We start from the raw sequence: 57671 nt of genomic DNA, 5'->3' as shown, positions 1-57671 counted from the left end.
AGCGGGCCAGATTATCAACATCTCCGGGTTTGATTAACCACTCTTCTTTTATTAGTTCTGGAATTCCGCCAGCAGTAGACGCAATAATCGGACAAGCCGTACTCATTGCCTCGATGGTTGCGCGCGGAATCCCTTCCTGAAACGATGGTTGTAAATAGAGATCGACTTTCCTTAACCACTTCATGACGCCTTCACCGCTTTTAATCATGCCGTCAAAACGAATTCGTTCACTAATTCCTAGCGCGTGTGCCAAGGCCATATGAGGTTCTGGGTCACCCGGGCCAAGATGATGAAATATAAAACATCCCGGTTTTTCTTCTTCAACTTTGGCTAGCGCGCGCAAAGTCAGATCAACACCCTTAATCCGGTTATCGAGGTTGCCGATAAGACCAATGGTGTAAGGAGCTGTCATTTCGTCTTGTTTGACTTTTATGGCCTTCAGTCGTTGATCTACATATTGTTCGTCAGGTTTGTCGATCCTCACATTTGATATATGGGCGACCTCACCATTCGTCGGATAACGCCGTTGTAAAAACACATAACTCACATACATGACGAAATCGGCATGTCGAGCAATGATGCGGTCATGCAAATAACGGATAGGCGCATATATTTTGCCAAGCTTATTGCCGTGATTCCACGTGCTATCCCATGCGCAGGCTGCCATTTCAAGGGCAATCGGCTTATTCATACGCAGTGCGTGTTTAAACGCCAGCCAGCCCATATCGCTGACGGCTCGAATGATAACGGCATCCGCATCTGCAACAATCCGTTCAAGGCGTTTATTTACGCGTCTTGCATATTTTAACCGTCCTACTGGAGTATTGATATTGGGAAATAGCGCGAATGAGACACGTGGCCCGCTACTGATATTTAATTGATCAATTTTATCATGCAGTCCTGCGCCACGACCGATTACCACCAGATGATCAAAATTATCTAAAAAAATTTTCCAGTATTCGTAAGGAAACTGACCAGGCGAATAAACGGTGCCACTTTCACACTGTTGATAGATGTTGTCGTGGCAATATAGTACTCTCATTGTACGGTATAATTTTTTATGCTGCACGTTGGAATTAAGACTGATATGGTTTGATCAAACCACAGACTATATTACTCTCTTATGATAAAACAGCCTAAGATTATTTTTCATCACGTCCCCAAATGTGGCGGAACAGCAATCATAACGGGGCTAGCGATTACATATTACCCCTTAAGGTTGCTGCGGTATGGGCGTGAAGGTTTTTCTGGCGCACTTAATGCGAGAGCTGCTTCCTATTCGGCTGAAATGCATAACGAATGTCAGTACGCTTTCCGACGAAAATTGTTGAGTTATTATGCGGAAAAAGGAGATTCTCCGCTTATATGCGGCCATTATCCTTTTAATCATGATTTTCATGCCGCCCATAAGGATGAGTGGACCTTTGTCACCTTGCTGCGAGATCCGTTGCAGCGCTGGTATTCGGAGTATTTTTGGAATCGTCACAAAGATCACGAATATCGTAAAACCGATTTGTCTATCGAAGAGTATCTAGAAAGCCGTAACGGTATGATGAACGCACGCTCTTTTGTAAACTTTTTTTCTCGTTCTGAAGATATGTATGAAACGCCCAGATCACAGGATGTTAAGCAGGCGATTGAAACGCTTGAGCAAATAGATGTGGTTGGGTGTTTGGAAAATATAGACAATTTTAAAGCCCGCATGCAGGCCAAACTGGGAAGAACACCAATCTTTTTTAAGCGTAATAAAAGCCCTGCATCCCAAGAGCAGAAAAAGGTTCCTGATAAAAATAGCGACTTTCATAAAGCGTTGTTAGAGCGTTTGCAGGGTGATATTGAAATCTATGAAAAAACAAAAGAACGGCTTGGTTTATAACGCTGTTTTTATTCTTAAAAACACAACGCTTTGGTCCATATCCAACCCCGGAACAGAACTATCTTTTGTCAAATATTGATAGCCTGCTCCCAGTTGTAAATGCGGCCCAATGATTTTTAAAAGCTCAAAATGACTATCCAGTGTTTTATCCTGACGGTTTGTATCCATGAATTCATCATATCCGTAGTGCGCAGCCAAGCGAGCAAAAAGATTTTGTCGTAACTCGTGATCTATCCCTAATCCAAAAGCCGTTTCTGTCAGTTGTTGAATTAATAAATTATCTTCTGTTGTCTCACGGCGTGCATCAAATCGAAGGCGGGTTTTAGGAATCGGGTCCCAGTATATCTCAGCATCCAGCAATACATCACCGGTATTGCCAACGGTTGCATCATCATAAGAACGTCGGTCTATACCCGCACCGATAAACCCGGCGATCAACCCCTTAAAATTGAAATCCGCGCCCGCGAGAATTCGCAGCGAGTCATTGTTTCGGCTCACCGCACCGGGCGTTTCATTAATATAATTTTCCTTTGTATAGGATGTCTGCACGAAAGGAGAAAGGCCGGTTTTCAAATCGTAGGAGACCTTACCGGTTGCCTGTGTGATATTCACATCGCGGTTATCACGGATTAAAAACCCGCCGTTGATTAACTCTTCATTGCCTAGGCGAACCTGACTATAATCGCCTAAAAGGCTAAGCATTAAGCGATTAGGTTTGTATATAAAACCGCTTTCGGCCCTCCATCGCTTAACATTCAGGGGAGTTTTTACAATCTGGTCGGCGTTGGAGCGGCGCTGATAGGCGCGCCGCAAATGTCCATCCCGGTAAAGCAGTTTAATCGGGATGTTCAGGCCTTGTCGCGCTTCCAGATCAGCATTGAACGCGACATTGTAATTCTCGACATTATCTTGTGAACGATCCCAGTGCTGAAGAATTTCACTGTTCATCAACAATGAAAAATCATGGCGCCCTAGACTTTTCCAGATTTCAAGTTCCGGTTTCAATACCGTGATGAAATCACTTTGCGTGTTGTTCTCCGTTGCCAAAAGATTGTCGGTATAGCGTTGTTCTAACGTCAAATTTGGCCACAGACGAAAACCGTTAAAAACAATAGGTTCGCCTTGATAGGTAAACGGATCTGCCAGTGCGCTGCTGAGATCCGGTGAAGGTTCTGCGTGAAAAGCAAATGGTTCTGATTCCAGAGATTCTTGCGCAAAAACTGTCAATGGTGTTATGCCCAATACACATACGGTCGATATCCATGTGAATATCAACATAAAACAAGATTGCTTTGAGATGCCAAACATCATGATCTATACGCATTATTCAGAAACAAGCCAGCTAGAACAGCCAGTATAAGAACTCTCAATAGTATAGAGAATTCTATACTTACAATGAAGCGTAATCGGTTTTATAGTGAAGATTGAGCAAAAAAGTCGAATGCCCGTTCGTCTTCTTAACCCGCCTCTTGTGAGTAAGCGTCCTGAATGTGTGGAATTGCCGGATATTTTCAAATCCAGAAAACAGAAAACCTTGAGCATGTCGTTCAGGCAATGGCCGACGCGCTCACACACCGCGGTCCTGATGACCACGGCATGTGGATAGAGCCTCAGGAAAAGCGGCTGGCTTTTGCTCACCGGCGCTTAAGTGTAATTGATCTTTCCAAAGCCGGCGCACAGCCAATGCGCTCTTCATCTGGGCGTTATGTCATTTCGTATAATGGTGAAATCTATAACTTCCAAGCTTTAAGAAACGAATTGGAAAAATTTGGCTGCGGCTTTCAAGGTCATTCAGACACCGAAGTTCTGCTGGCCGGATTTGAGCATTGGGGCATCAAAGACACACTTAAGCGAGTTGCCGGCATGTTTGCTCTGGCCCTGTTTGATTGTAAAGAGCGCACATTGACCTTGGCGCGAGATCGCTGCGGCAAAAAGCCGCTCTACTTCGGTTGGGATAAAGGGGTGAACGTTTTTGCATTTGCTTCTGAACTTAAAGCGTTTACGGCGGTACAGGCTTTTCGAAAACCGGACATCAATAACAAAGCCATTCAGCTTTATCTGCAGTGGCGCTATATTCCTGATCCTCACTCAATCTATGAAAATATCTGGAAATTACCACCCGCACAGTTTATTACACGCCCCCTTGAAGATTTTATTCATCCGTTCACACCGCAGGAACATGCTGAAACGTATTGGCACTTTGAATCTGTTACCGGTCAAGAGCGTCAAAGTGCAGCCGAACACTCTCAGCTTAACGGTTTGGAGGATATTCTCACCCAAGCCATTAAAGAACGGATGATTGCCGATGTTTCTTTGGGAGTTTTTTTGTCTGGCGGCGTGGATTCTGCGCTTATTACCGCGTTGATGCAAAAGCATGCCGATCAGCCGGTCAAAAGTTTTACAATCGCGTTTGATGATTCGCGCTACAATGAAGCGCCGCATGCCGCGCAAATTTCTGCTCATCTCGGAACAGAGCATACCGAAATGCTGCTTACATCCGCTGAGGCCATGAAGACCGCCCGGCATATCAATTCGTTGTTTGATGAGCCTTTTGGCGATCCATCAGCGATTCCCACATATCATGTGTGTCGTCTGGCCAAAAAAGAACTGACGGTCGCCCTGACCGGTGATGGAGGCGATGAAACATTCGGTGGTTATAGCTGGTATTTTCGTGCACAAAAACTATTGCCCGTTCTTAAGCTCCCTAATGGATTGCGCCGCACTGTTGGACAAGCCCTTACCGCACTTCCTTTGGCTGGCGGCCTGTTTTCTGCTGCCCAGCGTCGTAAAATTTCTGCGTTAATCGCGGCTGATGATCCTGATGAGCTTTACCCGCTTTTGCATAGCTATTGGTCAGGGGTGACCGGACAGCGCGCTCAAAACATTGATGACACAGCCTATGGATCAATGATTGAGACTTTGCCTGTAAGCAATCCAATTGAACGGATGATGGCGTTTGATACGCGTATGTTTATGGCCGGAGATGTGTTGACTAAAACAGATCGTTGCTCAATGGCTCATGGTCTGGAATTACGATCGCCTTTACTGGATCACCGCGTCATCGAATATGGCTGGAGCATGTCGCATGACATGAAAATCAGGGGGCATCATGGCAAATATGCTCTCAAGCAGCTTTTGCGGCGATATATTCCAGATGCTCTGATTGACCGCCCAAAACAAGGCTTTAGTATTCCGCATGGGCGCTGGCTGCGCGAAGATTTAAGAGACTGGGCAGAAGATATGCTCTGCGTTAGTACATTGAAAAAACACAGCCTGATCGATCCGGATTTTGTAAGCCTTTATTGGGATGCGCATGCTTCCGGCCAGGCCGATTACGGTCATTATCTCTGGACCATTGTGTGTTTACAAAACTGGGCGGAAACATGTCGATAGAACAACCACCACAAGGTTTTGTAAAACTGCTCGTCCGCCTGTTTTCAGTGCAGGCCATTGGCTTGGTCTGCGGGTTTTTGTCGCACCTGCTTTTGGCTCGCATGCTGGCTCCTGAACAGTATGGCGTTTTTAATTTTATTTTCTCTTCGGCGATGCTCTGTGCCTTGCTGGGGAATTTTGGTTTTCAGGCTTCGTCTGTTCGTTTGATCCCACAATTTACATTGGCAAAACAAGCATCATTATTGCGCAAATTCTATGGATTTTCATTCGCATGGGTTTTGGGGATGTCCACCCTTGCGGGCCTTGGTCTTTATGGTTTGTATGCCAATGTTCTTCTGTCCGAAGACTATACACAAACCACATTGATCATTGGCGTAATATTGGTGCTGTTCATCGCGTTGATAAAACTCAATAGCGGTGTTTTAAAAGGGTTTAAAAAAGAAAGCTTGGCCTTGACCTATGAAAGCGGGCTGAAAGAAATTCTATTATTGGGGTTTCTTGCCATAGTTTTTCTAGCAGGGTTTTCAATGAGCAGCGCTGTCGTAGTCTTGATTGCGCTTGTTTGTATCTTTCTTGGGCTTTTGATTACCTCTTCAACGCATGCAATCGCTTTGGTGCGGCCTTTAAAACCAGTATCCGAAGAGGGGAAAAAACAACAAGCAGCCGAAAACATCAAAGACGAAAACCAGATACAGCTTTACCGGCGTTGGTTAAGGATATCCCTGCCGATGATGCTGGTCATTTCCGCGCAAATGCTTATTCACCGCTCTGATATTGTCTTGCTCGGGCTTTTATCCAGCGCGAGCGATGTTGGTTTGTATAGTGCGGGCGCTAAACTCGCGCAGGCCGCAACCATCGCAATGATGGCGCTTAATATTGTTTTTTCCCCGCGCGCCGCCGAAGCGTTTCACCAGAATGATACGTCCGGTCTATGCAACCTGTATGGTAAGATCATGAAACTGCAGGCTATATCGACTGCGACGATGGCCATTTGTATCGCGCTAGGTGCGCAGGTCGTTCTAAATTTTATTGGGACGGAATATGCACAAGCTTTACCTGTTGTCTACGTCCTGCTGACTGGATATGTCCTGAATGCATTCTGGGGACCTGTACCGTTCCTGATGATCATGACAAAATACGAAGATCAGGCGATGTGGATTACGTTCGCCGCTGCTCTGCTGAACATTATGCTCAATATTGTACTCATCCCGGTCTATGGTATTGTAGGGGCAGCGATATCGACGGTCATTGCTCTTAATCTGCGCAATGCTGGTGCGTTGTTATATGTCTTGTCAAAAGGCCTGTTATCGGAAAGCAGAAAACAAACAGATGAGTAAACCGGATTTTATCGGTGTTGGTACGGAGCGTGCAGGAACATCCTGGCTTTTTTCGATGATCGCTCATCATCCGGAATCTTGGGTGCCTCCGCTCAAGGAACTGCATTTTCTTGATACAATCGATCCTGATGTTCCATCACATAACCCTCGCTATCGCTGGCATCTCACCAGCCGGATTAAACAAAAGGCCACACCCTTTATGAACATATCCCACCGGCCCGAGTTTTTAAAGAATACGGCTTTCGAATATTTGCTGTGGGATGCCTGTTATTTTTCAGGTTCAATGAATTTTGAATGGTATCAGCGCTTATTCGCCGAGCGTTTTGTTAAAGGGCGAATTGCCGGTGAATACACGCCGGCCTATTGCAATATCTCCGAAGCATTGATTAAAAAAATGTTGGAGTTGAACCCTTACATGAAATTCCTGCTTGTCTTTCGTCATCCCTGTCAGCAAATCCGATCCAGCCTAATTCAACATTTTGTGATGATTGAGAATAGACCTTTTGCATCTGTGGGTGAAGACGAAATGATGGAATGGCTGTGCGCTCCTTTTGCGCAGAAAAAATCGAATATTGGGGATGTATTTGAAAAATGGAGCCGATGCCTGCCGCAAGACCAACTTTTTATTGGTTTGTATGAAGAGATCAAACAGGCGCCGGAGGAGCTAATAAAACGTGTTTATCGCTTTTTAGGGCTCAATGAAAGCTTCATGCCTGATAGGAAGTTTTACGCAAACAAAATCAACAACCTGACCAAGCCGGATTATATTATTCCGCAAATCGTGCTTGATTATATCGATGAACATTGGGGCCGCGAAGCCGAGCATATTCAAAAAAACATGCCGCAGCTGGCCCAATACTGGAGCAATTTATGAGTAGCAAGATTTCGTCCTGGGAAGAACAGGGCAATAAACACATCAACATCAAGGGTAAAAAACACCCGCTGCCCTATCATAAAATTATCAGTGATCTGGCCATCCAGTATTCCCAGGATGGGGATGCGGTTTTGGATATTGGGTGCGGGCTGGGGCAGACTGTGGCGCTCATTCAAGATAAAGGCCAGCGGGAAATTCATATTGCTGATGCTTACGAAAACTGTCTGGAGATCACCTGCAACCGCATATCCCCGCAAGCAGAATATTTAATTGATGAGCGCAATTTTGATATCTCCAACAAAATCCAGCGCACATTTAAGGTCGTAATCATGTCGCATGTGCTAGAGCATATGCTCAACCCCGTTCAGGCTGTCCATGATGCTCTAGGGCTGGTTGAAGATGGTGGTTATCTTATTCTTGCCGTGCCCAATCCTGCCCGACCCGGCGTTTTAATCTCTAATATTACGAAAACTCATTACGTCAATCGTGGTCACGTCATGACATGGGACATGTCACACTGGATTAATTTTCTTGAAAATATTCTGAAGCTTGACGTTGTTGAATACCGCAATGACTTTATTCAGATCAAAGGTTGTAACAGTCTCCCGGCTATCATGTCATTGGGAGAAACGTTAGGACGCGTGTTGCCGTGGTGGTGCTTTTCCAACATCGCTGTCATCCGTAAGTAACGTCGGTTTATACATTCCAGCGCGCTGTTCGAAATGGCATCCTGAATAAGCGGCGGCGATAACCACCCAAAAATAGGTAAAGCGGATATTTTGATGTGTTAGCCCGTACATCATGATAGGCACCAGCAAGAAGATGTATCGCCAGGGGCGTCCCCTGAAAACAAAAAATAAAAACGTAAAGAACAACAAAAATCCAACTATACCATAGGAAAACAAAAGCGTTGCTAGCCCGGAATGAAGCTCTTTTCCTTGCGGGTTATAACGCCAATTTGCACCTTCGCCCGCCCCTAAAAGCACATAATGTGGATTGTCTAGTATCCGGTCATACCCGCGTCCACGAAGACTATCATCGCCTTGAGCACCGATCGTACTGATACGCGTATATACCGTATCGATCAGCTTGAAATCTGCAACTTTCGACAATAAATCGTTCTGCGTAATCAACATAAAAGCTAAACCAACCGACACGATCCCAATCAAAAAAAGTCGTGACGTATCAGACATCAGCCGGGAAAAAAATACGATCAACAAACAAAACGCCATGGAAACGATTCCTGCCTTAGACAATGATACAAGCTGCGTGACAAACATCATCAGGATCAGGGCAGCATCCATTAATGTGAGCCGTTCATGGCGTTTTATAATGATTAGCAGCGCAAAGGACAGCAGGCTCCAATAGCCAAGCTGGTTGGGGTTATTGAAAGTTCCTTGCGTACGTATCGAACTTCCATAGTCTAACAGAATAAAGACCGTTTCGATGCAAATACTGGCTGCCAGTGCCCAATATGTCAGGTGGTTGATCGTTTGCGGCGCAAGTTTAAAAAGCTGTAGAGCAAACAAAAACACTCCGAAGTTATAAACATAGTAAAGCGAACTCAGTAAAAATTTGAGGTCAGACGTAAAAACAAAATGTATGATATTGATAGTAAATGTTAGCACTACGAACCCTATACCCAGAAGAATTGCTGTTGGAATGCGAACCTCGCTTTTTAAAGCTGCTAGTCCCAATGCGGGCGCTAGTCCTAAAAGCAGAACAAAATCAGCAGGCTGTGGATATCCACTTTGCAGTACATAAAATGGGGCCAGCACAAGATAGGCAACCCAAATAATCTTAAAGAAGAATGAAACTGATTCCGAAGACTCAACCATGAAAAAACCGACCAGGATATTTTTATTATCGATAGGTGTTACAGGGATTTGCGCATTGATTATAACTGCCTCTATGCACAATGTTTCCAAAACTATAACAAAAGATGATGAACGCTACATTCACAAAATCATTTCAGCGCAAAACTATGATTGGCAGGACATCAAACACAACACAACGTTTGAAGAAGAACTGGAAGATATTCGGGCTATTCAATCCGCCGTTTTGAATACGACTCCTCTCCAGAAACAGGTGCCCGATAATCGCCCGCGTGAACCCAAAGATCTGTTTGAGCTTGGCTATGCTCAATGCAGTGATCGTAGTCGGGTCATTGACAAAATGCTTCGTCTGGCCGGATTTGAAACCCGGGTGGCCAGTTTATACAGCACGGCAAAGACTGGTTCAGCGATCAAATCACTGCTTTCAAATGATAAGGACCTTGTGCACTCGCATTCTATTGTCGAAGTTAAAACCCGGCGTGGCTGGATGATGGTGGATACCAACGAACAGTGGCTGGGTCTTGATAAAGAAATGCAACCTGTCAGCCTTGAACGTTGGTATACGCAAGTAAAAAATGGAAATTCTGATATCTGGCATACATCCAACGAAGGAAAAATTTACTGGTTGATGGAAGGTCCTTATACGTTCGTTTATGGCCTCTATTCACGCCACGGCTATTTCTATCCGCCCTATAACTGCGTACCCGATATTAACTGGCCTGAATTCAGATATAATTTTTTTAGAAAATAGCTTTATGCCAGAGTGCTATTGGCAATCAATGCGCCGCTGTCCAGTAAGTCCTGCGCTGTAAGGCTATCGGCAATATCAGTGAAAACGCGTGCCGTCTGCACGTAACTATCGCCACCGCCGTCGCGGTCTACTTGTATATCAAAGCGTGAGCCTGTATGAACAATCAGCACAAAATCATCAATATCAGATGACCCGTGTGAATACCCGCTCAACAAATCCGTAATGTTAATCTGATCGATGCCAAGCGTGAAATTATAAATACGGTCCTGGCTGTCTTCTGCAGCGCTAAAGCCAAACACATCGACACTCGCATCAACACCGCCATAGAGGAAGTCAATGCCGGCATCGCCAACCAGCGTATCCATACCGGTTCCACCATAGAGACTATCGCTGCCGTCACCGCCGTTTAGACGGTCGTCATCTTCTTCCCCGTTGAGCAGATCATCATGGCTTCCACCATTGAGAGTATCATTGCCGGTGCCGCCGTACATACTATCGTTATGTGCATCACCGTTCAGAATATCATCCCCGGCTCCGGCCTGTAGCGTATCAGAACCGTTGCCGCCATTCAGCGTATCATTGCCGTTTTCACCGTAAAGGAAGTCACCTCCGGCGCCTCCGTTGAGCGTATCCCCGTCATCGCCGCCATATAGGCGGTCGTTTCCATCATCTCCGTTCAGTTCGTCGATACCGGACCCTCCATAAAGATAGTCAGCCTGATCGCCGCCATAAAGCGTATCATTGTCCGCTTCACCATACAGAAAGTCCTGTCCCAGGCCACCACTTAATATGTCATCACCAGCGCCGCCATAGGCTCTGTCATTTCCGCCTTCACCCGCTATGATGTCATCGCCATCTTCTCCATAAAGACGATCATATCCTTCACCGCCATTCAGCGTATCATTACCAATTCCGCCGCGCATGACATCATTGCCACCGTCGCCATTCAGCGTATCATTACCAGCATCTCCGTATAGAAAGTCACGATCGTCACCACCATTAAGCGTATCATTGTCATTGCCACCGTAAAGTTTGTCTATCCCGGAATCGCCGTTGAGCGTATCGCTTCCCGCACCGCCCCATATATAATCCGCACCGCTGCCGCCATTTACCGTGTCGTCGCCGTCTTCTCCATAAATCCGATCACTGCCGTTTACGCCTGAAGCCACAGTAATTACATCCGCGCCATCACCGCCGTAAATTCTGAGCGTGACGTCACTATGCGTGCCGTTAACGGTTATAATATCACTGCTCTGTGCGCCGACAATCTTCATGACATTCGGCGCACTACTGCTTAACAATGTTACTGTTAATTCATTTCCGCTGCGATCCATCGTTGCCAGATTTGTGCTTCCGGACGCTCCGCTATACCCCATATCAGAGGCATTCAGCGTTGTTGTTTCAGCTGCCGTCGTGTTGTGGAAGTATTTACCACCCGACCATTCAAAACTTGTCACAAACTCTTCAGCTGCAAAAGTGCTTTCAAGTTCCGCGCGCGTGTAAGAACCATCTGAGAAAATGAAATTTTCGAAATTTGATATAAAGTCTGTGAAAGCCTGCACCACATGTGTGATTGCCACGGTCATATTGTCGATGAAATTGAATGCCAATTCACTGACTGAATAGTTATACACCACACTATCATTGCCAGACTCTCCATCAAGTGTGTCATTGCCGAGGCTGATGTGAACCGTATCGTTACCAAGGCCACCGCGGATATAGTTATCTGCCGCATTACCATAAATTATATCGTCCCCGCTGCCACCGATTGCGTTCTCAATCACGGTGCCATAGGCAATAACGAGGTTGTTATCCATGCTTTGACCGACAGAACTGAAATCGCCTTCAGTTAAGTACAGCGTTTGTGCTCGTGAAAAACCGGACAGATCGATCGTATCAATTCCACCGCCATCCCAGATTGCCACGGGGACATCTGAAACTGTAAAGTCAAACTGATCCCGTCCGGCATTGGAATTAAAACCATAGGTTGTATCACCGCTGCGCGTTGTATAATCAGCGCCATAGATATTTTGGATGGCCAGGATATCGATTAACATTGGTGTCGCCGAATACTGCCAAATACCAGAAGAATTCCAGTGATCGCTGCCGACATTCTGATCATTGAAATATGACATCACGGTCATCTGATGCGTATCATCAGTCCATTGTGCGTCAGTCGCATAATCAGCACTACCGTTGTAATTTCCAGTGTGACCAAGCCCTAGAGAATGACCGATCTCATGAATAGCCGTCATCAATGCATAATCGCCAAGATCATTGAAATTTGTCCAGTATGACGGGTTGGTATCGATCGAAATGGTGTTGCTGACAATTGTTGTGCCCGAGGTTGTAGAGCTTGACCAAGCCCCGCCATCGTCACCTTCCAGTACAGTCATATTTGCACCGCTGGCGACTTCTGTGAATTCGATATCGGCAACATCAGCCCAAAGATCAAAGGCCATCCGTATGCCGGCCTTTTGATCGGCACTAAATTCATTCGACAGGCTGAAGGTAATATTGTCCTGCGTCCACGAACGCTCACTGCTGCCAGTGTCCTGCCAGAAACCGTGCGTCAAATAATTAGCAAAAGTATTGGGATCAGACGGACCACTCGGTGCGTAAATCGGCGGATTTCCGTTTGTCTGATACAAGGGATCATCTTGCGTATAGTTCACTAAATCCGGTTGCCCGCTTTGACAAGCCGCACACCCGCATCCAATAACTGTATTTGAATCCATGGAAAAATCTGAAGTTTCCAACACCGTCTGATACCCTTTGATTTTTTTATAAATTCCCAGCCCTCATAACAGAATATAACAAGAAAGTTGCATGCTGCTTAATATTACATAAAATACAATCTATCCGCCCTTTGTCTCGTTCTTATATATATTTCAGGAAACCACTCCTAGACATGGCTCCTCATAGTTTTTAGAAATCTCTTCTTTTAAAGGCTTGAGTTGGCGATCCCAATCGGCTAATTCTTCAAAAAAGGAGTTTAAAAATTCTCCCTTCAGAATCAACATTATTTTCTCCTGTGCCCCGTCAACACAAGTTAGACAGATGTCGGGGTATCGTTATGCCGATATTTTAACCACATAACTTACCAGGCAATGTCCGCAGATTTACAAAAACAATACGAAGCCTATCCTTACCCGTATAGAGATCCAAAAAGTGATGCGCCGATTATCACCTTTATGAATGATTTGGTGCTGATCGGTCATTATGGCTTTAGCGGTCAAGCATGGTGTCGCCAAAAAGATTGCCGCGTATTGGTGGCAGGCGGCGGAACTGGTGATGCGACGCTGCATCTAGCCATGCAATTATCAAGCGTGAACCCGGATGCGCAGATCATTCACCTTGATCTTTCTGAAGTCTCCAACAACATAACCCAACAACGCCTCGATCATCAGGGATATAAGAACGTTAAAGTGGTGCAAGGCTCCTTACTCGATTTGCCCAAAGGGGAGCACGGCACGTTCGACTACATCAATTGCTCAGGTGTTCTCCACCATCTCAAAGAACCGAACGAGGGTGCAAAAGCGCTGTGCTCAGTTCTCAAAGACCATGGGGTCATGAGCATTATGCTCTATGGCGAGTTGGGTCGAAGAATTGTCTACGATATTCAGAATTTGGCAGGCATGGTCACAGAAGAAACCGAAGCGCTGGACAAGCGCATTCCTATCGTAAACGAAATTTTAGCCGCCGTGCCGGAACAAAACCCTCTGCGCAATGTCTTCCCGCTCAATATACCGGATGCGGAGCTGGTTGATCGTTATCTCCATCCTCAAGACCGCGCTTATACTGTACCGCAAATCTTTGAAATGCTCGCAGCCTCATCATTAAGGCTGTTATCCTTTTTGCCCAAGGCGCACTACGATCCTTTGCTGATGATTTCGGAAGGGCCGCTGCGCGATCGGGTGCGAGACTTGCCGGAAGAACAGCGCATGGCCTTTGCCGAAATTCTCTCTGGCACGATGGCCCGCCATATGTTTTTTGCAACGAAAAAAGAGAACAACAAGCCGCAAATGCCTGATCCCAGTGATTTGAGCTTGATCCCCGTCTTGATCGGTCCAGGACGGCGTTTAAGGCAGCAGGAATTCTCTGGCGGTGTGGCCTTCGCCCAACCGGTCATGGAGCGTTTAGAACTGGAGCACCTTAAAATAGCTTCACAAATGGACGGGGAAACTAGCCTGAATGATATTTACCAAATCTGCTCAGACCAGCACAACATGAGTGCAGAAGATTTTAACAAGATCTGGCTTGAAATCTACCGGGTGCTGGGCAGTCGAGGGAATGTTGTGCTTAAGGAAGGGTAAGTTCTGTGGAAGGAGCTGTTTAACGCGCTGGAAAAAGCATCATCTGATTTTATACTTTCAGCATGGCACAGCAACGATTATAGAGAAAATACGCATATCAAAATGCTCTGATTATAAAATATAATATTTAACCAGAGATTGTTTCTATCATGTTGGTGGGAAAGAAACGAACAGGAATCTAATGCTTGAATTTTTAGTCGCGAACCTGAGTATAGAGAAGAGCTATAAAGAACCGGAGGTTTTTGAAGCCGCTGAATAGATTGTGCGTTAATTTCCTTTAAATGCTTTAGCCCCATTTTTTATTTCAAAGGCCTGCAAAAACAATGGTTATTCAGTGTCGTTATTCATTCAGAGTTCTGCTTTTTATAATTTGCTTACAGGTTACCGGGTGTGGCACTGCTTCTCAGAAATATTATATTTTGGCAGAAGATCTGGCAAAGCGTAACGGATTGCAAAAAGACGTTGTACAAACGCAAAATTTTGCTATTACTGCATATCATTCTTTCAAAGATAATAAACAGCCTTTACGAATTTATATCGAAGGTGACGGGCTGGCATATCGCTCACGAAGCAAGCCCTCAAAAGACCCTACCCCACGCGATCCTGTCGTTTTAAAATTGATGATCGTCGATAATTATACAAATAAAGCCTATTTAGCACGCCCTTGTCATTATTCTCAGCAAGACCTTTTAAGTGCCTGCAGTGTAAAAAACTGGACGACTGAACGGTTTTCTCCAGTCATTATCCGCTCTATGAATGAGGCTGTTTCTAAGCTCAAAGAACAAAATGGTGCCCGTGATATAGAGTTAATAGGGTTTTCGGGCGGTGGTGCTGTGGCAGTTCTCATCGCTGCTTTACGCGATGATGTTAAATCGATCCGAACTGTTGCTGGCAATCTTGACCATGCAGCCTTCACTAAGCACCATGATGTAACCCCGCTTGACGGGTCTCTTAATCCCGTTGATGTAGCTTCTAGAATTGCACATATCCCGCAAATTCACTTTAGTGGACAAAACGATACCGTTGTCCCGTTGTCCATTGCTGAAAGTTACCTGCACAATTTGCATAACAAAAATTGCATAAAGATACAGACTGTTCCGCACGTGACACATGGCCGCGGTTGGTCAGAAGTCTGGAATGTATTGCTGGACATTCCGTTTGCACTGTGCATAGGGCCGCACGAAAAGCCTTCCATCGTTGACAATAACCTTGCGAATCGATAACATCTACAGCAAGTGAGCTTAGTATTTGCATTCCCTTTTTTCTAAATGTCGCGTTTCTGCGGCGCATAGTAAATTTAACATGACCTTAACATGATGAAATGTACAGTCCGTCTGCTGGTTGCGGCTTCTTCTTTTGGAGTTTTTTTTACAACTTCTGATTTTGTTTACGCGGAAGATTGTACAGCTGTTCTTCCAGGTGCGGACTGTACTCTCGATGAAGACACAACCGCTCCTCTGACTATAGATAATACGGTAACGTTGACCATTGGTGGAAGCGTTCAGATTGATGAAACTATCGATGGCAGCACACTGAATGTGGGAACGATTACTACAAACAGTGGTGGTATAACAGTCGATCAAAGAGCGGCGATTGGTAGGACATCTCCTATCGACAGTCTATCGATAGGAGATGGAGACACGTGGAACGCATCGGCAGATATTATTACAAATAGTAGCGGTGGTGACGCCAATAATGGTGCAGTTCAGGGCGATATTGATCTTGGGACAGGCGATGGTGGTGAGGTGCTAAGTCTGAATGGCGGGCTTTTTGTGCGCGGTCAAATAGATGGACATTCGGGAGATGATGTCAATGTAGGTGCAGATCTTAACGGTGGCAATTTTTCACTTACTGGTTCGATGAACTCCGTAACATTAAATATAGACAGTGGAACGCTCACCACACAGAGTTCAATAGGCGGGGTAACGCCTTTGGCGAATATAGCTATTGGTTCTGGGGCTAAATTAAACCTGAGTGGTGTTGCTAATGTCACACAAACACTTGATCTCGATGGAACTCTTACGATTGATGCCGGTTCAACACTGACGGTAAATACGTATGACGCTAATGCCAATTCGGGCATTGTAACGCTGGGGCTAAACCGCGATACGGGTTCAACATCACGCGGTGTTCTAGCCTTCACTGGCGGTGGTCCTGTTGATTTGAGTGGTGTAACGGTTAATCTGAATATTGAGAATGGCTCGGAGGTGTTGGTAGCGGAAACTCTGGCCGGAGTTATTCAGGGCAATGGGGGTGCTACTACGCTTCCGGTTTTGGTTGATAGCTCCTTCCTGTACGATTTCAGTCTTGCACAAAACGGCAATGACGCTGATTTGGTTGTGGCGCGTAAAAGCGTGACAGGGTCGTCAACGACTGCCAATAATTCTAAAATGGCAGCGCTTCTATTGCAGAAGCTGACCACAACGGAAAACACCGATATTCTGATTGTGCAAAACAATCTGGCAAATGCGTCAACGCAAGAAGCGTATAATGAGGTTCTGGAATCTGTTCAGCCTCACCAAGATTCTAGCTCAACTCTCGCATCGAACTTTGTTACGGGTAAAACGGTTGATTTAGCTCTTCGCCGTCTTTTGTATCTACGTAACGGTGGGCGTATTACGGGCGTGAGTTCCGGTGATGACTACGACGATAGTGACGAAATTGTGGGCGGGCGTGTTTGGGGGCAGGTCTTTGGTTCAACGGGCAAGCAATCCGCACGTGAAGGAATTGATGGCTATGAGGTAGACGCTACAGGGGTCTCTGTCGGGTATGATACAGGCGGCCTTCATGAGAAGATTGTTCTAGGTATGTCAGGTACATATGCGTCGACAAATGTCAGCGCCAGCAATGCAAACCAAACCAAAACTGACATAAGCAGCTATCAGGTTGGTTTGTACGGGACATATAATACTGACAATAATTTGTTTATCAATGGTGCCTTGGTTTGGGGTACAAATGACATTCAAAGTTCGAGAAAAAACGTTGGCGGTACAGGTGCAACGGCCAACGCTCAATATGATAGTGAACAGATCACGCTTTATTCGGATATTGGGGCAGACTATAAACGTGATGCGTTGATTTTAACCCCCAGTTTTGGGGCGCAATATTCGTATATTGAAACAGAAAATTATCGTGAAACCGGCGCAGGTGGCTTGAATTTGACTGTAAATGAAAATTCTGTACATGCGCTTGAAATGGGCCCTAAAATTTCTGCAAAATGGGAAAACCAGACAGACGGTGGAACCTACGTAATACCTGAAATGTCTGCTGGATATAGCTACGATGTTATTGGTGATAACGGTGAAACCATTGCAACGCTGCAAGGCGGAGGTGGACAGCTCAGCCTTGAGGGGTTTGATTCTCAGAGACATACCGTGAATATGGGGGCAGGCGTTACGGTTTCTGAAGAGCTTTGGGAGCTGAAAGCTAATTATGACTACGAAATTCAAGGTGATTTAGATCTTCACAGCGCATCGTTGCGCGGCGTCTATAAATTTTAATACTGTGTGAGTGCGGTGATGGCTTTAATGCGCGTTAAAAAGACGACTTTTTTTATGGTTTTGGCATTGTTTTTTCCTTATGGGGCAAATGCATCATCGGTAGAGCACGAGCTATTACCCACCTCAGTATGGAGTGCTGATACGATTGAGGGCTATCAGGGCCGAGGTTGTCGGGTTTCAAGACAATATGAACAAAATATCGATCGTCTAATATTTCATTTTTACGAGCAAGATTGGGCGGATGTCTTTATCGCCTTCAAAACGCCGTCATTTCAACCCGGAACGATCTATAATGTCAGCTTTACGGGAAGGGAAGGGTATCGTGAAATGCTTGATGCGCAGGCTATTTCATCAACCAGGCTGGTTGTAAAGCTTAATAATCCTGACAATATTCTAAGCGCCATGCAATATGTGCAGGGTGTTGATGTGCATATAGCGGGCCAGCCGTCCTACGGTTTTAGGAACCCTAATCAGGAAGGGTTGTTTGATCAGCTTTCTCAGTGTTTTGGCCGTGAAGCGTTTAATCAATACCACGCTCAAGATACTGCGCCATCGGGGGGAGAGAGTCAGACAGTAAGCGCTGCCTCATCTGTCAAACTCAGTATACCCAAAGAGGGGGTGGTCACATCTGGTCTCGCAAAGTCGGCGATAAAACTCAAGGCGCCGATAAAACAACGGTCGTTTGAGAAGGTGGTGCTAAAACCCTTTGAGGATCTGCGCCCATCTTTTGAAAAGAAAATGCAGCCGCCAAAGCAACCAAGTGAAGAAATTCGCGTTTCGGCGCGCAATATCCGTGCAGAAGAGGTCGTCGGCATAAGCCCGAGTTCGGGTGAAAAGCGCGAAGAACAGGGCAGAGAAGTGCAGACTGAATGGCAAGAGGCAGTGTCGGAAGAGCCGGAATTTGAAAGAATGTCACGTTTCCCGAAACGGGAATCTAAACGCCCCGCTTTGGCAAAGCAAAATACACCCCCGCCAGTGCAAAATAACCGCGCGTTATACGTTGAAACTGATCATGCAGCAGAGCTTTCCGCTGCGCAGGAAATGGAAAGGGCGTATAGAAAATCTCCAGAGTCACAACCTCAAAAAACGGTCGAAAACACTGCTGAAGATTCTACCGGTGCATCGGGCATGTTTAAAAAGGTTTTGGACAAAGTTGCTGGCAAAAAGATTGCCGCGCCCGTGAAGAGTTCAAAAAAGGCCGACTTGTACGGGCAAAGCGCGCTGGACGTTATTCGTGCCAAGCCAAAAGTTATTGATTTATCAGAATCGTGTAATGTCGATGTGCCTGAAGCCATAGAGCCTTTGAGACCCTATCTCGCAGGTAATAGTAATAATTTTGATGAACAGGAATTGGTTGAAAGCCTGAAGGAGAAAATGCAGATTCTTGAACGGGAGAAAGAAGCTTTGCGTCAAGGTAAGCCAGAACAGCCAGGTCCCCTGTCGGTTGTACGTGTGTGCAGCCAAGAGAAAAACGATGTGGAAGCGCTCGCGAAGCGTCTTGGAGTACTGGAATCACAGAATTTTGAGTTGTCTCAATTGCAAAATGATTTGAATGCAATTGACGGTGCTGCAAAAGATTTTGAAAATCTGCAGTCCAATATCGATGAGTTGATGTCCGAAAATGCAGCGCTGCAAAAGTCCATGCAGGAAATGCAAGCACGTATGAATGAAATGACGCTTAAGAATGGTACAGATCAGAAGGGCACAAATTCGGATGAAAGTGAGCCGGAAGACGTAGCAAACGAAGAAAATCCGCACGATCAGGCGGCGATAGTAGACTACGAAAGCTCGCCTGAGACAGGTAATGAACAGGATTCTAATTTGGGTGAGCAAGATCTGGAGACGTCAGGAGAGCAAACCAAAGATGATACTGAAGAAGAATCAAGCACTTCTGTAGATTCTGCGCTGCCATAGAGTAAATTCTTTTATCTCAAAATAATTCGTCATTTTTACAGTTTATTCATCTAACAATATTAAAATTACAGGTTATAAGCAATATTAGGGCAAAAAAATGGTTGATGGGCAACCCGTTGAAATAGAAGAGAAAACTGTCAAATTCCCGGAAGACGGGAAGACTGAGGTTGTTCACGTAGAGCCTCAGCAGAAAATTATGTTAGAGGGTGTTGACCTTGAAATGATGAAGGTTGATATCGTTGGGGATGATATCATCATTTCAAACCCGGCAACCGGTGCTCGCATTGTGTTTGTAGGGCTTGCTCTGCTGCTTTTCGAGGAAGATGTAGCCCCTCAATTTTTTCTCGATGGGGAAGCCATCGACCCGAGAGAATTGCTTAGTAATGTAGGTGAGGTTGGTAATCTGACCGTGGAGGACTATATTGCGATTTCAAGCATCATTCCTAAAGATGATTCAGAAAAAACGAGCAATAAATCAGGAAACCCAGAATCAAAGACAGATAAGAGCACTGCGGCTGCGGCAGGAGACGCTGAAAAAACAGGTGGTTCTGACGGTGATCAGACTAAAGGTAGCCAAGAAGAGGTACTAATTTCGATCTCAGCGGCTATTAGCAATTCTCAGTTTGATACAACAGAGATTAATGAGTTTGAGGTTAGCCCAGTCGAAGAGTTTACAAGTAATGCCCCATTTTTAGCGGTCGATGAAGAGGGGGCATCTTTTGCGCCTTTTATAGAAGAATCTTCTTCATCCAGCACAGCTGCTGAATCCACGACGAACACTTCTGAATTTAAAGATCCTCCACAACCGGAAGAACCCAGAGAATTTGAAGCCAGGCTGCTTCAAGTTGCGCGCATAGATGGCATTGAAAACATTTTAGGCGTAGATACACGTGTCGTGCGTGGTGGTGGTGGATCTGATGCGTCATTTTCAAATCCGATTAACGAATTTCAATTTTCAACGGAAGTCATAGATACGACGGCAGATGCATCAGATGTGATTGTTTATGGAGATGATCCAAATTCATTCAGCAGCGTACAGATGTCGCGCGTGTTTGAAATTGAACCGGTGCTGGGATCGGGCTTTTATGTTACCAGAATTGAAGTCAGTGGACTTCCTGCGGGTTTCACTCTTGCCGGTGTGGCGTCTGATGCAAACGGATATTACATCGACAATCCTATTCTCAACGGGCGCGGTGCAATTGAATTTAAAATCGAATATGACGTGCCAACTGCAATGCCGTTTACTGTGGGCATCTCTTTCGATGCGGAGTTTGACCCAATCCTTTTCCAAACACAAAATCCAGGGGCTCCAGTGGTCATACCGCTGGAAACACAAATCAGTGTAGAGGCGGATTTAAAATTTGTTACTCGTGATGTTTTTGGTCCTGGGGATTTGAATTATACGGATGCAGAAGGGAACGAAGTTTACGTTCTGGCTAATAACCCCAACGATAACCGTATTTTTACAGGCGCTGGTGATGATAATATAACTGGCGGCCTTGCAAGTGATATCGTGAATGCAGGAGACGGAAACGATATAATTTCGACGCTTTCAGGCGATGATGTTATTATAGGCGGAGAAGGCGACGATCTGATTAATCCTGGGCTTGGTTTTGATGTTATCCGGGGATCGGAAGGCGTAGATACTCTAGATTATTCAGCCTTGACAAGCGATGTAGACCTGAATTTGGGCCTCGTCATCAATAATTTTGCGACAGCAACCATTGATGCTTTGGGGCCAAACTTTGAAGAAGACAGTGTCCGCGAAATTGAGAATGTGACAACAGGTTCCGGGAATGATCTGCTCGGAGGAAATGACAGCGATAATGTTCTGATAACATCTGCTGGTAATGATACGCTTTTTGCGAGTTTAGGTGCCGATACACTCGATGGCGGCGCGGATAATGATTTGGTTGATTATTCTACCCTAGATGGTCTTGTGAATTTTATCAGCGTTACGCTGAATGGTGCGGCCAATGCTACGGTTACGGTTGATGGCGGCGCAGATGATATCGTACGTAATGTTGAAAATATTATAGGAACATCAGGCGATGATATAATCCGTGGTGACAACGCTATCAATGTACTGGAAGGTCGTGGCGGCGATGACACACTTTCAGGTGGTGCAGCTATCGATGTTCTGGATGGCGGAATTGGATCTGATACGATTGATTATTCATTTGCTGCAGGGGGTGTCACTGTCGATCTCTCTATTAATCAGACAACGAATGATGGGGATGGCGCGTCCGACACACTTATCAGCATTGAAAATGTTACAGGCTCGACCAGCAATGACAATATTACCGGTGATGCAAATGGGAATATTTTTGACGGTAATGCTGGAAACGATACCATATTTGGTGGTGGAGGTTCTGATCTGTTCCGTGCAAGCGATGATGCCGATACGCTAGATGGGGGAACGGGGATTGATGAGGTCGATTACTCTTTGCTTGGTGGGGTGAATTTCATCAACGTTACGCTGAATGGCGCGGCCAATGCTACGGTTACGGTTGATGGCGGCACGAACGATACCGTGCGCAATATTGAAAACGTCACAGGAAGCGCCGGGAATGACACGATTGTGGGTGACGCTCTAACCAATGTTCTGGTTGGCCTTGCTGGTGATGATACACTTTCTGGAGCAGGCGGAATTGATACCCTTGATGGTGGCGCTGGAACTGATACCGCTGATTATTCGGCTGCTGCGCTGGGAGTAACCGTTGACCTTTTAGCTGGTCAGGCTACGAACGATGGGGACGGTGCATCGGACACGCTTGTCGGTATTGAGGACGTTACAGGTTCCGGAAATAATGACACTATTGGTGGTGACAATGCTGTTAACAGGCTTGAAGGGAATGGCGGGGATGATTTCCTCTATGGCGCAGGCGGCATAGATACGCTTGATGGCGGCGCAGGGATTGATTATGCGGATTACTTGAATGCAGCAGCAGCTGTCACGGTGGATTTGTCCATTGGTCAGACAATAGATGATGGGGACGGTGCATCTGATATTCTGGTCAATATTGAGAATATTCGGGGATCTGGTAATAATGACGCAATCAATGGTGATTTGAATGCCAACCGCCTTCTCGGTGAGGGCGGAGATGATACGCTCTTTGGCGCAGCCGGGAATGACATTCTTGAAGGCGGCGCGGGCGACGATACCTTGGATGGTGGGGACGGTGATGATACCTTATTAGGCGGCGCGGGCGGCGACACTTTCATATCAAGCGCAGGCGCTGATACGCTAGATGGTGGTGCGAATATAGACGTTGCCGATTATTCATCAGATGGTTCTGTTAATTTTATTACGGTAACGCTGAATGGGGCTACGAACGCTACAGTCACCATCGATGGTGCGGCCGATGACATAATCCGCAATGTTGAAAACATTATCGCAACTAACGGAAATGATAGCGTAACAGGCGACATCTTCGCAAACAATATTCAAGGGCTTGACGGAGATGATGTTTTACGTGGGGGGGCTGGAGCAGACACTTTAGATGGCGGTGCCGGAAACGATGAACTGCGTTTTGATGAGCTTACTGGGCAAGGTGTTGGTTTAAATCTCGCAAACCAAACAGCCGTTTATCAGGTTGATAGCAGTATCGATACGTTCTCGAATTTTGAATCTTATTTCTTAACTTTTCAGGATGATACCGTAACAGGTTCGATCAATGCAGACGTTGTTTCAGGGCTTAGTGGTGATGATCTAATAGTAGCGAGCGCCGGCAATGATATTTTTGATGGTGGTGCTGACTCAGACACAATCAGCTACGCTACTCTTGGCGGTGTGAACTTTATTGCTGTCACGCTAAACGGTGCTATCGACGCAACAGTTACAGTCGATGGCGGGGATGACGATACAATCCGTAATATTGAAAATGTTATAGGTACCGCTGGCAACGACACAATTATCGGGGATATGCAGGATAACAGCCTCGAAGGCGGTTCAGGGGATGATATACTGATTGGTGCGGGCGGTATTGATATTTTAACAGGTGGCGCTGGAATCGATACGGCCGATTATAGTACTGCAGTTGGTGCAGTTGTTGTAAGTCTCGCTGCAGGTGAGGCCTCAATTGATGGGTTTGGCGGAACAGACAGCCTGATCCAGATTGAAAACATAACAGGTTCGAACAACGATGACACCATCACAGGAAATGGTGTTGTAAACATTCTGGCTGGCGGCTCCGGTAATGACGTAATACGCGGTGGTGGTGGCAGCGATACGTTAGATGGCGGGCTGGGCAATGACCAACTTCGCTTTGATGATCTGGCTGGTGCGGGTATTACACTTGATATTGGATCCGGCACAGCCTTTTACGGTGTGGATGCTAGTACAGACACTTTTTCGAATTTTGAAACATATTACGCAACAGCCCAGGACGATACGATTTTCGGATCGGTGGGTGCTGATGTGATCTTTGGTCTCGATGGAGACGATGTTTTTAATGCCAGTGCCGGTGCCGACGTTCTTAATGGTGGGAACGATAATGATGGTATCGATTATTCCGGATTCGCGGCTGGAAACTTCATATCTATTACATTAGATGATGTGAATGCTGTGACAGTGACGGTAAATGGTCTTAGTAACGACACCATTTCTGCAATTGAAAATGTGATAGGTAGTGCCGGTGATGATACCATTGGTGGCGATTTTAACGCCAATATTATTGATGGATCTGCTGGCGACGATGTTATTCGCGGCGGCGCAGGAAGTGATACCCTGACAGGGGGGGCAGGCACGGACCAGTTACGCTTTGATGAACTGATGGGCGCAGGCGTGAATATTGATATTGGGGCAGGCACGGCTTTTTTTGGTGGTGATAGCTCTACCGACACTTTCAACACCTTTGAAGAATATTATATGACAGCCCAAGCCGATACGATTAGCGGCTCGGCTGGTATTGACACAATCTTTGGTCTCGCTGGTGATGATACTTTTAATGTCAGTGACGGCGCAGATATTCTTGATGGCGGCGCAGGAACGGATACAGCCGATTACACGAGCGCATCTGGTTTCATCACTGTGACGCTGAACGGGGCAGGGGCAGGAACTGTTGCTGTAAATGGCGGTAGCACGGATACCGTCAGCAATATTGAAAATATTATCGCGACGGCAAACGACGATATTTTCATTGGTGATGGGCTCAATAATGTATTTTTTGGCGGTGCCGGAAACGATACATTTGATGGTCGCGGTGGAGATGACACATTAGATGGCGGTGCAGACAATGATTTGTTCCTGGCAAGCGATGGCGCAGATACTATTGATGGCGGAACAGGCATTGATACGATTGATTATTCTGGGCTTGGCGGTATTGCATTTATCAGCACAACTTTGTCTGGTAGCGCAAATGCGACAATAACGGTTGCGGGTGGAACAAATGACACGGTGCGCAATGTTGAGAATATCATTGGTACGGATGGAAACGATACAATTACAGGCGACAGCCAGAACAATGAACTTACAGGCGGGCTGGGTGATGATGTGCTGGCTGGGCGTGGTGGTACTGATATTCTTAGTGGCGGTGGAGGCACCGACACGGCAGATTATTCTGCAGCGCTGGCTGGCGTAGTTGCAGATTTGAGCTTGGGCACGGTCTCAAATGATGGTGACGGCGGTTCAGATACGCTTAGTGGTATCGAGAACTTAACAGGGTCGGCCAATAATGATGACCTAACCGGGGATGCAAACGCCAATACGCTTGATGGCGGCGCTGGAAATGACACGTTGCGCGCAAGCGCAGGCGCAGATATTCTTGATGGCGGCACAGGCACCGACGTCGTTGATTATTCCGGGCTGGTTGGTGCAACCTCCATAAGCGTAACGCTTAATAGCGCAGTCAATGCCACCGTAACCGTTAATGGTGGAACCAATGACACTGTACGCAATATCGAAGATGTTATTGGCACCTCTGGAAATGATATTCTGATTGGAGATGTGCAAGATAACACGCTGGATGGGCGGGATGGTGATGATACATTATCCGGTCGCATTGGCAACGATGTGCTAATTGGCGGCCTAGGTATTGATACAGCAAATTATTCTCTTGCTGCTGGCGGCGTCAATGTCAACATGGCTATTTCGCAAGCCCTAAACGATGGTGATGGCGGAACGGATACACTCTCAGGCATAGAAAACATTACCGGATCAGCCAGCGCGGACACAATTTATGGGGATGCGCAGGACAATGTTCTTTCGGGTCTTGCCGGAAATGATACGTTCTATGGCGCTGGCGGCGATGATACGATCATCGGCGGTGCAGGTGCTTCCGATACTGTTGATTATACAATGTCAGGCGCTTCGGTCACCGCAAGCCTTACTACAAATACAGCCCTAAACGATGGTGATGGCGGAACGGATACATTCTCAGGCATAGAAAACATTACCGGATCGGATTTTGATGACACTCTCACTGGAGATGTAAACGCCAATACCCTTGATGGCGGGGATGGTGATGATGTGCTGGTTGGACGCGGCGGTGCGGATATTCTGACCGGTGGTGCAGGTACAGATACTGCGGATTATTCGCTAGCTGCTGGTATTGTTATTGCCGACCTGCAGGTTCTTTCAGCAACAAGCGATGGTGATGGAGCCTCGGATACATTCTCTGGTATCGAGAATCTCATTGGCTCTGCAAACAATGACATTTTACGCGGCGATAATAGTGGAAACCTGATAGAAGCAGGAGCAGGAAACGACACAGTCCGTGGGCGCGGTGGTGTAGATACGCTTGATGGTGGTGCGGGGACCTCCGATACGGTTGATTATTTACAGGCAGCCACAGGCGTCACCGTTGACTTGTCTGCGGGTAGCGCGGTCGATGATGGTGATGGAGCGTTTGATACGCTTTTGAATTTTGAAAATGTGACGGGCTCAGCCAATAACGACACCATAACGGGGGATGCACAAAACAATATTTTAGATGGGAATGCCGGTGACGATATTCTATCTGGTGGGGCAGGTGACGATACGTTGACCGGTGGTGCAGGTACAGATACTGCTGATTATTCTGGTGCGGCTGCTGGCATAATCGTCAACATGTTTGCAGGCACCGTATCAGATGATGGTGATGGTGGGACAGACACGCTCAGCGGTATTGAAAATATAACAGGTTCAGCCAATAACGACACCATAATCGGCGACAATTCGGCTAACACGCTTGATGGCGGGGCGGGTGACGACATACTCACCGGACGTGGCGGAGCAGATATTCTGATTGGCGGCGCAGGCGTGGATACTGCTGACTATTCAATCGCTGCCGGGGGGGTGACGGCTGACTTATTATCCGGTACGGCAATCAATGACGGCACTGGAAACGCAGACACATTTTTAAGTATTGAAAACCTGACTGGATCTTTGAATAACGATATACTTCGTGGCGACAATAATAACAACACTCTCTCTGGCCTTGCCGGCGACGACATCATTCGTGGTAATGGCGGCGATGATACTTTAGATGGTGGATCGGGCACCGATACCGTAGATTATTCAACTGCTTCGGGTGCGGTCACCGTCAACCTCGCAGGGTCAACGGCATCTGATGGCGAGGGAGGGACGGATACATTAAACGCCATAGAAGATGTGCTTGGATCCGGAAACGACGATACAATTTTCGGCAACGCCAGCGCCAACACACTTTCAGGGAATGCCGGTGATGACGTCCTGTATGGCGCAGGTGGTGCCGATACGCTTGATGGCGGCGCGGGTGTGGATACTGCGGATTATTCACTGGCTGCCGGAGCGGTTAACGTTGACCTGGGTGCTGGCACTGCCGGAAACGACGGGGATGGTGGTACAGACACGTTGATAAATATAGAGAACGTGATTGGTTCAACTGGCAACGATACCATTGTAGGAAACGCACAAGGCAATGTTCTGACCGGCGGAGCAGGACTGGACACATTGTCCGGCAGCGGTGGCGCCGATACGCTTGATGGCGGCGCGGGCATCGACACGGCTGATTATTCAGGCGCTGCAGGAGGTATTGTTCTGGACTTGGCCGCAGGGATAGCAACAAACGATGGCGATGGTGCCTCCGATACGTTGCTCCTGATCGAAAATATTACAGGTTCTGATTTTGCGGACTCTATTACTGGTTCGTTAGGTGCCAACCTGATCGAATCTGGCGATGGCGATGATACGATAATTTATTCCGGCGGCAGTGATACACTGGATGGTCAAGTCGGTTCAGATACCGTCGATTATTCAGCCAGCGGCGCAACATCTATCAGTGTTACATTGAGCGCTGCGCTTGATGCTACTGTGACTGTCAATGGCGGCGATAATGATACGATTCGTAATATCGAAAATATCATTGGTACGGCCGGTGATGACACCATAACCGGTGATTCTAAAGATAATACGCTCACAGCTGGTGCCGGTGATGATGTGATTAAGGGCGGTGCAGGAAGTGATATGCTTGATGGCGGGCTTGGCAACGATGAACTGCGCTTCGATGATTTAGCCGCAATTGGCGTAAATCTGAACCTGACAAACTCCACGGCGTTCTATGCCGCTGATAGTAGTACAGATAGTTTTGCAAATTTCGAAAGCTATTATTTGACCAATCAAGCCGACACGATTACGGGCTCTGCAGCAGCCGATGTTGTCTTTGCCTTGGGTGGTGACGACACATTTAACGCCTCTGCCGGTACGGATGATCTCGATGGTGGCTTGGGTGAGGATACAATTGATTACTCCGCACAGGCCGTGAATTTCATCACCGTCACCTTGAATGGTGCTACAGACGCAATAGTAAATGTCGACGGTGGTGACAACGATACGATTTCAAACATTGAAAATGTTATCGGCACAGCTGGCGATGATACTATCACCGGCGATGCTGAGGATAACATACTTAGCGGTCTGGGCGGGAATGATATTCTCACTGGAGGGGCAGGCAATAATAGTCTTTTAGGTGGTGCTGGCGATGATATTTTCTTCGGTAGCGCAGGACAAAATACATATGATGGTGGCGCGAATATTGATACCGTTGACTATTCCACGCAAGTCGGAATAACGGCGATTGATGTCACTCTCAATGCATCTGGTTTGGCAATTGTTACGATTGCAGGTGGGGTGAATGACCGGGTTCAAAATGTTGAAAATATTATCGGAACTGCCGGAAATGATATCATTCGCGGTGATAATCTTGACAATATTTTCACGGCTGGCGCGGGCGACGATATTCTATCTGGTGGTGCGGGTGCCGATACGCTTGATGGCGGTGCGGATACCGATACTGTTGATTATTCAACGGAAATCGGCATTAACTTCATAACGGTCACATTGAACGGTGCAACAGACACGACCGTAAACGTGGATGGCGGTTTAGACGATACAATTCGTAACATTGAGAACATTATAGGCTCAACAGGCAATGACACCATAATCGGTGATGCCAATGATAACGTCCTTGATGGCGATGGTGGTGACGATATTTTGGAAGGCGGCGTAGGCGCAGACACCATAGATGGCGGTGCAGGCACAGATACTGTTGATTATTCTCTCAACGTGGGCGCTACCTCCGTTAGTATTAATCTTGATGGTTCGAATTTTGTTACAGCAACGGTCGGCGGCCAGGCCAACGACAGTGTACGCAATATAGAAAACATCACTGGAACGGATGGAGATGATACGATTGGTGGAGACGGCTCCATCAATGTACTAACCGGCGGTCTGGGTAATGATACAATCTGGGGTGAAGGCGGCAATGATATTCTTGATGGTGGCGCTGGAACAGATACTCTGACCTATGATTACACGACAGCGCCTGTCTCCTTCGATATGACTTTGTTGGTCGGCGGGTTCTTCAGTGTAACCGTTGGTGGTGGTGGAGAAACCGATCAGGCGACAAATTTTGAAAATGTTACTGGTTCGCTCGGCGCAGATATCATGGTTGGTGATGCGAGTGATAATATTCTGATAGGTTTGTCCGGTATTGATAATATCCAGGGGGGTGCAGGTAACGATACGCTTGATGGGGGGGATGGCGATGATACGATTGATGGTGGGACGGGCGATGATACGATTGATGGGGGCACAGGTGACGACACCCTGATTGCATCGACAGGTGCCAATGTCTACGATGGCGGAACGGATGCTGGGAATGCAGATATTGATACTCTGGATTACTCCACCCACGGCACGACATCGATTAGTTTTGTTCTTAGTGGTGCTACCGATGCAACAATTACGGTTGCGGGTGATTCAAACCATACAGTTCGCAATGTTGAGCGTGTTATTGGCACGGCTGGTGCGGATAGCATGCAAGGTGATTCTGGCGACAATTATTTTCTTGCTGGCGGTGGTGATGATACTTTGGTCTGGTCTGCGGGCCTTGATGAATTAAGCGGTGAGGCAGGAACAGATATACTGGATCTTTCAACAGCGACCGTTGGAACATCAACAAATGCGTATTCCCTTATAGGTGGCTTCTACACTGTAAACTCTGGAGCCAACCAAACGCTTGCGAACGGATTCGAAACAATTTTAGGATCAAATTTCGCCGACACGATTATTGGTGATTCTACAAATATTTCCACTTTGTATGGCGGTGTGGGGAACGACCATTTGCGTATGAATGTTGCCGGAGGAACGGTCAGTGGTGGCGATGGTAACGACACAATATATCTTGGTAATGACAATGGCGCCGCAACCGGTATTTTCGCATTTGGTGATGACGGCAATGACACAATCATTAGTGATCGCAGCGGCGCGACTATCGATGGCGGGGCAGGCATAGACACTGTTGTTTACAACGACAATAACAATGCCATTACAGTTGTGCTACAGGAAGTGGGGATTACCACGGTTGATTTTGCAGCAGCCACGGATGAGACAATTGTCAATATTGAAAACTTCACAGGTGGTAACGCGGGCGATGACATCACTGGAAATAGTCAAGACAATGTTCTTCGCGGAGACGATGGAGATGACATTATTCGTGCTTCACGTGGTGCGGACACTATAATTGGCGATAGTGGCACGGACACAGTTGATTTTTCAACCCTAAATGGAACGATCAATTTTATTAGCGTTGACATGAATGCTGGTGGAACGGAAACGGTAACATTGGATGGAATTGCAGAAAATCAAACTATTAATTCAATTGAAAACCTGATTGCAACGGATGGCGATGATATTGTAACAGGAAGCACTGCAACCAATACTCTAACTATGGGAGCTGGTAATGACCTTGTATACGCCAGTACGGGGAACGATACTTTAGACGGGGGCGCTGGATTTGATACTTTCCGGATGGACAATCTTGGCTTGGCTGGTGTCAATCTTGATCTAAGTTTTGGAGGAGTGAATATTGGTGCCAATGCTCAGACATTCAGTAATTTTGAAGAATATTATACGACCAATCAGGCCGATACGATTACCGGTGGTATTGGAGATGATACCGTTTTTGCATTGAACGGTGACGACACGTTTATTGCATCCGGTGGTGACGATACGATTGACGGCGGAACCGGTAGTGATACGATCGATTATTCCGGTTTGTTCGGGGCAACTATTGCTGTGACACTACAAGATGTTGGCCCTGCCACGGTAACTGTTGGCGGTTCTGCAAAAGATACTTTAACAAATTTCGAAAATGTAACGGGGTCAAACATCAATGATACCTTAACTGGAAATAGCTCAGATAACATTTTGAGTGGCCTTTCTGGCGGCGATACGCTTGATGGCGGGGGCGGTGCGGATACTCTGATTGGCGGCGCGGGGGATGACATTCTGATTGGCGGGTCCGGGATTGATACGCTTGATGGCGGGGATGGCGATGATATCTTCACCTTGAGCGGAGACGGCGACAATGTGACGGGCGGCGAGACGGGTGAGACGGGGGGCGATACGGCGAACTATGCGGCCTATGGCTCTGCGCTGACGGTAGATCTGTCTGTAGCCGGTGGCGGTGCGGCGCCTGATACTTTGAACGAGATAGAGAATGTGACGGGCTCTGCGACGGCGGTCAATACGCTGAGCGGCTCGGCGGATAACAATATTCTGATTGGCGGCGCGGCCAATGACGTGTTTTACACCGCTGTTGGTGCCGGGACCGATACGTTTGACGGTGCGGGCGGGATTGACGAGCTGGCCTATCTGGGCTCTGGCATTACGGTGAACCTGCTGACCGATGCCGATACGCTGACCTCGATCGAGACGATCCGGTTGACGGGCGGATCTGATACGCTGACGGCCGATAATGTGGCGCGCACGATCTATGCGGGGGCGGGCGATGACCTCTTCACGGGCGGGACGGCGGCCGATAGCTTCTTCGGGGAGGCTGGCGACGACACGGTGGTGGTAAGCGCGGGGGCGGATGTTCTTGATGGCGGGACGCATACGGGCGGCGATACGCTTGATTACAGCGGCTATGGCTCCGGGGTGAGCGTCAACCTGGCCACGGGCGTAACCAGCTATGGCGGTACGGTCACGAACTTCGAACATGTTGACGGCACGGCGGCGGCCGATACGCTGACCGGGGACGCGCAGGCCAACACGCTTACGGGCAATGCGGGCGGCGATACGCTTGATGGCGGGGGCGGTGCGGATACTCTGATTGGCGGCGCGGGGGATGACATTCTGATTGGCGGGTCCGGGATTGATACGCTTGATGGCGGGGATGGCGATGATATCTTCACCTTGAGCGGAGACGGCGACAATGTGACGGGCGGCGAGACGGGTGAGACGGGGGGCGATACGGCGAACTATGCGGCCTATGGCTCTGCACTGAGCGTGGATCTGTCTGTAGCCGGCGGCGGTGCGGCGCCTGATACTTTGAACGAGATAGAGAATGTGACGGGCTCGGCCACGGCGGTCAATACGCTGAGCGGCTCGGCGGATAACAATATTCTGATTGGCGGCGCGGCCAATGACGTGTTTTACACCGCTGTTGGTGCCGGGACCGATACGTTTGACGGTGCGGGCGGGATTGACGAGCTGGCCTATCTGGGCTCTGGCATTACGGTGAACCTGCTGACCGATGCCGATACGCTGACCTCGATCGAGACGATCCGGTTGACGGGCGGATCTGATACGCTGACGGCCGATAATGTGGCGCGCACGATCTATGCGGGGGCGGGCGATGACCTCTTCACGGGCGGGACGGCGGCCGATAGCTTCTTCGGGGAGGCTGGCGACGACACGGTGGTGGTAAGCGCGGGGGCGGATGTTCTTGATGGCGGGACGCATACGGGCGGCGATACGCTTGATTACAGCGGCTATGGCTCCGGGGTGAGCGTCAACCTGGCCACGGGCGTAACCAGCTATGGCGGTACGGTCACGAACTTCGAACATGTTGACGGCACGGCGGCGGCCGATACGCTGACCGGGGACGCGCAGGCCAACACGCTTACGGGCAATGCGGGCGGCGATACGCTTGATGGCGGGGGCGGTGCGGATACTCTGATTGGCGGCGCGGGGGATGACATTCTGATTGGCGGGTCCGGGATTGATACGCTTGATGGCGGGGATGGCGATGATATCTTCACCTTGAGCGGAGACGGCGACAATGTGACGGGCGGCGAGACGGGTGAGACGGGGGGCGATACGGCGAACTATGCGGCCTATGGCTCTGCACTGAGCGTGGATCTGTCTGTAGCCGGCGGCGGTGCGGCGCCTGATACTTTGAACGAGATAGAGAATGTGACGGGCTCGGCCACGGCGGTCAATACGCTGAGCGGCTCGGCGGATAACAATATTCTGATTGGCGGCGCGGCCAATGACGTGTTTTACACCGCTGTTGGTGCCGGGACCGATACGTTTGACGGTGCGGGCGGGATTGACGAGCTGGCCTATCTGGGCTCTGGCATTACGGTGAACCTGCTGACCGATGCCGATACGCTGACCTCGATCGAGACGATCCGGTTGACGGGCGGATCTGATACGCTGACGGCCGATAATGTGGCGCGCACGATCTATGCGGGGGCGGGCGATGACCTCTTCACGGGCGGGACGGCGGCCGATAGCTTCTTCGGGGAGGCTGGCGACGACACGGTGGTGGTAAGCGCGGGGGCGGATGTTCTTGATGGCGGGACGCATACGGGCGGCGATACGCTTGATTACAGCGGCTATGGCTCCGGGGTGAGCGTCAACCTGGCCACGGGCGTAACCAGCTATGGCGGTACGGTCACGAACTTCGAACATGTTGACGGCACGGCGGCGGCCGATACGCTGACCGGGGACGCGCAGGCCAACACGCTTACGGGCAATGCGGGCGGCGATACGCTTGATGGCGGGGGCGGTGCGGATACTCTGATTGGCGGCGCGGGGGATGACATTCTGATTGGCGGGTCCGGGATTGATACGCTTGATGGCGGGGATGGCGATGATATCTTCACCTTGAGCGGAGACGGCGACAATGTGACGGGCGGCGAGACGGGTGAGACGGGGGGCGATACGGCGAACTATGCGGCCTATGGCTCTGCACTGAGCGTGGATCTGTCTGTAGCCGGCGGCGGTGCGGCGCCTGATACTTTGAACGAGATAGAGAATGTGACGGGCTCGGCCACGGCGGTCAATACGCTGAGCGGCTCGGCGGATAACAATATTCTGATTGGCGGCGCGGCCAATGACGTGTTTTACACCGCTGTTGGTGCCGGGACCGATACGTTTGACGGTGCGGGCGGGATTGACGAGCTGGCCTATCTGGGCTCTGGCATTACGGTGAACCTGCTGACCGATGCCGATACGCTGACCTCGATCGAGACGATCCGGTTGACGGGCGGATCTGATACGCTGACGGCCGATAATGTGGCGCGCACGATCTATGCGGGGGCGGGCGATGACCTCTTCACGGGCGGGACGGCGGCCGATAGCTTCTTCGGGGAGGCTGGCGACGACACGGTGGTGGTAAGCGCGGGGGCGGATGTTCTTGATGGCGGGACGCATACGGGCGGCGATACGCTTGATTACAGCGGCTATGGCTCCGGGGTGAGCGTCAACCTGGCCACGGGCGTAACCAGCTATGGCGGTACGGTCACGAACTTCGAACATATTGACGGCACGGCGGCGGCCGATACGCTGACCGGGGACGCGCAGGCCAACACGCTTACGGGCAATGCGGGCGGCGACACGCTTGATGGCGGGGGCGGTGCGGATACTCTGATTGGCGGCGCGGGGGATGATATTCTGATTGGCGGGTCCGGGATTGATACGCTTGATGGCGGGGATGGCGATGATATCTTCACCTTGAGCGGAGACGGCGACAATGTGACGGGCGGCGAGACGGGTGAGACGGGGGGCGATACGGCGAACTATGCGGCCTATGGCTCTGCACTGAGCGTGGATCTGTCTGTAGCCGGCGGCGGTGCGGCGCCTGATACTTTGAACGAGATAGAGAATGTGACGGGCTCGGCCACGGCGGTCAATACGCTGAGCGGCTCGGCGGATAACAATATTCTGATTGGCGGCGCGGCCAATGACGTGTTTTACACCGCTGTTGGTGCCGGGACCGATACGTTTGACGGTGCGGGCGGGATTGACGAGCTGGCCTATCTGGGCTCTGGCATTACGGTGAACCTGCTGACCGATGCCGATACGCTGACCTCGATCGAGACGATCCGGTTGACGGGCGGATCTGATACGCTGACGGCCGATAATGTGGCGCGCACGATCTATGCGGGGGCGGGCGATGACCTCTTCACGGGCGGGACGGCGGCCGATAGCTTCTTCGGGGAGGCTGGCGACGACACGGTGGTGGTAAGCGCGGGGGCGGATGTTCTTGATGGCGGGACGCATACGGGCGGCGATACGCTTGATTACAGCGGCTATGGCTCCGGGGTGAGCGTCAACCTGGCCACGGGCGTAACCAGCTATGGCGGTACGGTCACGAACTTCGAACATGTTGACGGCACGGCGGCGGCCGATACGCTGACCGGGGACGCGCAGGCCAACACGCTTACGGGCAATGCGGGCGGCGATACGCTTGATGGCGGGGGCGGTGCGGATACTCTGATTGGCGGCGCGGGGGATGACATTCTGATTGGCGGGTCCGGGATTGATACGCTTGATGGCGGGGATGGCGATGATATCTTCACCTTGAGCGGAGACGGCGACAATGTGACGGGCGGCGAGACGGGTGAGACGGGGGGCGATACGGCGAACTATGCGGCCTATGGCTCTGCACTGAGCGTGGATCTGTCTGTAGCCGGCGGCGGTGCGGCGCCTGATACTTTGAACGAGATAGAGAATGTGACGGGCTCGGCCACGGCGGTCAATACGCTGAGCGGCTCGGCGGATAACAATATTCTGATTGGCGGCGCGGCCAATGACGTGTTTTACACCGCTGTTGGTGCCGGGACCGATACGTTTGACGGTGCGGGCGGGATTGACGAGCTGGCCTATCTGGGCTCTGGCATTACGGTGAACCTGCTGACCGATGCCGATACGCTGACCTCGATCGAGACGATCCGGTTGACGGGCGGATCTGATACGCTGACGGCCGATAATGTGGCGCGCACGATCTATGCGGGGGCGGGCGATGACCTCTTCACGGGCGGGACGGCGGCCGATAGCTTCTTCGGGGAGGCTGGCGACGACACGGTGGTGGTAAGCGCGGGGGCGGATGTTCTTGATGGCGGGACGCATACGGGCGGCGATACGCTTGATTACAGCGGCTATGGCTCCGGGGTGAGCGTCAACCTGGCCACGGGCGTAACCAGCTATGGCGGTACGGTCACGAACTTCGAACATGTTGACGGCACGGCGGCGGCCGATACGCTGACCGGGGACGCGCAGGCCAACACGCTTACGGGCAATGCGGGCGGCGATACGCTTGATGGCGGGGGCGGTGCGGATACTCTGATTGGCGGCGCGGGGGATGACATTCTGATTGGCGGGTCCGGGATTGATACGCTTGATGGCGGGGATGGCGATGATATCTTCACCTTGAGCGGAGACGGCGACAATGTGACGGGCGGCGAGACGGGTGAGACGGGGGGCGATACGGCGAACTATGCGGCCTATGGCTCTGCACTGAGCGTGGATCTGTCTGTAGCCGGCGGCGGTGCGGCGCCTGATACTTTGAACGAGATAGAGAATGTGACGGGCTCGGCCACGGCGGTCAATACGCTGAGCGGCTCGGCGGATAACAATATTCTGATTGGCGGCGCGGCCAATGACGTGTTTTACACCGCTGTTGGTGCCGGGACCGATACGTTTGACGGTGCGGGCGGGATTGACGAGCTGGCCTATCTGGGCTCTGGCATTACGGTGAACCTGCTGACCGATGCCGATACGCTGACCTCGATCGAGACGATCCGGTTGACGGGCGGATCTGATACGCTGACGGCCGATAATGTGGCGCGCACGATCTATGCGGGGGCGGGCGATGACCTCTTCACGGGCGGGACGGCGGCCGATAGCTTCTTCGGGGAGGCTGGCGACGACACGGTGGTGGTAAGCGCGGGGGCGGATGTTCTTGATGGCGGGACGCATACGGGCGGCGATACGCTTGATTACAGCGGCTATGGCTCCGGGGTGAGCGTCAACCTGGCCACGGGCGTAACCAGCTATGGCGGTACGGTCACGAACTTCGAACATATTGACGGCACGGCGGCGGCCGATACGCTGACCGGGGACGCGCAGGCCAACACGCTTACGGGCAATGCGGGCGGCGACACGCTTGATGGCGGGGGCGGTGCGGATACTCTGATTGGCGGCGCGGGGGATGATATTCTGATTGGCGGGTCCGGGATTGATACGCTTGATGGCGGGGATGGCGATGATATCTTCACCTTGAGCGGAGACGGCGACAATGTGACGGGCGGCGAGACGGGTGAGACGGGGGGCGATACGGCGAACTATGCGGCCTATGGCTCTGCACTGAGCGTGGATCTGTCTGTAGCCGGCGGCGGTGCGGCGCCTGATACTTTGAACGAGATAGAGAATGTGACGGGCTCGGCCACGGCGGTCAATACGCTGAGCGGCTCGGCGGATAACAATATTCTGATTGGCGGCGCGGCCAATGACGTGTTTTACACCGCTGTTGGTGCCGGGACCGATACGTTTGACGGTGCGGGCGGGATTGACGAGCTGGCCTATCTGGGCTCTGGCATTACGGTGAACCTGCTGACCGATGCCGATACGCTGACCTCGATCGAGACGATCCGGTTGACGGGCGGATCTGATACGCTGACGGCCGATAATGTGGCGCGCACGATCTATGCGGGGGCGGGCGATGACCTCTTCACGGGCGGGACGGCGGCCGATAGCTTCTTCGGGGAGGCTGGCGACGACACGGTGGTGGTAAGCGCGGGGGCGGATGTTCTTGATGGCGGGACGCATACGGGCGGCGATACGCTTGATTACAGCGGCTATGGCTCCGGGGTGAGCGTCAACCTGGCCACGGGCGTAACCAGCTATGGCGGTACGGTCACGAACTTCGAACATGTTGACGGCACGGCGGCGGCCGATACGCTGACCGGGGACGCGCAGGCCAACACGCTTACGGGCAATGCGGGCGGCGATACGCTTGATGGCGGGGGCGGTGCGGATACTCTGATTGGCGGCGCGGGGGATGACATTCTGATTGGCGGGTCCGGGATTGATACGCTTGATGGCGGGGATGGCGATGATATCTTCACCTTGAGCGGAGACGGCGACAATGTGACGGGCGGCGAGACGGGTGAGACGGGGGGCGATACGGCGAACTATGCGGCCTATGGCTCTGCACTGAGCGTGGATCTGTCTGTAGCCGGCGGCGGTGCGGCGCCTGATACTTTGAACGAGATAGAGAATGTGACGGGCTCGGCCACGGCGGTCAATACGCTGAGCGGCTCGGCGGATAACAATATTCTGATTGGCGGCGCGGCCAATGACGTGTTTTACACCGCTGTTGGTGCCGGGACCGATACGTTTGACGGTGCGGGCGGGATTGACGAGCTGGCCTATCTGGGCTCTGGCATTACGGTGAACCTGCTGACCGATGCCGATACGCTGACCTCGATCGAGACGATCCGGTTGACGGGCGGATCTGATACGCTGACGGCCGATAATGTGGCGCGCACGATCTATGCGGGGGCGGGCGATGACCTCTTCACGGGCGGGACGGCGGCCGATAGCTTCTTCGGGGAGGCTGGCGACGACACGGTGGTGGTAAGCGCGGGGGCGGATGTTCTTGATGGCGGGACGCATACGGGCGGCGATACGCTTGATTACAGCGGCTATGGCTCCGGGGTGAGCGTCAACCTGGCCACGGGCGTAACCAGCTATGGCGGTACGGTCACGAACTTCGAACATATTGACGGCACGGCGGCGGCCGATACGCTGACCGGGGACGCGCAGGCCAACACGCTTACGGGCAATGCGGGCGGCGACACGCTTGATGGCGGGGGCGGTGCGGATACTCTGATTGGCGGCGCGGGGGATGATATTCTGATTGGCGGGTCCGGGATTGATACGCTTGATGGCGGGGATGGCGATGATATCTTCACCTTGAGCGGAGACGGCGACAATGTGACGGGCGGCGAGACGGGTGAGACGGGGGGCGATACGGCGAACTATGCGGCCTATGGCTCTGCACTGAGCGTGGATCTGTCTGTAGCCGGCGGCGGTGCGGCGCCTGATACTTTGAACGAGATAGAGAATGTGACGGGCTCGGCCACGGCGGTCAATACGCTGAGCGGCTCGGCGGATAACAATATTCTGATTGGCGGCGCGGCCAATGACGTGTTTTACACCGCTGTTGGTGCCGGGACCGATACGTTTGACGGTGCGGGCGGGATTGACGAGCTGGCCTATCTGGGCTCTGGCATTACGGTGAACCTGCTGACCGATGCCGATACGCTGACCTCGATCGAGACGATCCGGTTGACGGGCGGATCTGATACGCTGACGGCCGATAATGTGGCGCGCACGATCTATGCGGGGGCGGGCGATGACCTGTTTACGGGCGGCACGGCCGTCGATAGCTTCTTCGGAGAGGCTGGCGACGACACGGTGGTGGTGAGCGCGGGCGCGGATGTTCTTGATGGCGGGACGCATACGGGCGGCGATACGCTTGATTACAGCGGCTATGGCTCCGGGGTGAGCGTCAACCTGGCCACGGGCGTAACCAGCTATGGCGGTACGGTCACGAACTTCGAACATATTGACGGCACGGCGGCGGCCGATACGCTGACCGGGGACGCGCAGGCCAACACGCTTACGGGCAATGCGGGCGGCGACACGCTTGATGGCGGGGATGGCGATGATATTATTAATGGTGGCGATGGCAATGATATCATTAATGGTGGGGATGGCAATGATGGTAACGATACCATTAATGGCGGCAACGATTTGGATACGCTTGATTATACTGGCAGTGCGTCAGCGATTACGAGCGGAAGCTTTACAGGTATTGGCAGTGTCAGCACAACCAATGCGAATGGTGATGTTGATACAATTAGTAACATTGAAAACTTTGTCTTGTCCAACAATGCCGACACTATCGATATCAATACAAACGCCTTTACTGACTTTACATCTATTGATGCAAACTCTGGCATCGACCACATTAACGTAAACGGGGTAGGCGCTAACTCACTTACATCCCTTGGTCTTGAAGGTAGTGATTTTGCCAGCCTGTTTAGTGATGTAGAAGAGTTGGATTTTACAGGCGCGGACCTGGATGGCGCAGATACATTTGACATTGATAATGATAATATTGATGCAATAACCGGTGTGGCGGGCGGTGACCTAACAATTTTTGTAAACACCGGCACCATAGGTCTTGCAGATATCAATGTCCTGACAGCCAGCGGTGCCACAATAACGGGCGACAACACAGTAGGCAGCACTAGAACAATTGACTGGGATAACGGTAGCCAGCTTGTTGTTCAGGGATAAGATTTACAGCAGCACAAACTATGGCTTTCCTGAGCTTTGTGCATAAGGTAATCTACCAAGGTATATCTCTCACTCACATAGTAGCATCGCGCCGTTATGAATATTTCCAACAACAATATTAAACAAATTCTACGCGATTTACTGGTTTTTTATGATCTCGATGTTGATCTTGAGGGGCTGGTACATAATACTGTTTCGGTTGAGGAAAAACATGGTCAGGCCTTGGCAGCTGAAATCTTAAAAAGGCTGGGTTTTCAAACGCGATATGCCTCTCTCCAAGATACGGATATTCAAAAGACTGAATATCCAATGATCGTTGAAACGCAAAATGGTGAAAATGCGCTCTGTATGCCAAGGAAAACGCATGGTAACGCAAATGAAATTAATCTGAGTGAAACAGCAAATAACGTGCTTCTTGTTATCGCTGCGCCGTCACAAACAGGCGTTGATACAAGGCATATGCAGACCGGGCATGCATTGGACTGGTTCTGGAAGCCGCTTGTTCAATATCGCTCACGATACAAAGAAATTCTTGTTGCCTCTGTCTTTATTAATTTACTGGTTTTGGCCATTCCAATCTTTACACTGAATGTCTATGACCGTGTTGTTATTAATTTTGCACATGAAACACTTTACGTTCTGACTGTAGGCGTTTTAATTGCGCTGTTATTTGATTTTCTATTTAAAACCCTAAGATCCTATATACTGGAGCGTATAGCTGAGGATGTTGGGGCACAGTTTGATTTTGAGTTGATGGAACGTTTTTCTAGAATGCGACCGTCTGATCTGAATATTTCTATCGGCGAACAAGCCAACATTTTTAGAGAATTGCAGGGGATCAGGGAGTTTTATGCCAACCGTCTGATGCCTACACTAATTGATCTTCCCTTTGCGCTAGTGTTTTTGTGCGTGATTTATTTACTATCTCCACCGTTGGTGATGGTGCCGATTTGCATTGCGGTTATCATTGTGGCGATGAACTTCACTTCTCATATACCAATTAGCCGTATGACAGAACAGTATTTCGGCGCGATTCAGAATAAGTCTTCTTTGTTGATTGAAACCCTGGCCGGGTTGGAAACGGCACGCCTGTTTAATGCTATCAGCGCCCGCTTGTTTAAATGGAATACAAACGTTAAACATGCGGCAAGAGTTACACGTCAAAACTCTTTCATGCTATCCCTCATGTCAAATATGTCTATGTTTTTGTCCCAAACTGGGCACATCCTAGTCGTATTTTTCGGTGTTTACCAGATTGATGCGGGCAATCTTACGGTCGGGGGACTTGTTGCCTGTACTATTCTTTCTGGACGGGCCATTGGACCGATCGTAGGACTTTCCGGTGTAATTGCTCACCTGAAACAATCTAATGATGTGTTAAAAGTCATTGATAAGTTTTTTCAAGCCACCCATGAAGACACGCGTGATGTTACAAAATCAGCGAAAGGGCCTTTCCACGGAACTCTCAGGCTTCAGAAACTGAGTTTTAAATATGAAGAACAAAGCACCAGAGCGCTTGAAAATATTAATCTTGATATTCAGCCCGGAGAATCGATCGGCTTGATTGGTAAAACGGCGGCCGGTAAATCAACACTGGCAAAAGTGTTGGCCAATATTATCTCTCCACAGGAAGGTACGCTTACTCTCGATGGGTATGATTACAGTGCAATCCCGACAACGGAGCTGCGCCGGACAATCGCCTATGTGCCTCAGGACTCATTCTTTTTCCGTGGCTCTATCCGGCATAATATTTTACTGGGCCGCGAACATATCGATGAACAACAAATTCAGGAAGCAATTTCGATTTCCGGGCTTGATATTGTCATCCAGCACTCTGCGCAAGGGCTGGATACGGAAGTGGGGGAATTAGGTACGAGACTGTCAGGCGGTCAAAAACAGGCAATTGCCTTGGCTAGAGCGATTATACAACGGCCGCGCATCCTTATTTTTGACGAACCAACGACAGGGATGGACCACGCGCTTGAGTTTCATGTAAAGCAAAAGCTGGAGGCGTATATAAAAGATAAGACCTTCATCATGGTTACGCATAGAACGACGCTTTTGCCATTGGTCCAACGGTTGGTCTTGCTGGATCGCGGGCATATACTTGCCGATGGCCCACGCGATGAAATACTTAAGAAATTGAGCGTATAAATGATAAGGGATTATTTCACAAAGGTTGATGATAACTGGCATTACCGTCCATTGCTCTGGCTTGTAGTGGCGTGCCTTATCTCGTTTTTCATTTGGGCCTCTGTCACAAAAATTCATGAACAGGTCCGTGGAATGGGACGCGTAACACCGGCGGGAGATACGCGTGTTATACAGCATCTTGAAGGAGGGATTATCGAGCAAATTGCCAAACAGGAAGGTGAACAGGTCAAAAAAGGCGACGTGATCTTTTATATTAAAAATCAACGCGCCGAGTCTGAAAAAGAAGAGTTGCAAATCGCCTTAAAGTCTAAAGAAATAAAATTTTTAAGGCTACAGGCTGAGTTGGGTGAAAACACTGTGCCGGAATTCCCCATCGAATTGCACAAAAATTATCCGGAAATTATCCAGGCGGAGAAACAAATTTTTGAATCGCGCAGATCTGAAATGTCAGAAAAAATGAGTGGTCTCGAAAAACGTATGAGACAAAAAGTCTTAAAGCTCGATGATTTGTCGACGACAACCGAAAACCTTGAAAAAGAATTATCCGTCGCCCAGGAACAGTTGGAAATTAGACAAAAACTACGCCGGTCCGGAGCGATGTCGCGCAGCCAATACCTTGAAACGCTCAGCGATGTTAAAAACTTTGAAACGCGGGTTGCGCGCACTAAGAAGGAAATTCCCATCGTGAAAAGTGAACTTGCAGAAATCACAAATCTGGTTGAAGAAACTAAACAGAAGTGGATTTCTGAAACTGGAGAAGAGCTAAATACCGTTCAGGTGGATATAAAAAAGCTTAAAGAACGCATTCGTGCCATTACCGACGAGGTATCGCGTACAGCGGTGAAATCTCCCGTTAATGGAATTGTGAACAAGATTTTTATTAACACTATTGGTGGTGTTTTAAAGCCCGGTGATCGTCTGGCTGAGATCCTGCCGGTTGAAGACAAGCTAGTTATTGAAGGGCGTATTCCGACGAATGATCGCGGAAAAGTTTGGCCGGACTTACCCGTTGTTGCAAAAATTACCGCCTATGATTATACACTCTATGGCGGTCTGAAAGGGAAGCTTGTCTACATCAGTCCGAATAGTTTCGTTGATAATCAGGGTGTAGAGTATTATGAAATCCGTGTTGAAATTGATACGCCGGAAATTGGTAAAAATTTACCCGTTTTTCCAGGTATGACCGCTGAGATTAATATTCTGGCCGGCAGGGTTTCTGTGTTGCATGCCATTCTCAAACCATTCAGACAAATCCGAGAAAATGCACTGCGCGAGAAGTAATCTAAGTAGGGTCTTCATCAATCAAGCAGAGGTGGTCCCAAGAATTCGGACAGTGAGTTAAGCTACGATCTATGACCGAAGGAGGGTCATGGATTATGAGTAAGACAAGGAAGAACTACCCGGCGAAGTTTAAAGCGCAGGTTGCGCTGGCGGCGTTGCGGGAGGACGCGCCGATCACGGAGCTGTCATCCCGTTACGGGGTGCATGCGACGGTCATTCACCGTTGGAAGAAGGAGGCTCTGGCTGCGCTGGAGGCGGGTTTTGCGGGCAAGCTGGAATCGCGAGCGGACGCGCATAACGCCGAGGTCAGGGACTTGCACGCCAAGATCGGACAGCTGACAGTGGAACGTGATTTTTTAGCCGATGCCTCCGCCCGGTTGCGGTCCGGGGGCGGCAGGAAATGGTAGACCCGTCCAATGACAATATCGGCATCGCGGCGCAGTGCCGGTTGCTGGGGATCAGCCGCTCTGGCTGGTATTACGAGCGGCGCGGGGAGAGCGCGGACAATTTGGCGCTGATGCGGCTGATTGACGCGCAATTCCTGCAAACAGAGGTGGTCCCAAGAATTCGGACAGTGAGTTAAGCTACGATCTATGACCGAAGGAGGGTCATGGATTATGAGCAAGACAAGGAAGAACTACCCGGCGAAGTTTAAAGCGCAGGTTGCGCTGGCGGCGTTGCGGGAGGACGCGCCGATCACGGAGCTGTCATCCCGTTACGGGGTGCATGCGACGGTCATTCACCGTTGGAAGAAGGAGGCTCTGGCTGCGCTGGAGGCGGGTTTTGCGGGCAAGCTGGAATCGCGAGCGGACGCGCATAACGCCGAGGTCAGGGACTTGCACGCCAAGATCGGACAGCTGACAGTGGAACGTGATTTTTTAGCCGATGCCTCCGCCCGGTTGCGGTCCGGGGGCGGCAGGAAATGGTAGACCCGTCCAATGACAATATCGGCATCGCGGCGCAGTGCCGGTTGCTGGGGATCAGCCGCTCTGGCTGGTATTACGAGCGGCGCGGGGAGAGCGCGGACAATTTGGCGCTGATGCGGCTGATTGACGCGCAATTCCTGCAAACCCCGTTTTACGGGTCCCGTCAGATGGCCCGGCATCTGCGCCGTCAGGGGTACGAGGTAGGCCGCACCCGCGTGCGGCGTCTGATGCGCCTGATGGGAATCGAGGCGGTCTATCAAAGGCCGCGCACTTCGATGCCGCATCCCGGCCACCGGATTTATCCCTACCGGCTCAAGGGGCTCACGATCACCCGCCCGAACCATGTATGGTGCGCGGATATCACGTACATCCCTGTCAAACGCGGGTTTTTGTATCTGGTAGCGATCATGGACTGGGCCAGCCGGAAGGTGCTGGCCTGGCGGCTGTCGAACACGATGGAAACGCGCTTTTGCGTGGAGGCGCTGGAGGAAGCCATCGCCCGCTACGGGCCGCCGGAGATCTTCAATACCGATCAGGGCAGCCAGTTCACGGCGGACGCGTGGACGGGCGTCCTGAAAGAAAACGGGATCGCGATCTCGATGGACGGCAAGGGCCGCTGGATGGACAATGTGTTCATCGAGCGGCTGTGGCGGAGTCTGAAATATGAATGCGTGTATCTGAACGCGTTCGAGAGCGGCCTGCAAGCCAGGCGGGATATCGGGCGCTGGCTGGCGTTTTACAACGCGCAGAGGCCGCATTCGGTATTTGATGGACAAACCCCGGACGACGTTTATGATGAACGAAATTTTGTTTCTCCGGCCTCGGGCTTGCCGCCTCCGCCTAACGGCTCCGGCGGCCGCGCCCTTCACCCGGAGAAACAAAACCACAGGCAGGCGGCATGACAATAACCAACCGATCGTAGCTTAACTTCGCCGCAAAGCTGGCCGAAGAACCGAGACCACCTCTAACCCCGTTTTACGGATCCCGTCAGATGGCCCGGCATCTGCGCCGTCAGGGGTACGAGGTAGGCCGCACCCGCGTGCGGCGTCTGATGCGCCTGATGGGAATCGAGGCGGTCTATCAAAGGCCGCGCACTTCGATGCCGCATCCCGGCCACCGGATTTATCCCTACCGGCTCAAGGGGCTCACGATCACCCGCCCGAACCATGTATGGTGCGCGGATATCACGTACATCCCTGTCAAACGCGGGTTTTTGTATCTGGTAGCGATCATGGACTGGGCCAGCCGGAAGGTGCTGGCCTGGCGGCTGTCGAACACGATGGAAACGCGCTTTTGCGTGGAGGCGCTGGAGGAAGCCATCGCCCGCTACGGGCCGCCGGAGATCTTCAATACCGATCAGGGCAGCCAGTTCACGGCGGACGCGTGGACGGGCGTCCTGAAAGAAAACGGGATCGCGATCTCGATGGACGGCAAGGGCCGCTGGATGGACAATGTGTTCATCGAGCGGCTGTGGCGGAGTCTGAAATATGAATGCGTGTATCTGAACGCGTTCGAGAGCGGCCTGCAAGCCAGGCGGGATATCGGGCGCTGGCTGGCGTTTTACAACGCGCAGAGGCCGCATTCGGTATTTGATGGACAAACCCCGGACGACGTTTATGATGAACGAAATTTTGTTTCTCCGGCCTCGGGCTTGCCGCCTCCGCCTAACGGCTCCGGCGGCCGCGCCCTTCACCCGGAGAAACAAAACCACAGGCAGGCGGCATGACAATAACCAACCGATCGTAGCTTAACTTCGCCGCAAAGCTGGCCGAAGAACCGAGACCACCTCTCCGAGACCACCTCTAGCAGGTCTCACAGAAATATTCTTTTTGGAGAATATTAGTGAGCACCAGCAATGAATAAGCATTGAGATGCATCTCATAGTTTAGCTTATTCTTTTTAAGGTAGGCATCTTTTAGCCGTTCGTTACTCTCAATTAATTCGATGACATTAATATTTCCCAGTTTAAAGTTCTCTTCGTTAAGACGCGTTTGACCAATATTGGAAGAAATTTCGATATCTGTAAGGGCCAGCGCGGTTTTATTGGCATCAACCTGATTATAGGCAAGCTTAACCTCTTTTTTGAGCTCTTTGACGATTTGCTCTTTTTTATAATTAAGCTCGCTGACCTGTCCGCGAATCCGCTTAACAGCAGCATCACGTTTGCCACCGTCGAAAAGTTTATAGTTTAAGCGAAACTTCGCAGACAATTCGGTTTGTCTGCCAATGCGACCGCCATCATTATGGGACTGGTCGGCTAAAAGATTAAAACGAACTTCAGGCATATATTTACCTTTTTCCGCCTTTAGCGTTTCTTTCATCGCAGCTATTTCGGTCAGACCTGCTAAAACCTGATTGTTATTCTCTTCAATTGCTTTCAGATAATATTGCATATCAAGTTTACTGGGGCGCAGCTCTTCGGGGGAGATGGCAAGAAAATCTGGCGGCAGCTTTCCCACTAAAAATTCAAGATTACTGATTGCATCGTTCAATGATGAATGCGCACGGTTAAGTTCTGTCGTCGCGAATGCCTGTCTGGATGTCGCGTACTCAAGCATAACTTTCCCGGCGGCTCCAGCTTCAAACATTTCCTCAATCGTTGAAACATGACGATTTACATCAATAAGCAGCTGTTCAATAACGGTAATATCTTTTTGAAACCGCAGAGCCTTAAGATAGTTCTCAACTGTTTCATTAATCACTTCCTCGATTGTCGCCTGCGTTCTGAACTGAGAGGCCTTGTTTAGGTTTTCTCTATTCCTAATCTCATGAGACGTTTTAAAACCGTTAAAAACCAACTGTGACAGACTTAATTTTATACCCCCTGTATTATTCGTTCCGCTAGAGCCAGGTGTTCCACCTGTGGCCGGATCGTTAAACTCACGTCCCCCGTCAACATCTAATACGACTTCCGGATAGTAGCTCGCCTCTTTTTCTTTAATCGAATAATAGGTCTGCTCTTCGCGGGCTTTTAGCAGATTAATATCAGGATTTTCATACAGGGCAAACAACACCATTGAGTTTAAAGAAATTGGAAAACCTTCCGACGTAGGTTGCTGAACTTCCTGAGCCAGACTCTGTTGAGAAGCAACTGTAAATACGGCAACAATACAGGCCAAGGCTATGGTTCTTTTTATATGTTGATTAAACGTGCTCATCATTTTTTCTCGAATGTAACCCTGACCCAGTGGTATGTGTCTTTTATTTCTTCACCGTCTACAATGCCCGGATCAATTGTATCACTTGGAAAACCAGCTTGCAAAATAGCATTACGAACATTTAACATTCGCGCCAACGCAACTTTCCTGGCGGCATTTTCGTAAGTTTTTGGGGTTTTTGATGCCTCAATTTTAACGTTATATCCATTGGGATCTCCCGGCACATTCTGAGCAATATGTGTTTTAATTTTATCAAGGTTTTGCGAAAGCAAGGAGATTGAATCACTTCCAAAAAAGATAATGAGAGAATCCATGTTGGTATCAAACTCAATTTCTTGTTCTTTAGATTCAGCAAATTGCGTTTGCATCTGATGAACAATCGCTTTTTCTTCACTTTCAACCTTCATCTGAGACATTGCCGCATCCGCCAATAACTGACTCTTAAAGATCAAAATATGAAAGTACAGAGCTGTGGCGACAATCATTAAAAAGAAGACAAACATAATAATCACGGCAGAGAGAATATCCACAAAACCTGGCCATGCTATAGCAGAAAGGTCGTCTTCCCTTCTTTCTGACATTTACTCAAGCCCTATTTTTTTGGGGAACCGAAGCCCAGTGTTAGAAAATTTTTAAAAATATTACCATCGTCTTTATCAAGTTCATCCAAAAGTTCTTGTATGTCGGAACTTAATTCTGAGAAATCAGCAGGTTGTCCTGATATATGCGCTGAAGACACGATCGTGCTGAGCTGTTGTAACATTGCATAGTGCTTTTTGTTTAACTCTTCCAATAAAGCTTCAAGCCGACCGAGATGAGGTGTCACATTCTCTGCCCTGAGTTGGCTTCTGGCTACGTTTTCAAGCAGGCTAGCCTGTTCGCTGTGAATGTGTAACAAGGTATTTTCAACGGACATAATCTGCTGACCGAGAGCAGTGACTACCGTTTTGTCTTGTGATACGTTTTTAAGCTCTTCGATTTGGGACAGCATCGCTTGCAATATATTTTGTGTATTTTGCGCTGCTGCTACTGACTGGTTGAGTGTATTCTGTAAGTCTTCGGAAAGGGTGCCTAACTGCCCGCTAACACGCGAAAGATTTTCCACGGATGCTTCTTTCAGCGCCCCAACAGTTTCTATCGATTGAGCACTGTATTTAATGAGGGCCTGATTTTGGGTATTCAATGTCTGTAAGCCTTTAGCTGTATTATCAAATTTATCAGCCATATTCTCCTGTCCCAGCGCAATTTTATCGAGCGTCGAATAGACTCTTGCAGATTGCTGTAAGGATAACAAAACGGCCTGAGACAAACTGGCAATTTGTTTATTGGTTTTAACCGAGAGATGCACAAAACCGGCCAGCCAGGTTTTGAGATCGTCTTCGGTCGCAGGACGATTTGTTTCATCATCAATGTCTTTTTCCGGATCAAACTGCGGGATACGGTTGTCAATCCAGCGACTGGCTGATTCAATAAAATTGTCTTGTGCGCCTCCGCACAAATGATTAAAGAACCCAATCATAAGAGATCCTGACAACCCAAACAAAGACGAACTAAACGCCAGCCCCATCCCCTGCAACGGTGCGGATAGGGAGCCGATGAAATTGGACATGGTATCTGCTGAAATCTCGCCGCCATCGCCGCCAAGATTGGACATGCCTGACATCGCCTCACCAACAGCATCAATTGTTTTTAACAACCCTAAAAACGTACCCAAGAGACCTAGCATAACCAAGATACCGGCGTTAAAACTTACATCGGACCGTCTTAAACGAATACGATAGCCGAGTTTGGATTTAATAATACGGGCATCATTATCTGAAAAATTTGGATGTCCAAAAATTTTTAGATTGTTGATACTGTTATGCATCTGCTTCGTATTCAGCATAGGTGTATCATTTTCAAGAATGATATGTAATTCGTTAACCTCTTGGTCTTTTATAATATCCTGAGCGCTAACACGCTCTATTCTTTTGAAGAATAACGCCGTAGTGTAAAGCTTATAGTTATTGTAAAACGTCAAGAACATTGAGACGCTGAGTAAAAATATGATTAGGCCATTGAGATAGATATTTGTTTCAAAATAAAGATACAGTGTATTGAAAGAAAAAATTATGATTGCGATGACAACAAGCGCAATTATAAGCATGAGAGGCGTTATATAGGCAAACAAAGACGCATTAATATTGCCGGACAGACGTCTTTCTTTTTCCCTTCTGTCAAGAAGCTTTGATACGCGCCAGTCATTGGAAATCCTGCTTTTTTTAATGGCCTGAAAAGGGAGGGAACTCATTTTATGCTCGTATCTTAAGGCTACCTGAGAATATGAGAACTAATAGGTGTTCTCGTGAATATAATACCGACAGCACAGTGTACAATAAAAACTATTTTCAAGTCTACTGCCTAAATCCTTGTTCTGTTCCTATAATCCACTGATATAATAGACAAAGGAAGCGTCATCGCATTCTCTTACTTTCCCCATTGATTTTCACTGTAGGGCGCGGCATGATGCGCGTCATGAACGAAAACACCCCCAATGAACATCGCGAAGAGCATGGGATGGCCAAAACCAGCTTGGCAGGGCGCATCCGGCGTTACCTGCTAACGGGGATTGTCGTTACCGCGCCAATTACAATCACCATTTACCTCACCTATGTGTTTCTGACTTTCATAGACGACAAGGTTTCCCGGATCATTCCAAAAGAATGGTATGAAGGTTTTTATGGCGAAACCGCAATTCCTGGCCTTGGACTTATTGTCGCGCTAACATTTTTTATTGTCATTGGCTGGTTCGCGACCAACTTTCTTGGTCTCCTGATTATTCGTGTCTATGAATACATCCTTGATCGTATGCCTGTGATCCGCACAGTCTATGGCGCGATTAAACAGATTTTCGAAACCATCATGGCCAGTCAGTCGAGCGCCTTTCGCGAAGCTGTGATGCTGGAATATCCACGTAAAGGCGTTTGGTCCATCGGTTTTGTAACCGGGGTGAGTAAAGGTGAAGTCCAACGCGTTACTGATGAGGAAACGATCAACGTTTTTGTGCCCACGACCCCCAACCCGACTTCCGGCTATTTGCTGTTTGTCCCGAAAAAAGAACTGGTTTATCTCAGTATGACGGTCGAAGAGGCTGTCAAGCTGGTGGTTTCTGCAGGTATTATCACGCCGCCGGATAGAGGTGGAAATTCCAAGTAAGGATAATGACGCCCTATGAGTTTAGTTGAAGATATAAAATCCATTCAGTCCCGCGACCCGGCCGCGCCAACTTTTTTGGAGGTCGTATTCGGCTATAACGGTTTTCATGCTTTGCTGTTTCATCGTCTCAATAACGCCATATGGAGGCTGGGGCTGCGCGCGTTGGCACGCTTTATAGCCAATATCGGACGCATTCTGACCGGCATCGAAATTCACCCGGAAGCCAAAATCGGCAAGCGTCTGTTCATCGATCACGGCACCGGCGTGGTGATCGGCCAGACCGCCATCATTGGCGATGACGTTACTATTTATCACGGCGTGACCCTCGGCGGGGTCGGGCGTTCAGACCAACGCGGCGAAAAACGCCACCCTACGATTGAAGATGGCGCGATGATCGGTGCCGGTGCGCAAGTGCTCGGCGATATCACGGTTGGCAAACATGCGAAGGTCGGCTCGAACTCTGTTGTGACCAATGACATCCCCGAAGGCAAGACCGCACTGGGTATTCCGGCTCGCGTCATCGGCGGCGATGAAGTGGCTCGTGGTTACGGGATGCCGTCCCGCGAGGAAATGGAAGAAGTCACTTTCACCATCGATTGCATCGTCAAGGAAATGGGGCATATCAAGCGCGAGCTGAACATCGAAGTCCCGTCTCCGGCCACTAAGCCGAAAAAGAAACCAGCCGCTCAAAAGAAGCCAACGGCAAAGAAATCAGCCTGACCGTAAATATTGTATTGCCTGATCGCGCTCGAATAGATAGAGCAGGGTTTTCAGCGCTTTCCCGCGTTCGCTTTCCAACTCAGGGTCACGCTCCATAATTAATTGCGCATCATCGCGCGCCGCCGCCAGCAATTCCCCGTGCACTGATAAATTCGCCAGCCTGAAGACGGGCAGTCCACTTTGCTTAACCCCCAGAATATCACCCGCGCCACGCAATTCCAGATCCTTTTCGGCGATTAAAAACCCGTCCTCGGTCTGACGCATAATCGACAAACGCTCTTTCGCGGTTTCCCCCAGTGGTCCGGCATATACCAAAAAGCAATAGCTCTGATCCCTCCCACGGCCCACGCGTCCGCGCAACTGGTGAAGTTGCGACAGCCCGAACCGCTCGGCATGCTCAATCACCATGATGGTTGCTTCCGGCACATTGACCCCGACCTCAATCACCGTTGTGGCTACCAAGATATCCAGCTCTCCGGCGGCAAAGCGCTGCATCACCTCGTCTTTGTCCTGCGCCTTCATCCGCCCGTGGACAAGGCCGACCTTGCCGAAACGATAACGCAAAATATCAAACCGTTCTTCCGCCGCGGCCAGATCAAGCACTTCGGATTCCTCAACCAGCGGGCACACCCAATACACTCGCGCTCCGTCCTTGATCTTTCGTGCGAGGCCCTCAATCATATCCTCCAGCTTGTCATTGGGGATCAATAGTGTTTCCACCGGTTTGCGTCCCGGCGGCTTTTCATCCAGACGGCTGACATCCATATCGCCATAGGCTGTCATAGTCAGTGTTCGTGGGATCGGCGTCGCTGTCATCACCAGAACATCGGTGCCGCGTCCCTTGGCTGTCAGCATCAAACGCTGATGCACACCAAAGCGGTGCTGCTCGTCAATTACGGCAAGGCCCAAATCAGCAAACTCAACACCTTCCTGAAAAAGAGCATGCGTACCGATGACAATCTGCGCGCCATTTTTTTCCGGGCCGTTCGCGATTTGCTCCAGTAAAACCTCGCGCGTCTTACCCTTGTCCCGGCCTGTTAAAATCACGAATCGTGCACCGCAAGCTTCCAGCAATGGTTTTAAACTTTCCGCATGTTGGCGTGCCAAAATTTCAGTCGGAGCCATTATAGCAGCCTGCGCGCCAGTTTCTACAGCCGAAAGCATTGCCATCGCCGCCACCACCGTTTTCCCACTGCCCACATCGCCCTGCAACAGGCGTAGCATCCGCGTTGGCGCATGCATATCTTTATCAATCTCGGTCAAGGCCCGCTTTTGTGCTCTGGTCAGTGCAAAGGGCAGGGCTTCCAACAACTTACCACGCAAAACGCTGTTGCACTTATAAACCCGCCCGCCAATTCGTTTTTGACGATGACGCACCAAAGCCAATGTCAATTGATTGGCGAGCAATTCGTCATAAGCCAGTCGCGCCCGCGCCGGATGCTCGGATAACAATGCTTGCATATTTTCCGGCTCATGGGCGCTTGCCAACGCTACGTCCCAATCGTCCCATTTCTGGCGTTTCTTATATTCCGGCTCAAGCCATTCCGGCAATTTAGAAACAAACCCAAGTGCGCCCGTCATAGCCTTGCGCACAACCTTATTCGTCAGTCCCGCTGTTAAAGGGTAAATCGGCTCGACAGTTTCCAGACTGGTGCGTTCCTCCACCGCTGCAATATCCGGATGCACCATTTGCGGGTTGCCCTGATAATATTCGATTTTGCCGCTGACAATCACATTTTCCCGCTCAGTGAGCTGTTTTTCAATCCAGTCTTTACGGGCATGGAAAAAGGTCAGCGTCATAACGCCGCTTTCATCACGCACCTTAACGCGATAGGGCTGGTTGCGCCGTGCATTAGGGATATGGTTTGTCACCGTAACTTCCATCGTCGCCACGCGCCCCTCCGGCGCTTCGGCAATGGCCGGAGAAAACCGCCGGTCGATGAAATCCACCGGAAAATGCCAGAGCAAATCGAGTACCTTCGGCCCGCCACAGAGCTTTTCAAACAGCTTGGCATTGCGAGGCCCTACACCGGGCAAGGCGGTCAGGCTTCGAAACAGCGCATCAAGTTCAAACGGTCGGGACATGGTCTTTAAGTCTTACGCGATATGTCGCGCGGCTTAAAGGGGCTTTTTACCGATTTGCCGCCCCAGCTTCACCGCGTAGGCGCTCACCCCGATCAGCATAAAGCCCATCAGCATCAACGCAATCGGCCAACCCGTCACATCGGCGAAATATTCATCGGTGTAATATCCCAAAAAGCCCAGCAAAGCGAAAGTTGAAACCAGAAGCAAAGTCCGGCTATGCATTCGCGTGCTGACCAGCATCAAAAATATGGTAAGCGGTAAATAGAGAATATCAATGACGGGTATACCCTCAACAGCATCAAACACCGACCACAGCAAACCGACGCTCCCTAAAAAGTAATAAAAAGGAGCAATGGCGCGGTACTGCGTACGATCAATTGTCCAGGCCACCGCCATAATCGAGACTCCCAACCCAATGCCGATCAACTCGCCGGGGACCTCGGCGCGCTCCATCAAAATGCCGACTGATGAATTCCAGAACAGAAACGCAAAAAACAGCAGGCTTGTACGCTGAAGTTTGAAAAACGGCAACAGGAATTGTAAAGATAAAATTCCAAAGACAATCATGGCCGCCAATTGTGCATCGTCGCCATCGGCATATTCATGCAGGAAAACAAACATACCCGTAGGCAGCAACACTGCGCTTTTCAGAAATAACGGCGTCGAGGCCTTTTCATAGCGCTCATCTTTCAAAACCATAATGCCGAGGATAAAGGCAACAATCCCCGGCCCATAGGTAATAATCACCCGCGCCGGGCTGTTCAGATCGTCCCAGATCATCGTGATAAACAGCGCCAGCCCGCCAAAAATAAACGCCGCGCCCAGATAGCCCAAAACCCGGCTCAACCAGCCGCCGCTTTTGTCTTTCAACGCCCCCTTGGTCAGATGTGCACCGATTTCATCCAGCGTAATATCATGCGCCCGCGCCAAAGCTACGATTTGCTCCAGCGCGTCTTTTTTGCTCATCGCGTCACTAGTCATCAGCAGTCTCCGCCGGCTCGATAATCCAGCCAATAAACTCCGAGTTATAACGCTCTGACTTCGGTACAGGGACGCTGTAAGAGGCTTTTCTTAAAACATGACGAGAGCGTGAGCGGTAACCTCCGCCAAAAAGCTCTGTCATTAAATTACCGCCGCCGCGGTAATCATGATCAAAAACGAAACCGTCAGGACTTTCCTTCAGGGAAGAGAGTTTTTGAGCGTGAATGTCTTCAATGACCTCGTCGATTTTCTTTTTCTTATCCTTAATGTTGGGCAATGCAACCTCATGGCTTTCATTTTTAACCGGGTTGTAAACAAACAGCCGGGGTTTTTGCCAGTTGTGATAGGAATCCTTTTCTTCAGGAGGGATATACACAAAGCGCAACTGATCTTTTTCGATTACCAGGTTGTAGGGATAGTTATTATTGTTGTGATAGTAGTCCGCCGCGAAAATAACGCTGTAGCGCGGCGGATCTATGGTAGCCTTGCCCATCTGCGTCGCGCCGAAAAAGATCAAGGCCAACAATAACGGCAGGGCGATACCCGCCGCCAAAACCATATTTTCCTTTAAAAAAGCTTTCATTTACGCGCCTTTCCTTATTAAACTCGCTTTTATGACAGTAGAATCGCTTGAAAATAAACGCAAGCGCCTGATCTTTCGTTCCGAACATCGCGGGACGAAGGAGATGGACCTCTTGCTCGGCTCCTTCGCCCGCAAATATGTCCCGGATTTCAGCGAAGATGAGCTGTCACAATACGATGAAATCCTAAAAGAAAACGATCCCGATCTTTATAATTGGATCACCGGTAAGAACGAAGCCCCCGCTAATATTATGAATCCCGTATTCAAACGATTAATGAAACACCGCTACGCTTAGGTTTTCTTAAATACCGCCAGATACGCATAACCGTTATACAGATGGGTAATGTTGAGCGTGCCCTGGCCGTTGCGGACAAGATCTTGCAAATGCTCTAAAATTTCAGGCTTGTGATAGACATGGAACAGGGAAATCCACCAGAATATTATTTTTTTAAACCACGCGGGCTGGTCCTTCATATCGCCAAAATCAACAATATGGATTTCACCGCCCGTCGCCAGCAGTTGCACCGCATGATCGATAGAGTCCTGCCATGGCGGAATAATAGAAAGCGCGTAGGAAAACAAGATTTTATCCAGCGGAGCGCTAAGATTAAATAACTCTTGAGGATCAAAATTCTGCGCAAAACTTTGTTTGACATGAACGCGTTCACTCAGCCCCGAAAATTTCAAAGATCCGCGTGCGGTTTTGAGCATTTCATCTGAAGCATCCAGACCATAAAAATGTGTTTTCGGATAACGCCTTGCCATTTTGATCAGGTTGCGCGCTGTTCCGCATCCTACTTCACAAACATGCTCGCCGTCTTTCAGACGCAATGTATTGATCAACTGGTCGCGGCCCAGCAGGAAATATTTCCGGCTCGCATCGTAAACGTGACGCGTCCAGCGATACATGCGGTTCATTTCGTCTTTTGTGTCTGCCTCTTCACTCATGTCCTATGCCGCTTTTTTCTTTTTTGCTGCAGCTTCTTTTCCAGCCTTAAAAGTATAGACATGAAACCCGCCATAAATCGACGAGCGGTCTTTCTTCACGGCTTCGGCAGAGAGTGTCGGGTCATAATCAAATTTTTCCAAAATGTCTTTTGAAAGCGCGTTGGTGAGCGGGCTTTCGTCCCCGGCAGTGCGGAAGATAATGCGCCCGCCTGGACACGCCGTGCGAACAACCTCACTCCACAGAACGTTCAGGGCCTTATCATTCATCCAGTCTTGTGCATCCAGAAAGACGTAACAATCCAGACTGCTTGCCGGCTGTGATTGCAAAAACCCGGTAATTGTTGTGTGGTGAACCTCAACTTTATCCACGTTGGCTTTCAGTGTTTCGTAATATTCCTCTTTCAAATAGCGCGGCACAGCCTTTTTATACGCACGATCATAGCCCCGCCCAAAGGCTTGCCAGGCGAAATAATTATCCTCAATTGGAAAATCCACGGCCAGACGGCGCAATCTCGCTTTCAGGACATCGGCCATGTCGGCCTCACCTTTCAGGTCATCGAACTGTGACGGGGGAATGCCAAGACCATACAGGGCAGGAGGCATATTACAAATAAAGCGCACGAACTTCTTCTCAAAGATCGGCCCCAAAGTGCGGTCAAAAATTTCACCCTGTTCCTTTTGTGTCTTGGCTTCTAAAATCTCCCGTGGATCCTGCCCGTAAATTTTTGCCAGAATATGCACGAGCGAAATAAACCGCCCCAGCAATCCAAACTGGTACAAATTTTTGGTAAAGTAATTGATACGCCGACCTCGCAATGGACTCCACCCTTCCCAGTATTTCTTGGAAAAAGCATCCAGATGCGGCGCAATGTATGTATCGTAATTTTCAATATTACGTTTTTCATCAGCGTGCCCAAAAAACGCAAAGAAACTTTCATAATCCGGCAGATGCTTAATCGCGGCGATCTTAAGCCGGGTCAACGCCACATGCGCCGGGTTAAG

The 57671-nt window shown here is 49.5% G+C and carries 30 protein-coding genes and 2 pseudogenes (2 of these 32 only partly in view); 20 read left to right on the top strand and 12 right to left on the bottom strand.

Annotation, left to right across the window (positions count from 1 at the left end):
• On the bottom strand, positions 1-1042 hold the 5' portion of the coding sequence (locus tag H6859_05235; protein USO06571.1) for a glycosyltransferase family 4 protein. It extends 155 nt beyond the left edge of the window; 1042 of the gene's 1197 nt are visible here — the first part of the coding sequence; the start codon lies at positions 1040-1042; the stop codon falls past the left edge of the window.
• Positions 1043-1123: 81 nt separating this feature from the next.
• Between H6859_05235 and H6859_05230 the strand changes: the two genes are divergently transcribed.
• Positions 1124-1876 carry a sulfotransferase family 2 domain-containing protein gene (locus tag H6859_05230; GenBank protein ID USO06570.1) on the top strand — a complete coding sequence of 251 codons (753 nt, stop codon included), beginning with the start codon at positions 1124-1126 and terminating at the stop codon, positions 1874-1876.
• Here the strand turns inward: H6859_05230 and H6859_05225 are convergent.
• The gene (locus tag H6859_05225) at positions 1871-3103 is read right to left on the bottom strand and encodes an outer membrane beta-barrel protein (GenBank protein USO06569.1); all 1233 of its coding nucleotides are present in this window, start codon (positions 3101-3103) and stop codon (positions 1871-1873) included. The two genes, H6859_05230 and H6859_05225, sit on opposite strands and share 6 nt — an antisense overlap.
• 261 nt (positions 3104-3364) lie before the next feature.
• Here H6859_05225 and asnB point away from each other — a divergent pair, with 261 nt between their 5' ends.
• From asnB to H6859_05205, 4 genes are read left to right on the top strand one after another with little or no spacing between them, the layout of a single operon-like run.
• Positions 3365-5269, top strand: coding sequence for an asparagine synthase (glutamine-hydrolyzing) (asnB, locus tag H6859_05220; protein USO06568.1), 1905 nt, complete (start codon positions 3365-3367; stop codon positions 5267-5269).
• Positions 5260-6606 carry a flippase gene (locus H6859_05215; protein ID USO06567.1) on the top strand — a complete coding sequence of 449 codons (1347 nt, stop codon included), beginning with the start codon at positions 5260-5262 and terminating at the stop codon, positions 6604-6606. The genes asnB and H6859_05215 overlap by 10 nt, the downstream gene beginning before the upstream one ends.
• Entirely contained in the window at positions 6599-7480 is an 882-nt protein-coding gene (locus tag H6859_05210; GenBank protein ID USO06566.1) for a sulfotransferase, read from the top strand. Before H6859_05215 ends, H6859_05210 begins: the two co-directional genes overlap by 8 nt.
• The gene (locus tag H6859_05205; protein ID USO06565.1) at positions 7477-8169 is read left to right on the top strand and encodes a methyltransferase domain-containing protein; all 693 of its coding nucleotides are present in this window, start codon (positions 7477-7479) and stop codon (positions 8167-8169) included. The genes H6859_05210 and H6859_05205 overlap by 4 nt, the downstream gene beginning before the upstream one ends.
• Here H6859_05205 and H6859_05200 read toward each other — a convergent pair.
• Positions 8113-9318 carry a hypothetical protein gene (locus H6859_05200; GenBank protein USO06564.1) on the bottom strand — a complete coding sequence of 402 codons (1206 nt, stop codon included), beginning with the start codon at positions 9316-9318 and terminating at the stop codon, positions 8113-8115. The two genes, H6859_05205 and H6859_05200, sit on opposite strands and share 57 nt — an antisense overlap.
• Before the next feature lie 55 nt (positions 9319-9373).
• Here H6859_05200 and H6859_05195 point away from each other — a divergent pair, with 55 nt between their 5' ends.
• Positions 9374-10066, top strand: coding sequence for a transglutaminase domain-containing protein (locus H6859_05195; GenBank protein ID USO06563.1), 693 nt, complete (start codon positions 9374-9376; stop codon positions 10064-10066).
• Positions 10067-10068: 2 nt separating this feature from the next.
• On the opposite strand, the gene H6859_05190 is transcribed toward H6859_05195, so the two are convergent.
• The gene (locus tag H6859_05190; GenBank protein USO06562.1) at positions 10069-12804 is read right to left on the bottom strand and encodes a M10 family metallopeptidase C-terminal domain-containing protein; all 2736 of its coding nucleotides are present in this window, start codon (positions 12802-12804) and stop codon (positions 10069-10071) included.
• Between the two features lie 372 nt (positions 12805-13176).
• Here H6859_05190 and H6859_05185 point away from each other — a divergent pair, with 372 nt between their 5' ends.
• From H6859_05185 to H6859_05135, 11 genes and pseudogenes are all read left to right on the top strand, one after another.
• Positions 13177-14382 (top strand): class I SAM-dependent methyltransferase, encoded by a 1206-nt coding sequence (locus tag H6859_05185; GenBank protein ID USO06561.1) that lies wholly within the window; start codon positions 13177-13179, stop codon positions 14380-14382.
• Between the two features lie 419 nt (positions 14383-14801).
• Positions 14802-15605 (top strand): alpha/beta hydrolase, encoded by an 804-nt coding sequence (locus tag H6859_05180; GenBank protein USO06560.1) that lies wholly within the window; start codon positions 14802-14804, stop codon positions 15603-15605.
• 90 nt (positions 15606-15695) lie between these two features.
• Positions 15696-17882 (top strand): autotransporter domain-containing protein, encoded by a 2187-nt coding sequence (locus H6859_05175; GenBank protein USO06559.1) that lies wholly within the window; start codon positions 15696-15698, stop codon positions 17880-17882.
• Positions 17883-17936: 54 nt separating this feature from the next.
• On the top strand, positions 17937-19796 hold the full coding sequence (locus tag H6859_05170) for a hypothetical protein (protein USO06558.1): 1860 nt from the start codon (positions 17937-17939) through the stop codon (positions 19794-19796).
• Positions 19797-19893: 97 nt separating this feature from the next.
• Complete coding sequence (locus tag H6859_05165) at positions 19894-40638, top strand: hypothetical protein (protein USO06557.1); 20745 nt, start codon at positions 19894-19896, stop codon at positions 40636-40638.
• A gap of 96 nt (positions 40639-40734) precedes the next feature.
• Positions 40735-42792 carry an ATP-binding cassette domain-containing protein gene (locus H6859_05160; protein USO06556.1) on the top strand — a complete coding sequence of 686 codons (2058 nt, stop codon included), beginning with the start codon at positions 40735-40737 and terminating at the stop codon, positions 42790-42792.
• Complete coding sequence (locus H6859_05155) at positions 42793-44073, top strand: HlyD family type I secretion periplasmic adaptor subunit (GenBank protein ID USO06555.1); 1281 nt, start codon at positions 42793-42795, stop codon at positions 44071-44073.
• Positions 44074-44168: 95 nt separating this feature from the next.
• Positions 44169-44480, top strand: a complete 312-nt coding sequence (locus H6859_05150; GenBank protein USO06554.1) for a transposase — start codon at positions 44169-44171, stop codon at positions 44478-44480.
• On the top strand, positions 44474-44656 hold the full coding sequence (locus H6859_05145) for a hypothetical protein (GenBank protein ID USO06553.1): 183 nt from the start codon (positions 44474-44476) through the stop codon (positions 44654-44656). The genes H6859_05150 and H6859_05145 overlap by 7 nt, the downstream gene beginning before the upstream one ends.
• A gap of 34 nt (positions 44657-44690) precedes the next feature.
• A pseudogene (locus H6859_05140) lies at positions 44691-45796 on the top strand (IS3 family transposase).
• A gap of 173 nt (positions 45797-45969) precedes the next feature.
• A pseudogene (locus tag H6859_05135) lies at positions 45970-46623 on the top strand (IS3 family transposase).
• A gap of 178 nt (positions 46624-46801) precedes the next feature.
• Here H6859_05135 and H6859_05130 read toward each other — a convergent pair.
• From H6859_05130 to H6859_05120, 3 genes are read right to left on the bottom strand one after another with little or no spacing between them, the layout of a single operon-like run.
• A complete protein-coding gene (locus H6859_05130; protein ID USO06552.1) occupies positions 46802-48160 on the bottom strand; it encodes a TolC family protein in 1359 nt (452 codons plus the stop codon).
• Entirely contained in the window at positions 48157-48738 is a 582-nt protein-coding gene (locus tag H6859_05125) for a hypothetical protein (protein USO06551.1), read from the bottom strand. The genes H6859_05130 and H6859_05125 overlap by 4 nt, the downstream gene beginning before the upstream one ends.
• A gap of 11 nt (positions 48739-48749) precedes the next feature.
• Positions 48750-50447: a hypothetical protein gene (locus tag H6859_05120; GenBank protein ID USO06550.1), complete on the bottom strand. Its 1698-nt coding sequence runs from the start codon at positions 50445-50447 to the stop codon at positions 48750-48752.
• Positions 50448-50662: 215 nt separating this feature from the next.
• On the opposite strand from H6859_05120, the gene H6859_05115 reads away from it, so the two are divergent.
• The gene (locus H6859_05115) at positions 50663-51352 is read left to right on the top strand and encodes a DUF502 domain-containing protein (protein ID USO06701.1); all 690 of its coding nucleotides are present in this window, start codon (positions 50663-50665) and stop codon (positions 51350-51352) included.
• Between the two features lie 15 nt (positions 51353-51367).
• Positions 51368-52072, top strand: coding sequence for a serine O-acetyltransferase (gene cysE, locus H6859_05110; protein ID USO06549.1), 705 nt, complete (start codon positions 51368-51370; stop codon positions 52070-52072).
• On the opposite strand, the gene recG is transcribed toward cysE, so the two are convergent.
• The 3 genes from recG to H6859_05095 are packed head-to-tail and all read right to left on the bottom strand — an operon-like array spanning position 52064 to position 55721.
• Positions 52064-54157 carry an ATP-dependent DNA helicase RecG gene (gene recG, locus H6859_05105; protein ID USO06548.1) on the bottom strand — a complete coding sequence of 698 codons (2094 nt, stop codon included), beginning with the start codon at positions 54155-54157 and terminating at the stop codon, positions 52064-52066. The two genes, cysE and recG, sit on opposite strands and share 9 nt — an antisense overlap.
• 33 nt (positions 54158-54190) lie before the next feature.
• A complete protein-coding gene (locus H6859_05100) occupies positions 54191-55138 on the bottom strand; it encodes a DUF2157 domain-containing protein (GenBank protein ID USO06547.1) in 948 nt (315 codons plus the stop codon).
• On the bottom strand, positions 55131-55721 hold the full coding sequence (locus H6859_05095; protein USO06546.1) for a hypothetical protein: 591 nt from the start codon (positions 55719-55721) through the stop codon (positions 55131-55133). The genes H6859_05100 and H6859_05095 overlap by 8 nt, the downstream gene beginning before the upstream one ends.
• A gap of 31 nt (positions 55722-55752) precedes the next feature.
• On the opposite strand from H6859_05095, the gene H6859_05090 reads away from it, so the two are divergent.
• Positions 55753-56016 carry a succinate dehydrogenase assembly factor 2 gene (locus H6859_05090; protein USO06545.1) on the top strand — a complete coding sequence of 88 codons (264 nt, stop codon included), beginning with the start codon at positions 55753-55755 and terminating at the stop codon, positions 56014-56016.
• Here the strand turns inward: H6859_05090 and H6859_05085 are convergent.
• Complete coding sequence (locus H6859_05085) at positions 56013-56669, bottom strand: class I SAM-dependent methyltransferase (protein USO06544.1); 657 nt, start codon at positions 56667-56669, stop codon at positions 56013-56015. The genes H6859_05090 and H6859_05085 overlap by 4 nt on opposite strands.
• 3 nt (positions 56670-56672) lie before the next feature.
• A protein-coding gene (locus tag H6859_05080) for a DUF3419 family protein (GenBank protein ID USO06543.1) crosses the window boundary here: on the bottom strand, positions 56673-57671 show its 3' portion. 282 nt of this gene lie beyond the right edge of the window; 999 of the gene's 1281 nt are visible here — the last part of the coding sequence; its start codon lies off the right edge, out of view; it ends in the stop codon at positions 56673-56675.

It is taken from the genome of Rhodospirillales bacterium (assembly GCA_023898785.1).
GTDB lineage: Bacteria > Pseudomonadota > Alphaproteobacteria > Micavibrionales > Micavibrionaceae > TMED27.
This window is presented reverse-complemented; position numbering and strand designations above follow the sequence as displayed.

What these genes read in the sequence shown, in the direction of transcription:
- recG (USO06548.1), bottom strand. Translation starts at nt 54,157, where the DNA reads ATGTCCCGACCGTTTGAACTTGATGCGCTGTTTCGAAGCCTGACCGCC.
- H6859_05125 (USO06551.1), bottom strand. Translation starts at nt 48,738, where the DNA reads ATGTCAGAAAGAAGGGAAGACGACCTTTCTGCTATAGCATGGCCAGGT.
- H6859_05230 (USO06570.1), top strand. Translation starts at nt 1,124, where the DNA reads ATGATAAAACAGCCTAAGATTATTTTTCATCACGTCCCCAAATGTGGC.
- asnB (USO06568.1), top strand. Translation starts at nt 3,365, where the DNA reads ATGTGTGGAATTGCCGGATATTTTCAAATCCAGAAAACAGAAAACCTT.
- H6859_05100 (USO06547.1), bottom strand. Translation starts at nt 55,138, where the DNA reads ATGACTAGTGACGCGATGAGCAAAAAAGACGCGCTGGAGCAAATCGTA.
- H6859_05150 (USO06554.1), top strand. Translation starts at nt 44,169, where the DNA reads ATGAGTAAGACAAGGAAGAACTACCCGGCGAAGTTTAAAGCGCAGGTT.
- H6859_05165 (USO06557.1), top strand. Translation starts at nt 19,894, where the DNA reads ATGGTTGATGGGCAACCCGTTGAAATAGAAGAGAAAACTGTCAAATTC.
- H6859_05085 (USO06544.1), bottom strand. Translation starts at nt 56,669, where the DNA reads ATGAGTGAAGAGGCAGACACAAAAGACGAAATGAACCGCATGTATCGC.
- H6859_05160 (USO06556.1), top strand. Translation starts at nt 40,735, where the DNA reads ATGAATATTTCCAACAACAATATTAAACAAATTCTACGCGATTTACTG.
- H6859_05200 (USO06564.1), bottom strand. Translation starts at nt 9,318, where the DNA reads ATGGTTGAGTCTTCGGAATCAGTTTCATTCTTCTTTAAGATTATTTGG.
- H6859_05215 (USO06567.1), top strand. Translation starts at nt 5,260, where the DNA reads ATGTCGATAGAACAACCACCACAAGGTTTTGTAAAACTGCTCGTCCGC.
- H6859_05185 (USO06561.1), top strand. Translation starts at nt 13,177, where the DNA reads ATGTCCGCAGATTTACAAAAACAATACGAAGCCTATCCTTACCCGTAT.
- H6859_05120 (USO06550.1), bottom strand. Translation starts at nt 50,447, where the DNA reads ATGAGTTCCCTCCCTTTTCAGGCCATTAAAAAAAGCAGGATTTCCAAT.
- H6859_05155 (USO06555.1), top strand. Translation starts at nt 42,793, where the DNA reads ATGATAAGGGATTATTTCACAAAGGTTGATGATAACTGGCATTACCGT.
- H6859_05145 (USO06553.1), top strand. Translation starts at nt 44,474, where the DNA reads ATGGTAGACCCGTCCAATGACAATATCGGCATCGCGGCGCAGTGCCGG.
- H6859_05175 (USO06559.1), top strand. Translation starts at nt 15,696, where the DNA reads ATGATGAAATGTACAGTCCGTCTGCTGGTTGCGGCTTCTTCTTTTGGA.
- H6859_05190 (USO06562.1), bottom strand. Translation starts at nt 12,804, where the DNA reads ATGGATTCAAATACAGTTATTGGATGCGGGTGTGCGGCTTGTCAAAGC.
- H6859_05090 (USO06545.1), top strand. Translation starts at nt 55,753, where the DNA reads ATGACAGTAGAATCGCTTGAAAATAAACGCAAGCGCCTGATCTTTCGT.
- H6859_05095 (USO06546.1), bottom strand. Translation starts at nt 55,721, where the DNA reads ATGAAAGCTTTTTTAAAGGAAAATATGGTTTTGGCGGCGGGTATCGCC.
- H6859_05210 (USO06566.1), top strand. Translation starts at nt 6,599, where the DNA reads ATGAGTAAACCGGATTTTATCGGTGTTGGTACGGAGCGTGCAGGAACA.
- H6859_05170 (USO06558.1), top strand. Translation starts at nt 17,937, where the DNA reads ATGGTTTTGGCATTGTTTTTTCCTTATGGGGCAAATGCATCATCGGTA.
- H6859_05115 (USO06701.1), top strand. Translation starts at nt 50,663, where the DNA reads ATGCGCGTCATGAACGAAAACACCCCCAATGAACATCGCGAAGAGCAT.
- H6859_05205 (USO06565.1), top strand. Translation starts at nt 7,477, where the DNA reads ATGAGTAGCAAGATTTCGTCCTGGGAAGAACAGGGCAATAAACACATC.
- H6859_05130 (USO06552.1), bottom strand. Translation starts at nt 48,160, where the DNA reads ATGATGAGCACGTTTAATCAACATATAAAAAGAACCATAGCCTTGGCC.
- cysE (USO06549.1), top strand. Translation starts at nt 51,368, where the DNA reads ATGAGTTTAGTTGAAGATATAAAATCCATTCAGTCCCGCGACCCGGCC.